The following is a 55091-nucleotide window of genomic DNA, read 5'->3' on the forward strand; positions in this document are numbered from 1 at the left end:
ATTTCGGTTCGATATCGGGTACAACAAGATCGAGATTGTGATCGATTTTATGCGCAATGGCGGCGGTGTGGTTGCGACGCTGCGCGGCGAACGAAAACCGTTGAAAACATCTGCGATGATCATGGCTTCGCTACGGCGTCCTTTTGCGTCGTTGCGGGTCATGGGTCTGATCCATTGGCAGGCGTTCAGGCTGTGGCGCAAAGGGGCGCCCTATCGCACGCGGCCTGAACCTCCTCAACAACAAGTCAGCGCACAAGAGGCAACAAGATGACCTTTTTGTATGGAATTTTATGCGGCATCCTGATTGTGGTTGCTGCGCTGTTGGTATTTTCACGCTTGGCTGGGTTTCAGTCACAGAAAATCAGTGACTACCAAAGCACCGACAGGCCAGTTGATATCCGCAAAGACTTTGACGGGCATTTGGTGTGCGAAGGTGTGATTTACGGGCCGTTGGGCCGTGTGAGTTCGCGATTTGTTGCAGATATGCATGCCGAATGGGATGGAAACCGCGGCGTGATGAAGGAATATTTTACCTACGCCAGTGGTGAAAATCAGGCGCGTGAATGGACATTCACCGTTGATGACAACGGGCGGATTACAGCCGACGCACCGGATTTGGTGGGGTCTGGACACGGCCAGCAATCTGGATCGGCTGTGGTTTTGAACTACAACCTTAAATTAACAGAAGACGCCGGGGGGCATGTCTTATCCGTGACGGATTGGATGTATGCGGCCCCGAACGGAGTATTGGTAAACCGGTCGCAGTTCCGCAAATTCGGCATCAAAGTCGCCGAACTGGTTGCGACGATGCGACCGGCAGAGGTGAAAGAATGCGAGATTGGAAAGGCAAGCGCTACTGGTTGATCGGCGCAAGCGAAGGATTGGGGCGGGCTCTGTCGCAAGTCATGAGCTCGGCTGGGGTCGAGGTGATATTGTCTGCACGTGATGCAGATCGCCTGACCGACCTATCAAATGAATTGGTCGGCAAAAGCAGCATTATGCCGTTGGATGTGACGGACGCCGATGCTGTCAAACAGGCAGCGAAAGATATCGGTCCGATTGACGGTATGGTGTTTCTGGCGGGCGTATATTGGCCCATGTCCGCCAAAGAATGGGATGCCGATAAGGCAACCGCCATGGCAGATATCAATTTCACGGGCGCAATGCGCGCTGTCGGCGCTGTCGTGCCCGATATGGTCGCCAAAGGGGCCGGGCATATCGTATTGACCGGATCGTTGTCGGGGTTTCGCGGTCTGCCGGGGGCAATCGGGTATGGCGCGTCAAAGGCTGGCGTGATGTATCTGGCCGAAAGCATGTACGCAGACCTGCGCGGATCAGGCGTTGATGTGCAATTGGTCAATCCAGGGTTCATCAAAACGCGTCTGACCGACAAAAACGATTTCAAGATGCCGTTTATCAAAGACCCCAAAGACGCGGCGCAGGATTATTTCGAACACATGAATTCGGACGGCTTTGCCCATAATTTCCCACGTGGCTTTGGGGCGATGTTCCGATTGTCACAGTTTTTGCCGGATTGGCTGTACTACAGATTATTCTGATTTGCGTTGGATCAAGGCGGGGCAGGGATGCCCCGTTCAATCTGTTTCCATCCTGTTATGCGAACTGGGGGAAACGAACCAATGCACATCACATCCGACAAAGTGGCCGAAATAATCATTCTGGCCCGCGAATTGGACCGCGCCGAAGCCGAATTCGACGGTTTCATCAGGCGGTTGAATATCGAAGAACAGGCCGCGCTGGTCGCGCTGTTCTGGATCGGGCGCGGCAGTTTTGACGCGACCGACTATGACGAAGCCTATGCAACCGCGCAGGCCGAAGCGACAGCCCCCACCGAAAGCTATCTAAAAGGATCGCCGCATTTGGCCGATCATTTAGAAAGCGGGCTAGAGGCCATGGGCATCAGCGCGACAGAGGCCGAAGACGACCTGTTGCCGCCTGTTTGATTATTGGTTCTGCAACTCTCGCAAGATTAATTCAATCAAACCCTGTGCCTGATCGTCTGTCATGACGGGGGTGGCTGCCTGACCTTGGGGCACGTCCATGGGCAGCGGGCTAGGCACCATGCCGTCCAGAACACGGGTCATCACTTCGTGCCAGATTTCGGCAGGCAGACCGCCGCCTGTGACGCCTGTCAGCGGCGTGTTATTGTCATACCCCATCCAAATGCCTGTCACGTAATCCCCCGTAAAGGCGATGAACCATGCGTCACGGGCGCTTTGGGTGGTGCCGGATTTACCTGCGATTTGCCAACCGTCGATTTTGGCCCGCTGACCTGTGCCGACTTCGATCACTTGATGCATCATCCAAGTCAGCAGCCGAGCGTTTTCTTCGCGTATGACACGTTCGCCGATCCCGCCGCCCGACCCCATCAGCGGCACAGCGGCATTCCGACGAAGGCTCAGTTGTTCCATGCCATATGGGGTCACAGATGACCCACCATTCAAAATGCCCGCAAAGGCGCCCGTCATTTCGATCAGTGTGGATTCGGAAACCCCCAGCGCCAGAGCGGGGCCGTCAGCCAAATCGTTCGAAAATCCAAATCCGCGCGCAACGGTTTGTACGGCGTCGCGGCCGACGCTTTCCGACAGCATGATTGCGGGAATATTGCGGCTTTCTTGCAAAGCTTGGGTGAGGGTGATCGGACCTTTGAATTCGCGGTCATAGTTGCGCGGGCACCATTCACCGGACCCCGGGACGTTCAGGCATAGCGGATCATCATTGATGATGTCCAACGGGCTATGTCCCATTTCCAGTGCAGCCGAAAAAATGAACGGTTTGAACAGCGAACCTGTCTGGCGCAGCGCTTGGGTTGCGCGGTTGAATTGCCCGCCAACAGAGGTTTGGCGCCCTCCGACCATCGCGCGCACTGCGCCATCCGCGGACATGACGACAATCGCGGCTTGTGCTTCGGACCCTTCGCGGACCTTGTTTTCGAATACCCAGTCTATCGCGTCTTCTGCGGCTGTTTGGATGCGCGGATCAAATGTGGTGCGGATGATGACGTCTTCGGTCGTGTCTTCGGTGAAATAGGACGGACCGGTGTCCATGACCCAATCCGCGAAATATCCGCCTGCGCGCGTCTGGGCGGCTTCGGACAGTTGTGCTGGGTTGGTTAGCGCGTCTTGGGCTTGTGCGGCTGTTATGTATCCTTGGTCTTCCATCAATCCGACGACGACGCTGGCGCGATCCCAGCTGCGTTGCAGGTTGCTGGTCGGTGCATAGGATGACGGGGCTTTTAGCAATCCGGCCAATAGAGCGGCCTGAGCAGGGGTCACACCTGCGGCAGAGACGCCGAAATATCGCTGTGCGGCGGCTTCGAACCCGCGGGTGCCTGCGCCCAGATAGGCGCGGTTCAGGTAAATCGTCAGGATTTCATCTTTGGTGTAACGCACTTCCATCGCCATGGCGTAGATGGCTTCGGTCACTTTGCGCCAGACGGTGGTTTGGCGGCAGTCTGCTTCGTATGCGGTTTCGTTGTCCCAAATGTCGGGGTCAAAAGGTTGGCCCTGACACAACAGTTTTGCCGTCTGTTGGGTGATGGTTGATCCACCCGCGCCAGATAGCGCGCCGTTGCCAGCAGCCAGATTGTTGCGGACAGCGCCCGCAATGCCGCGCGGGGAAATACCAAAGTGACGATAGAACCGTTTGTCTTCGGTCGCCACGACAGCGTTTTTCAAATGTTCGGATACCGAAGAGGCCGTGATCATCCCCGCAAATTGGTCGCCGCGCCACGCAAACTGTTCGCCATTAACGTCCAGCATGGTGACCGATCCACGGGCCCGACCGTCGATCAGGTCGGATGCAGGGGGCAAAGACGATGATTTGTAAAGGACAGCGCCCGCAATAATCAGGCTGACAATAACGCCGCCAGCAATGCCGATTTTCAAAATAAGGCTGATAAAGAACCAGATAACGGCCCAAACCCACCCCAGCGGTCCGCGCCGTTTTGGTTTTGGTGTCGCAGTCTTGCGCCGCTTAGGGGCGGGTTTTGGCGTCGGTTTCGCGTTCTGCCGCGTCGCATAGCGATTCTCGGCCACCAAAGTGGGGCGTTTTTGTCCCTTACCGCTCATTATCTGCTCTTTCTTATATGCGTTTTGCGGGATTCTATCCCCGTGCGGTTGAAATGTTGAGCCGCTAGAAACCCTTTGTTAAGTTTTTTATATGCTTAAAAAATGATCGAAACGATTAAAATGTATAATTTTTAGGCAAAACATCCGACCCTAACCGGCGAAAATCCGCCATTTGCTTGAGGAATGGGCACCTAACACGCTCAGTAGCGGGGCGAGATCCCAGATGGGGTCAGTCGATTAATATCGCAAGGGGAAGAACGTGAAACTGATCATTGCTACTATCAAGCCGTTCAAGCTGGAGGAGGTACGCGAAGCCGTAACCGCCGCTGGCGTTCGCGGCATGATGGTGACCGAAATCAAGGGCTTTGGCTCTCAGTCCGGTCACACCGAAATCTACCGTGGTGCTGAATACGCTGTGAACTTTGTTCCAAAGGTCAAACTAGAGATCGTCGTGCCTGACAACATGGCCGACCAGATCGTTTCGACCATCGCAGCTACCGCCAAAACCGAAAAAATCGGCGACGGTAAAATCTTTGTTCTCGACGTTGAGGGCGCCGTTCGCGTGCGCACCGGCGAAACTAACGACGACGCCCTATAAGGCGACGACAGGGGAATTTCCATGAAACTTACTAAACTCCTCCCTGCTGCTGCGGCGCTGACTGCGCTTCCGGCTATGGGCTTTGCCCAAGAAGCTGGCGTTGATGCGGCTTCAGACACCATTTTCATTTTTAACTCGCTATTGTTCCTAATCGGCGGCTTCCTGGTATTCTGGATGGCAGCTGGTTTTGCGATGCTAGAAGCTGGCCTGGTTCGCACCAAAAACGTTGCGATGCAGCTGACCAAAAACGTTGCTCTGTTTTCGCTGGCAGCGATTTTCTACTACCTGATCGGTTACAACCTGATGTACCCACTGGGCACATGGTCGGTTGACGGCGTTCTGTCCGGCGTTTGGGGCGTAGGCGTTCTGGAAGCTGTTGGCGTTGCTCGTGATGGCGCTGATGACTACGGTTATGCAGCAACTGCATCCGACTTCTTCTTCCAGCTGATGTTCTGTGCCACCACTGCATCGATCGTTTCGGGTACTCTGGCTGAGCGTATCAAACTGTGGCCGTTCCTGGCGTTCACCGTTGTTCTGACTGCTGTTATCTACCCTCTGCAAGCTTCGTGGAAATGGGGCGGCGGTTTCTTGGACGCAGCTGGTTTCTTGGACTTCGCTGGTTCGACCGTTGTACACTCGGTAGGTGGCTGGGCTGCTTTGGCTGGTCTGCTGGTACTGGGTCCACGTATCGGTAAATACAAAGACGGCCGTGTAAACCCAATCCCAGGTTCGAACCTGACTCTGGCAACCTTGGGTACATTCATCCTGTGGCTGGGTTGGTTCGGCTTCAACGGCGCATCGCAGCTGGCAATGGGCACCGTAGGTGACGTAGCTGACGTATCGCGTATCTTTGCGAACACCAACACTGCAGCAGCAGGTGGCGCACTGGCAGCAATGATCATGACCCAACTTCTGTACAAAAAGGTCGACCTGACCATGGTACTGAACGGCGCACTGGCTGGTCTGGTTTCGATCACTGCAGAGCCTCTGACCCCAACTCTGGGTGCAGCAACCATCATCGGCGCTATCGGCGGTATCCTGGTTGTGATCACTGTTCCTCTGCTGGACAAACTGAAACTGGACGACGTTGTTGGCGCTATCCCAGTTCACCTGGTCTGCGGCATCTGGGGCACCATCGCAGTTGTCTTCACCAACGGTGACGCATCGCTGGGCACTCAGCTGTACTCCATCGTCGTCGTCGGCATCTTCACCTTCGTTGTGTCGCTGGTCGTATGGTTCATCCTGAAAGCTCTGGTTGGCATCCGCGTATCCGAAGAAGACGAAATCAACGGTCTGGATAAAGCAGAGCTGGGTATGGAAGCTTACCCAGAATTCTCGAAAGGCTAATATCCTTTCATCGGAAATTAGACCCGGGCGTTCGCGCCCGGGTTTTTTTATGTCTGCTGTTAAAATGAAAACGCCCGCAGCAAATGCTGCGGGCGTTTGTTGTTTTTGTTTCGCGCGGGCGTGGCCCGCGGGCGCGTCAATTACACGCCAGCGTCGACGATCGCTTTGGCCAGCAGAGGAACGGTTTTGTCGTTCAGACCTGCAATGTTCAGGCGGCTGTCGCTGACCATGTAGATGGCGCTGTCTGCGCGCATTTTTTCGACCTTATCGGCGGTGGTGCCGATTTGGCTGAACATGCCGCGGTGTTCGGCTAGGAAATTGAAACGGTCCGAATTGGTCAGGCGTTTCAGTTCGTCTGCCAGTTGCTGACGCAGGTTCAGCATCGACAGGCGGGTTTCTTCCAGCTCTTCTTCCCACATTTTACGCAGGTCGGCGTCGTTCAGGATGGTCGCAACGATACGCGCGCCGTGATCTGGCGGGAACGAATAGTTCTGGCGGTTCAGGAACTGCAGCATGCCCTGAGACAGTTTCGCAGTTTTTTCGTCCGCTGCGATGGCCATCAGGATGCCGGTACGTTCGCGGTAGATGCCAAAGTTTTTCGAACAGGACGCTGCGATCAGGCATTCACCGACAGAACCCGCGACCAGACGGGTTGCTGCGGCGTCTGCGTCCAGACCGTCACCGAAACCTTGGTAGGCGATGTCGATCAGTGGGATCGCGCCTTTGTCGTTGATCAGAGCAACGACGTCTTTCCACTGGTCTAGTGTCAGGTTTGCGCCCGTTGGGTTGTGGCAGCAGCCGTGCAGCAGAACAACGTCGCCTGCAGCAACGTTTGCCAGATCAGCCATCATGCCAGCGAAATCAACGTCGCGGGTTGCGGTGTCGAAATAGCTGTATGCTTTGTGGGTCATGCCCAGATAGTTCAGGATCGACACGTGGTTTGGCCAAGTGGGGTTCGATACCCAAACGGTCGCGTTCGGCGTGGTTTTGTTGATCAGTTCCATCGCTTGACGGATCGCGCCCGTGCCGCCCGGAGTCGTCACAGCGCCGATGCGTGCGCGATCAACAGCGCCGTTTAGCACCAGATCGATCATGCCTTCGATGTACTGGGGTTCGCCAGCCAGCGATGTGTACGCCTTGGAGGTTTGTGCTTCCCAGATCTTTTGTTCGGCAGCTTTGACCGCCTTCATCACCGGAGTGACGCCTTCGGCATTTTTGTAAACACCAACGCCCAAGTCGACTTTGTTGTCGCGTGGGTCTTCGCGGTAGGCCTGCATCAGGGCAAGGATTTTATCGGCGGGTTGTTCGGTAAGATGCTCGAGCATCATTCATCTCCGGTTGCGATAGGAAGGTCGGCGTACATGCCCCATTCGGACCATGAGCCATCGTATAGCGCGTGATCGGTTTTCCCCATGCGTTCAAGAGCAAGGCACAAAACCGCTGCGGTCACGCCAGATCCGCAGGTTGTGATAACGGGTTTCGACAGATCGACGCCGGCAGCGGTGAAAACGCCGCGCAGGTCGCCTGCGGATTTCATCGTGCCGTCGGCATTCAGAACAGTGGAAAAAGGTACGTTTTTCGCGCCCGGAATATGGCCCGCGCGTAGGCCTTCGCGGGGTTCGGGCGCATCGCCCCGGAACCGTTCGGCGGCGCGGGCGTCAATGATGTCATAGTCGCGCAATTTGGATGCGCGGGCGACCTCGGTCACGTCTTTGACCATGTGGTGGCGCAGGTCGACCAGCATGTGGCGGTCGCGGATCACGGGGTCTGCGTCATTCGTCGGGCGGCCTTCGGCGGTCCATTTCGGCAATCCGCCATCCAGAACGGCGATCTGGTCGTGGCCAAAGACTTTGAACATCCACCAAACGCGGGCGGCGGAAAACAGGCCTTTGGAATCGTAGACAACGATCTGGTGGCCATCGCCAACACCCAATGCCCGCACGCGCGACAGGAATTTTTCAACGGGGGGCAACATATGCGGCAGGTCCGACCGCAGATCAGCGATTTCGTCGATGTCAAAAAAACGAGCGCCAGGGATGTGGTTTGCGTCGAAATCCGCGCGTGGATCGCGGTTTTCGGTCGGCAGGAACCAGCTGGCATCCAGAATGCGCAGGTCAGCATCTTTTAGATGGGCCGCCAGCCATTCGGTCGAAACCAAGGTGCGCGGATCATCCTGAGTGGTCTGGGTCATTCGCGTGCCCTTTCGGATGATAGTAGCAATCCGAACCCCACTAGCGCGGGTAATAATATGAGGCAAGAGGCACAGCCGCCTTTGCACTAAAAACCAGCAGGAAACGGTCGGAATTTATCCGCGATCGCGCAGCAGACGCTGTTTTTGGCGGTTCCAATCGCGTTTCGCGCTGTCGGCCCGTTTGTCGTGGTTCTTTTTACCTTTGGCGACGCCGATCTTTAGCTTAATCAAACCGCGGTCGTTGAAATACATCACCAACGGTACGATGGTCATGCCTTCGCGTTTGGTGGCGTTCCACAGGCGGGCCAATTCGCGTTTGGAACACAGCAGTTTGCGTTTGCGGCGTTCTTCGTGGCCCCAGGTTTTGGCTTGGGCGTAGGGCGCGATATAGGCGTTCGTCAGCCACAGTTCACCATCATCGACCGAGGCATAGCTTTCGGCGATGTTCGACTGCCCGTTGCGCAGCGATTTCACTTCGGACCCCATGAGGACGATGCCGACCTCTAGGTCGGATTCGATCGCATAATCAAACCGCGCGCGGCGGTTTTCTGCGATGACCTTGTAATTGGTGTTTTCTTTTTTCTTGGCCATAGTTCAACCCAGATAGGGCTTTGCCGCAGTGGGGGCAAGGGGCGGTTAGGTCTGTTGCCGCTGCCGTTTGCGGATCATGGTGAAAATACCGCTGCCCACGACAATCACGCTGCCGATGATGGTGGGCAGATCGATGGGTTCGCCAAACATGATCAGAACCAGCACAGCGCCGATGATTAGGCGGGTATAGCGCCACGGCGTGACCGCGCCCACGTCGCCCGTGCGCATGGCAACGGTCAGCGCGAAATACCCTGTGATCCCGCCCATGGCTGCGATGGTGATATAGGTCATCGCCGCGGCTGAAATCGGTGTGAATCCGCCCTGAAGGCCCCAGATGATCAAACCCGCCAAGGTGAACATCGCGTAGCCGATGAACCCCAGTTGCCAGTTTGACAGGCGGGCAGGGGATGCGCGGGTGGCCAGATCGCGGCCCGCAAAACCGATCATGCCCAGCACCGCGAGAAAGGTCAGAAAATCGAACTGAGCGTCCCATGGCTGCAAGATCAGCATTACGCCAAAAAATCCCAGCACGACCGCCACCCATTGGCGCGGGCCGACCTTTTCGCCCAGAAACAGGGCGGCGCCAGCGACTACGACCAATGGGGTCGCCTGCAAAATGGCAGTCGCTGTGATCAGCGGGGCAAGGATGAACGCCAGAGTATAGCTAAGCCGCCCCATGATTTCGAACCCGCCACGTAGCAGCAGGGGTTTCGACAGTAATTCAGCGGGGAATAACGGCTGGCGGCGAAATGCGGTCATCGCGCCGAAAAACACCATGCCGCTGGCAGCGACCATGACGATCAGTTGCCCGTGCGGAATGTTGGCGTCGGTCAGGGTGGCGTATTTGATAAATGAATCTTCGATGGCGAAACCCGCCATCGAAAGGATCATAAACAAAGACCCGATCAGGTTGTCCCGACCGGTCGCCGGGGTGCGGCTCAATTCAGTAGGCCAGCGTGCACCATCGCGGCGCGAATGCGGTCTTTGGTGCTGTCTTCTAGCGGGGTCAGAGGCGAACGGACTTCGTCAGAACACAGACCCAGTAGCGACATACCGTATTTCGCGCCTGCAACGCCTGGTTCGATGAACACGGCGTCGTGCAGGGGCATCAGGCGGTCCTGATATTCCAATGCGGTTTTGTAATCGCCGCGCAGAGTCGCCTCTTGGAATTCCGAACACAGTTTCGGCGCGATGTTCGCGGTGACCGAAATGCAGCCCAGACCGCCATGCGCGTTGAAACCCAATGCGGTTGCGTCTTCGCCCGACAACTGGATGAAATCGTGACCACAGGTGATACGGCATTTCGGAACGCGGGACAGATCACCTGTCGCGTCTTTCACTGCGATCATTTCCGGCAATTTCGCCAAATGACCCATAGTTGCGGGGGTCATATCGACGACCGAACGGCCAGGGATGTTGTAGATCACAATCGGCAGACCGATTTTTGCGGTCGCTTCGAAATGGGCGATCAAACCTTTTTGGGTCGGTTTGTTGTAGTACGGGGTCACGACCAATGCTGCGTCTGCGCCTGCTTTTTTCGCGGCTTCGACCAGACGGACGGATTCGGTGGTGTTGTTCGACCCAGCGCCCGCAACAACAGGGATGCGGCCTGCAACCTGTTTGACCACGGTTTCAACAACCAGATCGTGTTCTTCGTGGCTTAGCGTCGGGCTTTCGCCTGTGGTGCCAACAGGAACCAGACCGTGCGACCCTTGGTCGATGTGCCATTCGACCAGCTTTTTCAGCGCGTCCAGATCCACTTGGCCGTCTTTGAACGGCGTTACCAATGCTGGCATCGATCCTTTGAGCATGACACGCTTTCCTTGTGCTAAGGGCCATGAATCGGCCCGATGTAAAACGCGCGGAACCTAGACGGGTTTCCGCCGCTTGCCAAGTTTGTGAGTTGTGCTTTGTGCATTGGGCGTTAGGCTCTTTTGAAAAAGGGCAGGAATTCATGGCATTTTTACGCTGCAAACTGATGGTTTTCGGTCTGATCGGGGCATTCGCATCGCCGCTGAATGCCCAAGATGCGGCCCTATCAAACGCGTTCGACGCAGGCCGCGCAGGCGAATGGGATTCCGCCTATGGCCTTGTGGGGCTTGATTTATTAGCGCACGATCTGATCACGTGGACCCGTCTGCGCGAAGGCGAAGGAACCTTTGGCGATTATATCGCCTTTACGGCTGAACATTCCGACTGGCCCGGAATTGACCGGTTGCGCGCCCGCGGCGAAGAATCAATTACCGATGAAACCGATCCAGCCTACGTTGTTGCGTGGTTTGCAGACAATGAACCCGAAACCGGGACGGGCGGATTGCGGCTTGCCATGGCTATGCGCGCGCTGGGCCAAAACGAACAGGCCCGCGCTGTCATTCAAAATATCTGGGAAAAATACGGCCTAACCGAAGAGGAAACCGCCGCGATCATTGCCGAATTCGGTCCGGATTTGACCGAACAGCATGCCATTCGCGCTGAAAACATGCTGTGGCGGTCGCGCGCTGATGATGTGGAATGGATTTTGGACTATCTTCCACAGGATGATCGTGCCGTGGCAGAGGCGCGCATTGCCCTGATCCGCCGATCCAGCGATTGGGGCGCAAAACTATCCGCGGTGCCTGCATCGCGCCGTGACGACGTTGGGCTGGCGTATGACCGGATGAATTTCCTGTCCAATCGCGGCGATTATACGGATGCGATTGCGATCTTACTAACCCACACTGATTCCGCCGAAGACCTATATCAGCCGTTCCGCTGGTCTGGTTGGCGCCGTAACCTTGCCCGCTGGGATATGCGCGAAGGCCGCTATCACCGTGCCTATCAATTGGCGAGCATGCATTTCTTGTCGCCCGACGATGGTGAACCCTATGCCGATCTGGAATGGCTGTCGGGCTACATCGCATTGCGGTTTCTGGACCAACCGGCTGTCGCCCGAATTCATTTTAATCATTTGAAAAACGCGGTTGATGGACCGATTTCTTCGGGGCGTGCAGGGTATTGGCTGGGGCGTACGTATGAAGCGTTGGGCGACGCCCAATCCGCCCAAACCGCCTATGCCGAAGCGGCGGCCCACCAAACGGGTTTCTATGGTCTATTGGCGGCGGAAAAACTGGGGCAGTCGCTGGACCCATCGTTGATCCGTTCCGAATTGTTTGACCCATATGATGCGTCGCCTGTGTCGTCTAACGAATGGGCGCGGTCTGGTTTTGAATTGCTGGATGCCGGTGAAAGAGGATCGGCGGTTTTGTTTTTTGCGGCATTGGGCCGAACGTTGGATCGTGCGGAACTGGGCAGCCTAGGATTGGAACTGCGCCGCAGAAATGAACCGTTTTTCATGCTGTTATTGGGCAAATCGGCGGCCGCGCGGGGGATGATTATTCCTGATCTATATTTCCCGCTGCACGACCTGCACCGCATGGATTTGCCTGTCGATCCTGAATTGGCGCTATCGATTGCCCGCCGCGAAAGCGAATTTAACCCCGTCGTAGGCAGCGCTGTCGGAGCGCTGGGCCTGATGCAAATCATGCCAGCCACAGCCGAAGAAGTCGCTGGGGAATTGGATTTGCCCTATAGCCGTGCGCGTTTGACTGCGGATTGGGAATATAACGCGACCTTGGGGGCGAAATATCTATGGAATTTGCAGGATCGGTTCGGCCCGTCGCCCGTCATGATCGCCGCAGGATATAACGCAGGGCCCAGCCGTCCTGCACGGTGGATCGACGAACGGGGTGATCCACGTACAGGCGACGCAGATGTCATCGATTGGATCGAAATGATCCCGTTTAGCGAAACCCGCAACTACGTGCAGCGCGTGACGGAAAGCATCCTGATCTATAACGCTCGCCTGAATGGAACGGCCAGCGGACCGATTGAATTTTCAGACCTGCTGCGCGGTGTGAAACCATTGGTGCGCCCCGCCGCGCGTCCATGGGATGAAACGGTAGAACCATCAATGTCCACGAGCCCCTATGCGCCGGCTACCGCTCCTCGACCACTCGCGCGGCCTTAGCCTGTTTACGTGCGGCCAGCTGTTCGCGGATCAATGTGAACACGCCTGCCGACACAACAATCACCGCGCCGATGACGACGTTGGTGCGTAGGTTGTCGCCAAACATGGTCACGCCGATAAAGGACGCGAATGGCAGCTGCAGATAGGCAAAGGGTTGGATGGCGCTGGCTTGGGCGACTTCGTACGCGCGGATCAACAGGTAATGACCAGCTAGGCTGATGATGCACAAAAACAGCATCCACACCCAGTCGATGGGCGCCATGTTTTCCCAGTAAAACACGCCGACCGCCGTCGACAAGATCATCCCGAAAATGCCCATCCAGAAAAATGACGTTGCAGCCGAATCTTTGCGTGCGACGTAGCGGTTCATGATGCCGTATGTGGCGAACATGATGGTCGGAACAACGGCCCACAGCGACACAAGCGAGAACACGCCGTCGCTGGGCTGTAGAATAATTATCACGCCGATAAACCCGATACCGATGGCGACCCACCGCCGCCAGCCAACGGATTCGCCCAAAATCGGCCCCGATAGCGCTGCGATGATCAGGGGATAGCACGCAAAAATCGCATGGGTTTCCACAAGGCCCAATTTGGTAAAGGCGACGACCATGATGCCGATTTCCAGCACCATAATCAGGGCGCGGAAAAACTGTGCGATGGGCTGTTTGGTTTTGATCGCTCCGAACGCCGACCCCGTGTGCCGATAGCTTAGCGCGACTGCAAACATGGCGAAAAACCAGAACCGCACCATCACGATGAAACGGATGTCGTATAGTTCGCCCAGATGGCGTGATGCGGCGTCTTGGACAGAGAAAATGAAGGTGACCAGCACCATCATCCAAATGCCCATTCGGTTGTTCTGTTCGGTCATTCTTTGATCCCGCGTGACATATGGCGTTTGTGAGCGAACCCTTTGGTGCGGGTCACGGTGAACCCTGCGGTTTCCAGCGATTTGCGGACATGGCCCGCCGCCGTGTAGGTGGCAAAGGTGCCGCCTTGGCCTGTGTGGTCATAGACGTGCTGCATCAAATCGGCCCCCCACATTTCGGGATTTTTCGCGGGGCTGAACCCGTCCAGAAACCACGCATCCGCCTGTAGGTCGGATTTGGGTAGGGTTTCACGCACGTCGCCCGTGACGATGTTCAGGCGAATGTCGCCGAACGTCGTGTCGCCCGCGCGCAGGCCTGCGATCATCTGATCGGCCAAAGGCGCAATTTCGGGGAACGCCGCCAATGCGCGTTCGGTTTCATCCAGCGACATTGGGAACGCTTCGAATGTGGTGAATGTCACGGTTCCGCGCGATCCGTCTGCGATCCAAGCGGCCCAAGTGGTCAGAAAATTCAGCCCCGTGCCGAACCCCAATTCGCCGATGTGGAAATCAGAACCAAACCGTTGGGGCAGGTTGTTGCCTGCGATAAACACATGCCGCGTTTCGGCCAGACCGTCGTTGATCGAAAAATAGGGGTCGTCGAACTGTTTCGACACAGGGATCGTGTCGTCGCGCCATTCGATATCCGCAATCGGCTGGTCGTTCATACTGGTCTGCCTTAAATACGTGCCAACACGAACCCAAAGGTGGCCCATGGCAACGGTAGATGTAACAATTTTCGGCGCAGGGGCCTTTGGTCTAGCAGTGGGCTATGCCTGCGCCAGACGCAAGGCCCGCGTGCGGGTAATCGATCCCTTTGGTGTCGCTGCTGGGTCTTCGGGCGGGGTTGTCGGGGCGCTGGCTCCGCATGTTCCTGAAAACTGGAACGACAAAAAAGAATTCCAATTCCAAAGTCTGGATATGGCCGCCAAATTCTGGGCCGAGGTAGCCGAGGTATCGGGCGAACACGCTGGATATCTCCGATCGGGGCGATTGCAGCCGTTGGCGGATGACCGCGCGATTGAATTGGCCCGCGCCCGTACGGAATCCGCGCGTGACCTGTGGCGCGGGAAATACGAATGGCAGGTCGCTCCGGCGGCAGATTTTGGCGATTGGTGCCCGCCCACGCCCACGGGGCAGGTCGTTTGGGATAACCTAAGCGCCCTGATGCATCCGCGCATGGCCTGTCACGCCTTGGCATCGGCGATCGTCGCGCTGGGCGGTGAAATCGTGACCGAAGGCGCGGCAGAGGGCAAAATCCTGCACGCTACGGGTTGGCGCGGGTTGATGGAACTGTCTGAAAGTGTTGGCAAAAACGTAGGCAACGGCGTCAAAGGTCAGGCAGCGGTACTGCAATACAACGGTTGGCTGTTGCCGCAGCTATTTGCCGATAGCCTGCATATCGTGCCCCATGCGAACGGCACGGTCGCCATTGGGTCCACCAGCGAACGCGAATTTGACGCGTCCGACACCACGGATGATCAGCTGGACGATGTGATCGCCCGCGCTATCGCGGCGTTTCCTGTGTTGAAAAACGCCCCCGTGATCGAACGCTGGGCCGGCGTGCGCCCCCGCGCCAAAAGCCGTGCGCCGATGATTGGTATGCACCCGTTGCGGGACGGCGAATTTATTGCCAACGGCGGGTTCAAAATCGGGTTCGGAATGGCCCCGAAAATAGGCGCGGTCATGGCCGACCTGATGCTGGACGGCCACGACGATATTCCTGACGGGTTTAAACCGACTGCGAGTATGTAATCAGGTCTTTCAACGCGCCCAGATGCGTGTCCAGCATCTTGACGGCTTGATCATCGGACAGTTTGCCGTCGTCACCAAAGGCGTTGAACGCGCCGCCGACCAGAACTTCGCGGCCGTTCAGCAATAGCGGCGCAAAGGGTTGCAGCGCGTGACGCAGCGCATATTGCGACCGGTCACCGCCCCCACGGCCCGCCGCCGCAGAGATGATCGACACAGGTTTGTTTTCCCATGGGTTGCCTTCGATGCGGCTGACCCAATCCAGCGCGTTTTTCAAACCACCGGGGATGGATTTGTTATATTCAGGCGTTGCAATAATCACCGCATCAGACGCTTTGATCTGATCATACAGCGCTTGGGCCGCCGCAGGGACGCCATCGCGGTCTTCGACATCGCCGTCGTATAGTTCCATACGAATTTCGGCGATGTTGAACTGATCGGCGCCAAACCGTTCGGCGGCCTGTTTCAATAGCATCAAGTTATACGAACCGGATCGAAGCGACCCGCAAATTCCTAAAAGTTTTGTCATATCAAACCCCTTTCGGGATTTAACTTAGGGTTATTTGCGGGACGTTCCAGTTCAGTATTCTACACCTACCTGTGCGGCAATGCCGGATTTGAACGGGTGTTTGATCTGCTTCATTTCTGTTACCAGATCGGCAATTTCGATCAGGTCGGGGTGCGCATTACGGCCCGTCAGAACCACGTGGGTCATGTGCGGTTTTTCATCGCGCAGGAACGTCACCACGTCGTTGATATCCAGATAATCATAGCGCAGCGCGATGTTGATTTCGTCCATCAGAACCATGCTGTTGGATTCGTCGCGCACCAGTTCTTTGCATTTTTCCCAAGCGGCGGCGGCCATTTCTTTGTCGCGCTCTTTGTCTTGGGTTTCCCAAGTGAACCCTTCGCCCATGACGTGGACGGGGCAGATATCGGCAAAGCGTTCTTTGATCATGTCGCGTTCACCGCTGGGCCATTTGCCTTTGATGAACTGAACGATGGCGCATTTCATGCCGTGACCGATGTGGCGAAAAATCATGCCAAAGCCTGCGGTCGATTTGCCTTTGCCATCGCCAGTATACACGATGATCAGGCCTTTTTTGTCGGTCTTTTTGGCCATCATCTTGTCGCGCGCCGCTTTGACCTTTTTCATGCGTTCGGCGTGCTGTTGATTTTCGTCTGACATTGGTATCCTCCGGTTTGGGTGGACATTGCTGTGCATGACGGGGTTTCGCAACCCGCCAATTGCCAATGTCCGACGAATAGGGCATCAGCCCAGAAAAAGGAGCATACTATGCCAGATTATCGTACTTCGGGTCCGTCGTCGGTTCACAGCGGTTACACACGTGACCTAGACATGAACAAAAAGGGCCGCAACAAACAGACCGCTGATCCACGCAATGACAAAAAAGCCATTCTGGAAAAAATGAAAAAAGCAGCGGCCGCGAAAAAAGAGGGCTAAGGCGCTACAGCGTTTCGTTGTTTGTCGAAACGTTGAACCCTTTGCCGCGCAAGACGCCGACGATGTCGCGCACATGTTCAATGTCGCGCGCTTCGATCACCACATCCAGTTCGGCCTGTTTCAGGGCGACACTTTGGAACATGCGTTGGTGGATGACCTCCACCACGTTTGCGCCTGCTTCGCCGATCAGGCGCGAAATTTCCGACAGCTGACCAGGGCGGTCATCAATGATGAACGTCAGGCGAGTGATCCGCCCGTCGCGCACCAATCCGCGCAGGATCAGCGTCGACAGAATGCGGCTGTCGATATTGCCGCCGCAAACGACCAGCCCGACCTTTTTGCCCTGCAATTCATCGCGCAACTGATTGATCACCGCCATGCCCGCGCCTGCTGCGCCTTCGGCCACGATTTTTTCGTTCGACAGCAGGTCAAAAATCGCGTCTTCGATGTCTTCTTCGGTCGCGGTTTCGATGCGGTCCACGGTGTTGCGGATGATATTGATGTTGTTTTCCGATGGCGCCTTAACGGCGATGCCTTCGGCCAATGACGCGCCAGCGAAATGGGGCGGCGTGCCGTCGATCGCCGATTTCACCGCGTCAAACAGTAGGGCCTGCGCGCCGATCACCTGAACGTCGGGTTTGATCGCCTTGGCCGCGGTGGCCATGCCCGCGATCAGACCGCCGCCGCCGATGGGCACAACGATCACATCCAGATCGGGCTGCTGGGCTAGCATTTCGATTGCAACGCTGCCTTGGCCCGCGACGACATCGATATCATCGAACGGGTGGATAAACGTCAGCCCGTCGCGTTCGGCCATGTCTTTGGTAAAGGCAACGCTGTCGTCAAAACCGTTCCCGTGGATCACGACCTTGGCCCCGAAATCCTGCGTGCGCTGGATTTTGTTGAACGGAGTGCCTTCGGGCATGACGATGACGGACGGAATGCCCAGATTGGTGGCGTGATAGGCAACGCCTTGGGCGTGGTTGCCCGCGCTGCATGCGATCACGCCTGCCTGTTTCTGGGCGTCCGACAGGGTCAGCAATTTCGCCAACGCTCCCCGCGCCTTGAATGCGTTGGTGTGCTGCAGGTTTTCCAGTTTCAGAAACAGATCAAATCCCAAACGGGGGGACAGACGCGATGCACGCACGGTTGGCGTCTGGATTGTGTCATCTTTGATCTTTTCATATGTGGATTGGATGTAGTCTGCAGTCAGGGTCACGGGCGGTATCCTTAGTCGTCTGACACTGCAGTTAGACGCTTTTCCATGAAAATCGAAGAGTTTGCATCAGGATAATCGCCAAACGGCCCGCATTTTGTGAACCCATGTCGGGCGTAAACCTTGTGGGCGGCGTGCAGCAGGTTACCTGTTTCCAGTTTTAGCCAGTCCAGATTTTCGGCGCGCGCCTCATCCTCGATCTGGCGCAACAGAGCGTCTGCGGCGCCTGATCCACGGGCCTCTTCGGCGACGAACATGGATTTGACCTCTCCATACCCGTCTTTGACGGCCAAGGCGCCCGTGCCGATTATGGTGTCGCCCTTGCGGGCCGTGAAAAACCGAATGCTGGGCGCGCATAGGGCATCTACGTCCAGATAGAAATTATCCTCGGGTGGAAACAGGCTGCGCATTAGCGCCTGTGATGCGTGCAGCAGCGCCGTGGCCTGTGGGTGTTTGGGGGATGTGCGTTCAATAAGAATCATTGGTAAAAGCCGTCGATAAATAGATTGATTTGAATAGATCACCGCCCCATTGGTCATGCAATCGCTGTCGTACCTGCGCGGATTCTTGCGATATCTTGTGGATAAAATGGGCCGTTGGGGCAGATAAAGTGTGTCGGCATTGACTCGCGCCGTGCCCATTCCGCAAAATCAGACCCTAACGGAATCAGTGAGTACATCGCGTGAAGTTTACCAAACTGCGGCTGAACGGCTTTAAAAGCTTTGTCGACCCGACCGACCTGATCATCGCCGATGGTCTGACCGGTGTCGTGGGCCCGAACGGCTGCGGTAAATCCAACTTGCTAGAGGCGCTGCGCTGGGTCATGGGTGAAACCCGCCCCAAGGCGATGCGCGGCGGCGGGATGGAGGATGTGATCTTTGCCGGTGCGGCCACGCGGCCCGCCCGTAACTTTGCCGAAGTATCGTTGGTCATTGATAACCACGAACGCTTGGCCCCAGCGGCGTTTAATGATGCCGACAATCTGGAAATCGTTCGCCGTATTACCCGCGACATCGGGTCGGCCTATAAGGTCGGCACCAAAGACGTACGCGCCCGCGACGTTCAGATGCTATTCGCCGATGCGTCCACGGGTGCCCATTCGCCCGCGCTGGTGCGTCAGGGCCAGATTTCGGAACTGATCAACGCCAAACCCAAGGCTCGCCGCCGTATTTTGGAAGAGGCCGCAGGCATTTCGGGCCTGTATCAACGCCGGCATGAGGCAGAGCTGAAGCTAAAGGCGGCAGAGGCCAATCTGGAACGCGTTGACGACGTGACCGAACAACTGGCCAACCAGTTGAACCAACTTGCGCGTCAGGCGCGTCAGGCGGCGCGGTATCGCGAAATCGGTGAAAACCTGCGCCACGCCGAAGGCATGTTGCTGTACCGCCGCTGGAAAGAGGCCGAAGAGGCGCGTTTGGCCGCCGTGGACGTTCTGCGCGAACGCACGGTTGCGGCGTCTCAAGCCGAAAGCCACGCCCGCGCGACCACCGCCAAACGTGTCCAAGGCGAAGAGGCATTGCCGCCCCTGCGCGAAGAAGAGGCGATTGCCGCCGCGATCCTGCAGCGTTTGCAGGTTCAGCGCGACACGCTGAAAGACCAAGAAATCCGCGCGTTAGAGACTATTCAGACCCTGAAAAACCGTATCGATCAGCTGGCCCGGGATATCGAACGCGAAAGCGGTTTGAACGTGGACGCGGAACAAACGATCGAACGTCTGGAATGGGAAGCCCGCGAGATCGCCAAGGCGGCGCAGGGCCAAGACACTCGCCTAGAGGCCGCCCAAGACGCATCGCGCGAAGCCGCGTCGATGTTGCAAGAACGCGAAACTTTGCTGTCCGAACAGACCGAAGATGTGGCGCGTCTGTCCGCCCGTCACCAATCGACCCAGCGTTTGCTGGATGACAGTCGTAAAACACTGGCCAAAGCTGAAGAGGACGCCGTGCGCGCCCGAACCGCGATGCAGGACGCAGACGCTGCCCTAACCCGCGCCGAAGAACAATTCGCCGCCGCCGAAGAGGCAGAAGCCGCCGCCGTCGCCACCGCCGAACACGCCGAAGAAACGTTGATCGAGGCTGAAACCGCCCGCGCTGAAATGCAATCGCGCGAAGTCGATGCCCGCGCCCTGCGGTCCTCTGCCGAAGGCGAAGTGAACGCCCTGCGGGCCGAGGTGAACGGTCTGGCCAAACTGGTCGAACGTGACAGCGCCGAAGGGGCGCAGATCCTAGATTTATTGTCGGTGAAATCGGGCTATGAAAAGGCGCTGGGCGCGGCATTGGCCGATGATCTGCGCGCGCCCGTTCTGGATGGCGATCTGAAAACGGGTTGGTCGAAACTGCCCGATTATGATGTGGCGCAGGCCTTGCCTGATGGTGCGCGTCCGTTGACTGATTTTGTGGATGTGCCCGATGTTTTGCGTCGGCGTATGGCCCAGATTGGCCTGATCGATAACATCGACGCCGAACGCCTGCAGTCATTGTTGAAACCGGGCCAGCGGTTGGTTAGCCTTGCGGGTGATCTGTGGCGCTGGGACGGCTACCGTGCGGGCGCCGAAGATGCGCCATCTGCGGCCGCGCTGCGGTTACAACAGATCAACCGTTTGAATGCGCTGCGTGCCGATCTAGAGGCGGCAGAGGATCGCGCCGAAGAAGCCCGCGCCGCGCATGAAGATATGCAAGCGCGGTTGGAAACCCTGACCCAAGCGGACCAGATGGCCCGCAACGCCCGCCGTGCTGCCGACCAGCAGGTCGCCGATGCCGCCCGCGCCCTGTCGCGCGCCGAAGCGGACCGCAATCTGGCCGAAGGCAAACGCGAAACATCGCAGCTGGCCCTGCGCCGCCACGAAGAAGAGGCGCTGACCGCCCGCAAAGCGTTGTCCGAAGCCGAGGCGACCGCCCGTAGCTTGCCCGACCTGTCCGATGCGCGCGCCGCTGTCGAAGACGTCAAAATGGCGGTCGAAGCGGCCCGCATGACCATGATGACCAAACGCGCAGCCTTTGACGAGGTTCGCCGCGAAGGCGATGCGCGCACCAAACGCAGCCAAGAAATTACCAAGGAAATCAGCGGATGGCGTCACCGTTTGGAGACCGCAACCAAACGGTCGTCTGAATTGCTGGACCGCAAAGAAGAAAGCGAAGAACAGCTGTACGAGGCGATGGCGGCCCCCGAAGAAATCGCTGAACAACGCGAAGAACTGAACGCCGCGATCGAGGACGCCGAAGAGCGCCGCCGCGCTGCTGCCGATAAATTGGCCGAGGCGGAAAACGGTCTGCGCGATATCCAGATGGAAGAACGCGATGCCGAACGTCTGGCATCCGAGGCGCGTGAATCCCGTGCCCGCGCCGAAGCCCGCAACGAGGCCGCCCGCGAAACCGTGACCTATGCGACCGAACGCATCGCTGAGGCACAGGAAACCACGCCTGAAAAATTGCTGGAAATGCTGGATGTTGTCCCCGACGACATGCCGCCCGCTGAACAGATCGAAAATCAGGTGAATACCTACAAACGCCAGCGCGATGCCTTGGGCGCGGTGAACTTGCGTGCCGAAGAAGACGCAATCGAAGTGCAGGCCGAATACGACACGTTGACCGGCGAAAAGGCCGATCTAGAAGAAGCGATCAAAGCCCTGCGCCAAGGTATCTTTGGCCTGAACCGCGAAGGCCGCGAACGTCTGCTGACCGCGTTCGAACAGGTGAACGAAAACTTTGGCACGCTGTTCACGCACCTGTTTGGCGGCGGCGAGGCAAAGCTGGTTCTGGTTGAATCCGATGACCCGTTAGAGGCCGGTCTGGAAATCATGTGCCAACCGCCGGGTAAAAAACTGTCGGTCCTGTCGCTGCTATCGGGCGGTGAACAGACGCTGACCGCGCTGGCGCTGATCTTTGCGGTGTTCCTTGCGAACCCTGCGCCGATCTGTGTGTTGGACGAAGTTGACGCGCCATTGGACGATGCGAACGTCACTCGTTTCTGTGACCTTTTGGATGAAATGACCCGCCGTACCGACACGCGGTTCCTGATCATCACCCATCATGCGGTCACGATGGCCCGCATGGACCGTCTGTTTGGTGTGACCATGCAGGAACAGGGCGTCAGCCAGTTGGTTTCGGTCGATCTGAAAAAAGCCGAGGCTATGGTCGCATAACCGCGTCTACCTTGAGCGCGAGGTGCAGATCGATATCGATCATCAAACCTTCGTCGATCAATTTGTCGCGCAACCAAGGTTTGACGCACATCACCTGATTGTAGAATTTTTTGACGTCATCATCGGATGCATTTTTCAAAAACGTGGCCAATTTAGGGTTTGCCCGATAGGCCCCATGTTCCAAACGATAGGGCAAATGGGCCAGCCAGCGTTGGCGATTTTGGGCGTGAAAATGTAAAAGCTGCAGTCGATCGTCAAAGGGGGCGGATTCAATCGGTTCGCGGTTCAGTCGGGCGCTGTGAATCCGCGGTGATAAACCTTGTCCCGTTCGGAAAAACGCTTTGCCTGCTGTGTGGCTTAGCGCGCCTTTGGGCAATAATGGGGTGTATTCCTGAAACGATTGGCGACGGCGTTGTTTGGCTGTGTCACCGCGCAATGCCGCGCGGAACAGGTGGGCGTTAAATCGACTATCGTCATGAGGTGAAAACAGCGCTTCCCAGGGTTTCATGCGCACGATCAACGCATCGTTTTGGTCGGCCAGAATGCTGCCTATGTCGTCACCGACGATGAATTCATCCACATCAATATGCGCAACCCAATCCAGCGCGGCAGCATTGTAGACGCGCTGCATGTTGGCGACCTGACGCAGCTGGTGTTCATCAGGGCGCCCACCTTGCCGATCCCAATAGGACGCGTCGCATTGGATGATGGTCAAATTTGCAAGATGGCCCAATTCATAAACGACATCTTCCGAAGGGGTATCCAGATGCAGCCACAGGTGATCCGCGCCCAGCGATAGATGGTGGACGACAAATTCAGTCAGTTCGCCCAAAGGGGCGTTGGATGTGGTGCAAATTCCCCAGCGCGACAATCTAATTATAGCCTGTTCAACAAATCACGCGTCGGCCACGCATCTGCGGGCAGGCCTAGGCGAATTTGTTCTGCCTGAACGGCTTGGCGTGTCATGGCGCCGATGATTCCGTCTACGCCGCCGACATCATAGCCCATGGATTCCAGTTTCCGCTGTAGTGCCATCACCTCTTCTCCGGATAGGGCGGGGTCGGGATTGCCGGCGTCATAGGCTGGCGCGCCCATCAGTCGGGTTGCGAAATAGGCGGCCGTGGTCACATAGACCATGGATTTGTTCCATTCGAAATACACCTGAAAATTCGGGTATGCGATGAATGCAGGGCCTTTGCGGCCAACTGGTAGCAGGATAGATGCGGGCAGGTTGCCGGCAATATCGCCGCTGGTCGCGCGAACGCCCAACCGTTCCCATTCGCGGCCCGTCAATTCGTGGTTCAACCCCGTCAGCGACCAATCAAGGTCGGCAGGGACCGTGACCTCTTGCAGCCAAGGTTCATTCGGACGCCATCCAAGCGAAGATAAAACCGATGCGCCCGACAACAGCGCATCTGCCGACGAATTTTTCAGATCAACATGCCCATCGCCGTCGCCATCGCGTCCGTTGCGAATGATATCTTCAGGCAGCATTTGGACCTGCCCGATTTCGCCTGCCCATGCGCCTGTCGTGCGGACAGGATCAAAATCCCCGCGTTCATATAATTCCAGCGCGGCATAGACCTGCGGCTGGAACAACTCTGGGCGGCGGCAATCATGCGCCAAGGTCAACAACGCGTTCAACGTGTTGAAATCGCCCTGAACCTGTCCGAAATCGGTTTCAAATGCCCAGAACGCCAATAGCACCCCGCGCGGAATGCCGTATTCGCGTTCGATGCGATCAAAAATGGCGTCCTGATTGTTTGCGTAGTAGCGGCCATTATCCATGCGGTTTTGCGAAATCAGGCGGCGCGAAAACGTCACAAAATCCATCTGGAATACGCCTTGCGCGCGGTCGGCGCGGATAACGGCGTCATCCTGACGGGCGTTTGCCAGAAAACGGTCGACAGTTGCGGGTGCATAACCTTGGGCAACGGCTTCGGATTTTACGTCCGATAGGAAACTGCTGAAAGAGCCTCCGCAAGATTGTGCAGACACGGTTGTGGCGCAGCAAAGCGCGGCAAGGGTGGCGATAACACGCATGATGGCTCCTTTGAAACTTGGGACGAGCGTATCATTCGCCCGACAGGTTTCAACCGCAGATAAAGGCGATGAGCAGGATCATGATCAAAGCAATCGACCACGCGCGCCACAGCTGAACGATCGCGGTATCAATGTCATCGGCCGTCAGCGCATCACGTGCGCCGTCATTCACCCAATCATAGTCCTGCATGTGACCGTGATAGGGGCGTGGACCCGATAACGCGACATTCAAAACGCGCGACAATGCAGCCTCTGGCCAGCCGGCATTGGGGCTGCGGTGTTTGATGGCATCTGCGTAGATCGGTTTGAATTGCCACAGGCGCGGATAGGGCAGGATAAACAATAGCGCCGTCAATCGGGCAGGGATCAGGTTCAGCAGATCATCAAACCGCGCCGCGGCCCAACCGAATTCACGGTATTTTTCGGTTTTGTATCCAATCATGCTGTCGGCAGTATTGGTGATTTTATAGACCATCAAACCTGGCAACCCGCCGACCAAAAACCAGAACAATGGCGCGATGACTCCATCGCTGAAATTTTCGGCGGCGCTTTCTATGGCGGCGCGGGCGACCGCGGGCTGGTCCATGGCGTCTGTATCGCGACCCACGATCATCGAAACGGCAAAACGTCCATCCGCCAATGATTGACGCAGGCCCTGAGATACGGCGCGCACATGATCCACCAGTGATTTTTGCGCCAGCAAAATGGCCCCAACCAACACCTGCGCAGGCCATCCGATGAATTGTTCCAATAAATACCCCATCAGAGCGAATGCGACGACCAAACCCGCCATGCCTGCGATGCCCATATCGCGGCGCATTGGGCCATGGTTGAGCGTGCGGTCAACGAACGACACGCAGCGGCCCATTAGAATGGCGGGGTGGGGAAAACGTGTCCAAATGGCCTTGGGTTCGCCGAAAATGGCATCCAGTACCATCGCCAGAATGATGGTCATAAAGCGGCCTTTAGTTGATCCCATTGATGCGGCGCGGGCAGCCCGACTCTGATCCAGTCGTCAGCATAGGGAAAGATGCGAGTCCAGATGTGACCACGGGCCAAACGGTCCTGCCATTGGGCGGCAGAATCAACTCTATACAGGCGAAATAGCGGTGTTCCGCCCGCGATGGTCGCACCTTTGGCCGTAAAGATTTGGTCCATATAGGCCGCATGTTCTGACAGCCGATGACGGGTGCGTTCGGCCCATTCTGGATCCTTCAGCGCGCGCGTGCCGATTTCCAATGCAGGGCCGTTGACCGACCATGGTTCCAGCAATTCGGCCATGCGGGCAATCAGAATGGGGGTGCCGATCATGAACCCCAGACGCAGCCCCGCCAGCCCCCAGAATTTACCAAAGCTTTTGAGGATAACGATCCCATCTTCTCCGGCACGGTGGACGTGGGATTTTTCGGGGATGACGTCGCAAAAGCTTTCGTCGATCACCGTCATTGGGCGCCCACCGATAGCAACCGAGGGCCATAGCCGTCCGTCTGGATTATTGGGGTGCACGAAAATATGAACCGGCGCCATCGGGTTGGATGTGTCGGCAGCGCCAAAGGCGGCGGCGTGTTCATTATAGGTCGGCGCGGGGATGTAGGCGCTGCCTGTAATTTCGGGCATCCGCCGAATAAGGGCCGATGCCCCATTCGCGGGCAAAATTGCGGCACGGTCGGGCACGTTCCAGAATTTCCGCGCCGCAGAGATGAGCCCCGTCATTGCCGTTTTATCTGGCAACGTTCCCCATGCCTGCGCTGATACGCTGCCGACCGGATAGGGCACTGGGTTGATGCCTGTTGATAGATCGACCCATTCCGATCGCCTGCCACCGTATTGCGCGATGGCCGCGTCCAGATTTCCTCCGTGATCCCGTGTCTGCATAAGGCTAACCCTGTTTTCGCCTATGAAAAGGATTAGGCAGGGTTAGACAAGTCTAAGACGCGACTGATTGCGCGATTTAGGCCCCGCGACCGTGGGGTTCATTCCAATCCAAATCAGGTCCGGTGGGGATGATGCGGTTGGGGTTAATCATGTCGTGGCTGTAGTGATAGTGATGCGTGATGTGATCGAAATGGGTCGTCTCGGCCACGCCGGGGATTTGATACAGTTCTCGGGTGTAGGCCCAGATGTTCGGGTATTCGATCAGTTTCTTGCGGTTGCATTTGAAATGGCCGTGATAGACCAGATCGAAACGGGCCAGCGTCGTCCACAGACGCCAATCGGCTTCGGTCAGGTGATCGCCCGTCAGATAGCGGTTTTTCGATAGGATATCTTCGATCCAGTCCAGACTGTCGAACAGCGGGTTTACGCCGTCTTCATAGGCCTCTTGGCTGGTGGCAAAGCCGGATTTGTAGACGCCGTTGTTCACGGTGTCATAGATGCGATCGTTCAGTGCCTCGATGTCATCACGCAGATGTTCGGGCCAGTAATCATCGGTGTTGCCGGTGATGCCGTTGAACGCCGTGTTCAACATCCGAATGATTTCCGAACTTTCGTTGGAAACGATTTTGCCTGTGTGTTTGTCCCAAAGGATCGGCACAGTCACGCGGCCTGAAATTTCGGGATCAACCCGTGTGTAGATGTCGCGCAGGAATGGCAGGCCGAACAGGTCGTCGCCCGTCGCGCCGTCGAAATCATCGTCAAACGTCCAGCCATCCGACAACATGTGCGGATGCACAACGGAAATGGTGATGTGATCGGTCAGGTCTTTGATCGCGCGGAGAATCAATGTGCGGTGCGCCCAAGGGCAGGCGTAGGACACGTACAGATGATAGCGGCCCGATTCCGCCTTGAACCCTGCGTCGCCAGATGGGCCTGCGGACCCGTCGGCGGTGATCCAGTTGCGGAACGCTGCGGTCGAACGAACGAATTTACCGCCCGTTGATTCCGTGTCGTACCATTCGTCTTTCCATTCGCCTTTATCTAGGTAACCCATCGTTCTCTCCGTCTGTACGTTGCATGAAAACTAGGCGATTTGCCCAAAGTCGCAACAAATGCTGACGCACGGCATCACTGCGTAAATGCACAGCTGCACATTGGATTGGGTTGAAACCCAGCGGTGCTATATGCATTGCTTGTGCGAAATTATTGCATTGCAAAGGAATACCTATGACTCGTTTTGCCCTGACCGCTGTTTTTATGTCTGCTTCGACCGCTGCTATGGCGCACCCTGGCCATGTAGAGGCTGCATCGGGTCATGATCATTATGCTGCAGTCGTGGCCATCGCGGTCGCCGCTGCCGTGTCCATTTACAGCATCGTAAAAGCACGAAAATCTGCGACTATTTGATACATTTGGGTAAGTTTGTCACATAAGGCGTTGGGATAGGTTGATTTTATCCGCCGCTGGTTCATCCTAGGTACAGAAGACCAAGGTGAACGCTATGTCAGACTTTCTACCCGAAGCTGTCCGAAAAGGATTAGAAGAAGCCCGCCGCGCCGCAGAGCGTCGTTCGTCTCGCCTGTGTGTGCATGATGGCGACGAAGTGTATCGCATCAATCGGATGTGGGACACGGGGTTCGCGATGGATGCAGAAGCCGCGCCAAAACTGCGCGGACATATCAAGATATATGACGGGCCAAAGTATTTGTACCAAGCCCTAGTATATCAATCCCGCGAAGAAGAAGGCGAACGTTTGTTCGAATACAAATGGCATCAGGCTGCGTTGGACGGCCCGCCAGTAGATTTTGTTCGTGCGACAAATGCCCCTGCAGGGCTGATAACCAAAAGCTGAATAGCAAAAGGGCCGTCTGTCACGGCCCTTTTTTGATTCGGTTACTGCAAGTCTCCAAAGGCTTCTTGCATGCGGCGCACCGCCTCTTGGACACGCGACCGCGGCGTTGCGATATTGAAACGTAGATAGTTTTCGCCGCCCGCGCCAAAGGTCGGTCCATAGTTGACCGCGATTTTGGCGTCTTGCAGGACGCGTTTGGTGTATTCGTCGCGCGACATGCCTGTTCCCGAAAAATCCACCCACGCCAGATAGGTTGATTCCAAGTCCATCGATTTCAGGCCGGGGATGGCGTTGATGCCTTTGTCGAACAGGCGGCGGTTGCCATCCAGATAGGCGCATAGCGCATCGACCCAAGCCGCGCCTTCGGGGCTATAGGCGGCGGTGGCCATGAACAGACCGTAAGAGTTCGGCGAAATACCCAGCGCCGCCATCCGCGCGGCGAACGTTTTGCGCAGCTTTTCATCGGGAATAATCACATTGCCCGAATGGCTGCCCGCGATGTTGAACGTTTTGGTCGTCGCGGTCATCATAACCAGACGGTCTGTGATCCCGTCGATATTGGCCATCGGAATATGGGTCACGCCCGGCATGGTCAGGTCGTGGTGAATTTCGTCGGACACAAGGATCAGATCGTGGCGTTTCGCAAATGCGGCCACGCCCTCTAACTCCTGTTGCGTCCAGACGCGGCCACCAGGGTTTTGAGGCGAACACAGGATGACCATTTTTTCCTTGCCGGTCATCTGCGCGTCATAGGCATCGAAATCATAGGTATATTTGCCGTCCTCCAACGCCAGCGGGCATTCGACCACGTCGCGCCCTGCGGCACGGATCACACGGGCAAAGGCGTGATAGACAGGCGTAAACAGCACGACGCCATCGCCCTGTTCCGTGTAGGCATCAACGCACATCGCGGTGCCATTGACCAACCCGTGGGTTGTGAAAATCCAATTTGGGTCCACGTTCCATCCGTGACGGTTTTTCATCCACCAGCAAATTGCGGCGCGGTAATCGGATTCGTCACCGAAATAGCCGTGCACGCCGTGATCGATCTGTTTTTGCAGCGCGGTGGTGACGCAATCGGGCGCACGGAAATCCATGTCGGCCACCCACATCGCCAGACCGTCTTCGGGGCTGACGCCATAGATGTTCTGCATCTCGTCCCATTTGGCATTATGGGTGCCGCGGCGATCAATTACTTCGTCGAAATTCATTGGGGGCCTCTTTCCTGTAATGTGATCAAATTTGCCCCTTTGCGGTATAGGTGCAAGCGTAAATGCGCCAATCCTTGCGGGACGGGCGGTAAATGGCTACATCGCGGGTATGACCCTACGCCCGATTTTGATCCATCCTGATCCCCGCCTGAAGAAGGTTGCCGACCCAATTGCCGAGGTGTCCGCCGACATCCGCAAACAGGCCGACGACATGATCGAAACCATGTATGATGCGCCTGGCATCGGTCTGGCCGCGCCACAGGTCGGTATTTTGAACCGTCTGATCGTCATGGATGCGCAGCGCGATCCCGAGGCAAAGCCGAATCCAATGGTTCTGATCAACCCCGAGGTCATTTGGGAATCAGAGGAAAAGAACGTCTACGAGGAAGGATGCCTATCCATCCCCGATCAATTCGCCGAGGTCGAACGCCCCAAAATGGTGCGTGTCCGTTGGCTGGACGTTGACGGCAAAACGGTCGAAGAAGAATTTGATGAGCTATGGGCGACCTGTGTTCAGCACGAAATCGATCACCTGAACGGCACGCTGTTCATTGATTATTTGAAACCGCTGAAACGTCAGATGATCACCCGCAAGATGCAGAAACTGAAACGCGAACTGGCGCGGGGCAAATAATGGCGCATCGTCCTTATGTGAAATGGCCGAACAAGGTCCTGCGCACGCCCGCCGAACCCGTTGAGGCGATCACCGATGACATCCGCGCGATCTGGGCCGAAATGATCGAAGCAATGGACAGCATGCCGGGTGTCGGGTTGGCCGCTGTTCAGCTTGGTATCCCGCTGCGTTTGGCTGTGGTGGATGCGTCCGACGAACGGGGCCGCGCCGTGAAAATGGCCAACCCTGAAATTTTGCACGCGTCTGTCAAACCGCGCGACCACGAAGAGGCGTCTCCGAATTTGCCGGGCGTATCTGCGGTCATCACGCGCCCGCGCGCCGTTACCGTTCGGTTCCTGAATGAAGCGGGCGAGGTTGAGGAACGTGATTTCGTTGATATCTGGGCGACCAGTGTTCAGCACCAGATCGACCACCTAAACGGCAAAATGTATTTCGACCATCTGTCCAAGGTTAAGCGCGATATGCTGACCCGTAAGGCAAAGAAACTGAACGGATAATTCAATGCGCGTCGTGTTTATGGGAACGCCCGATTTTTCGGTGCCTGTGCTGGATGCTTTGGTCGAGGCTGGCCACGATGTGGTCTGCGCCTATTCGCAGCCCCCGCGCCCTGCGGGCCGTGGCAAAAAAGATCGCCCCAGCCCTGTGCATGCACGGGCCGAGGCGCTGGGCATTCCTGTCCGCCATCCTGTGAATTTCAAAGACGCCGCCGATGTTGCGGCCTTTGCTGATCTGAACGCTGATGTGGCTGTGGTTGTGGCCTATGGTTTGATCCTGCCGCAGTCGTTGCTGGATGCGCCGAAACATGGCTGCCTGAATATCCATGCGTCCCTGTTGCCGCGTTGGCGCGGTGCGGCCCCGATCCATCGCGCGATTATGGCGGGCGATGCGGAAACGGGTGTGTGCATCATGCAGATGGAGGCAGGTCTGGATACCGGCCCCTTTCTGATGAAACAAACCACCGCCATTGGCGCCGAAGAAACCACAGGTCAGTTGCATGACTGGCTGTCGGATATGGGCGCAAAACTGATCGTCAAAGCACTGGCCGATTTGGCTGAACTGACGCCTCAGGTGCAGCCCGATGACGGCGTGACCTATGCCGCGAAAATCGACAAAGCCGAAGCCGCGATCGATTGGTCCGAACCCGCCGAAGTCATCGACCGCAAAATTCGCGGCCTGTCGCCATTTCCGGGTGCGTGGTGCGAAATTAACGGCGAACGCGTCAAACTGCTGGGATCGAAATTGGTCGAAGGGTCCGGCGATGCTGGCCAGATCCTAGACGGGTTTACCGTGGCCTGCGGCACTGGTGCGGTGGAAATCACGCGCCTTCAGCGGTCGGGCAAGAAACCTGTGGACACCGTTGACGCGCTGCGCGGGATGGAGCTGCCGGAGCGTATTTGATGGTGTTTTTGTTAGGTCTGCCACGTATGGCAGTCAATTTTGTGTTCATGTTTTTGGTATGGATGTTCACACGGCCAGGTGGCTGGCTATTCGCCTGCATCGCGGCCGTGTTGATCGTCAAAGCGGTGCCCGCTGAACTTTGGGGTCAGCCTAGGCCTTAGCCTTTTAGGCTGATCGTGTGTTCGCGTAGCCAAGCCATAAATTCACGCGGCGATTTGATTTTTTCCGCAACCACATCCGCGGGGATCGGATCGCCAATAATCGGGGCCTGTGGTTTGTCGAACGCATGCGCAACTTCGTGTAGCAGCAGGCCCTGACGGATTGTCGGCGAAATGCAATTCGCGATCTGATACGCGCGCGAATTCGATCCCTGAAAGAAACATGGCACAACGGTCGCGCCAGACGTACGGATCATTTTCGCGGTAAAGACGTTCCATTCGGCTTCGATCGCGGGGCCGAACGGTTTTTCGGCTGCGGCCACAACGCCCGAAGGGAACAGCGCGACCAGACCACCTTCGGCCAGATGTTCCATGGCTTTTTTGCGCATTTCGATCATTTTGCGCTGCGCGTCTTCTTCGTGCGGGAAAGGCACGGGAATCATATAGCTTGCGGCGCTTTCGTCGATGCCCGTCAGTAGCGAACGTGTCAGAATGCGGTAATCGTCGCGGCGGCGGCCGATCAGGTCGGCCAGAATCATACCATCCACCAGACCATGCGGGTGGTTGGCAACAAAAATCACAGGGCCGGTTTTAGGGATGCGGTTGATCTGTTCCATCGGAGTTTGCAGATCAATGCCCATCGTGCGCATGGTGGCGGGCCAGAACGCTTGGCCCGTTGGGGCGCCCATGCGTTCGAATTTACGAACGCGGCGCACAATCCGCCATTTCCCAGTGAGCCATTCCAACCCACGGATTACATTGCGTTTAAACGCACTATCAAAGGTGTTCGAATAGGTCAGGCTACGTCGGTCATAGACCTTTGGCGCATCGGTTGGGCCCGCTGGGGCGTTCGCAGTATTGCGCGTTACGTCTGTCAAAGGTCAAACCCCTGAAATGCCTAGTTGCCTTCGCCGAAATAGTCCGCGACCAAAGCTTGAATCGCGTCGGCAAGTTCTTCGGCCTGATTGCCTGAAGTTTCGACTTCAATAAAGCTTCCTTTGGCTGCTGCCAACATCAAAAGCCCCATTATACTATCGCCTGAGGCGTCCATGCCGTCTTTGGAAACGGTTGCTGTTGCATCGAACTGTTCAACAGTTTCAGCAAGCTTGGCCGAGGCACGGGCGTGGAGGCCCTTGATATTGATGATTTCAAGGCGGCGGGTAATGGACATATGGGTTAATTATTCTGTGACTTGATGACTATTGATGTATTTGCGGGCGGCCTGCAGCGCAGCGTCGACCGCATCGGGTACGGTTCTGCCGCGGCTTTTGGCCAGCTTGATCAACATAGGCAAATTCATACCATATAAAATGCGGCGGTTTGTCGGTCCGCATGCGCGTAAGGATAGGTTTGATGGCGATCCACCGAAAATATCGGTGACGATCACAACGCCATCGCCTGTATCCACAGAATCTGCAGCATCGCAAATTTCGGCTTGTTTTGCAGAACGGTCATCTTCGGGTCCCGTTGCGATGGCGCGAACGGCATCCTGTTTTCCGACGACATGTTCCATGGCTGCCAAATATTCTTTGGCAAGACCACCATGTGCTACGATGACGATCCCGATCACGCGTGTTCACCCCGATCAGCCAAACCTGTTTTAGTCTGGCGTTCCAATTCCCGATGTCGTTTAGACACCCGCCAGCCATCCTCTGCAAGAGCCTTGGACAAGAGTTCTGTCATTGTGACCGAACGGTGTTGCCCTCCGGTACACCCGAACCCGATGGACAGGTGGGTTTTACCCGCGTCGCGAAACGCAGGTAGGAGTAGCTCAACCATGGATTTGACGTGGTTAAAAAATGGCGCGAACCGTTCGTCTTGGGTGACATAGGATTGGACGTCGGCATTGGTGCCGTCCAGCGACCGTAGTTCCGGATCCCAATGTGGGTTGCGCAAAAAACGGCAGTCAAAAACGAAATCCAGTCCCCGAGGCAGACCGCGTTTGTACGAAAATGATTGTGTCGCCACTGACAGCAGTTGGTCGTGGTCGCTCGAAAACCATCGCTGAACCTCTAGCCGTGCTTCGTGGGGGCTCATTGTGCTGGTGTCGATCAGAAATTCGGCACGTGCGCGAATGGGCAGCATCAGCTCTTTTTCTTTGCGGATGCCGACGATCGGATCGTTGGAATCCGCCAAAGGGTGCCTGCGGCGTGTTTCGGAAAATCGGCGGATCAATACGTCATCTGCGCAATCCAGAAATAGCACCTTTAGATCAACGCGGGGATCGACGCCCAAACGGTCAATCGTGTCGATCACGCTATTGACCGTGAAATCGCGATTGCGCACATCCAAACCCAATGCCAGCGGACGGTCCAACGGGCTGCCTTCGATCAGGCGGTCCAGCAAGGATAGGGGCAGGTTGTCGATGACTTCGTACCCGATATCTTCCAATGCGCGGACTGCGGTTGTGCGTCCTGCACCCGAAGGGCCGGTCACCAAAATCAGATCCTGTTTTTCCGGCGCATCTAGCATGGGGTTAATCCTGTCGGCCTTCTTTTAGATATTGCAGTATCCCAAAGGGGAAGTGAACGCCTGTGACCCCATATATTAGCGGGATTGCATGTTTGTGATACGTCGTGTGTCGTGTTTGAGGCAGGCGTTCCGTTTCTGTGCGGTCTAAATCTACAACTAGCAAAAGTTGTGCCGAAACTGCCTGTGCACGTAAAATACCTATGCCGCGCGCTTCGATCAGGCCGTGGATGGGGGCGGGGGCGCGCACGGTTAAGTCGGGGTAGATGTCCGTGCGGTCATCCGCGACCAGATCACAGCCCATAGACATCAATTGCAACGCAAGCGTTGATTTCCCTGTACCGGACCCACCTACGATCAGCACGGCGCGGCCTTGATGGGCAACGCATGATCCGTGAACATTTATTGGATCGTCTGACACTTTTTAGACTGGCAGACCAACGACAAAACGTGCGCCCAACGGGTCGGATGTAATGTCTGCGTCCGTGGGGCGAATGTTTTCGGCCCAGATGACACCGCCGTGGGCTTCGACGATTTGTTTTGAAATCGCAAGGCCCAGACCAGAGTTGTTGCCAAACTGCCCAGCAGGACGTTCAGAGTAGAAGCGTTTGAAAATTTTGGTCAATGCGCCGTCAGGAATACCCGGTCCGGTGTCTTCGACGACGACCAAAATGCGATTTTCACGTTTACGGGCCCAAACGCGGATGGCATCACCATCTTCGCAGAACGAAATCGCATTGGTGATCAGGTTGACGAACACTTGGGCCAATCGGCCTTCGAGGCCGGCAATCATAATGGGCCCAGTTGGTAAGTCGGTCAGGTATTCAATGCCCTTGTCACGGGCCTGTTCGCCTAGGAATTGGTTTAGGTTGCCCAGCATTTCCAATAGGTCGAATTCCGTTTCGTCCTCTTTCACCAATTCGGCATCCAGACGGGACGCGTTGGAAATATCGCTCACCAGACGGTCCAAACGCACCACATCGTGTTCGATGACCTGTAGTAGTTTTTCGCGCTGATCGTCGCGTTTTGCGACCCGCATTGTGCCAACCGCCGATTGCAACGATGCCAGCGGGTTTTTGATTTCATGGGCAACGTCGGCTGCGAATTGTTCGTTGGCTTCGATCCGGTCATACAGCGCCGCAACCATGCCCCGCAGCGCGCCAGACAGGCGGCCAATTTCATCAGGGCGGGCGGTCAAGTCAGGAATGCGTACACGGCCAGGCGACATTTTGCGCGCATTGCGATCGCGGCCAGCCTCTGCTGCGGCGGCAAGATCGGCCAAAGGGTTGGCGATGGTGGATGCAAGGATGAGCGACAGCCCGATTGAAACCAGAATGCCGATGACAAACATCTGGAGCACCTGTTCACGTTCGCGTCTGACCAAAGCATCCAATTCACCCGCAGCGCCGACCAAAACGACAACGCCGACAGGGGTGTCGCCTTGCATAATCGGGGTGCTCACGCGGAATGTGGTTAACCCGTCGCTGTTGTATTCCGAATGCACCTGCGTCCCGTCGGACAACGTAAGGGCCACATCCGTTTGTGCCGTTTCCACGGGGTCCGCCGACACATTAGATTCAGCATCCGAATTGAATAGGCGCGCCAAACCTTCCCACATCCAATTCAGAAAATCGGTGATGATCGTGCCATCGTCGCCATAGTTCAGGCCGTCGACTGTGGCACGGTCGGGGGCCGTTTCTGATACCACCAATGTTTCGTTCGGATCGAAAACATAGACTTGCACGCCGCCCCGCAGGTCCAGACCGGCCAAGGTTTCGGCGGAATTGATGCCATCGCCCGTGATCAAATTCACTGGCGCGCTGTCGGGTAGCTGTGCCTCGAAAACGTCGGCGATTAGCTCGGCTTCGTTCACGAGCCCCGACGCACGTTGGAACGCAAGGTTGTCGCGCGAAGGGTTCATCCACAATACGCCGCCGACAAGGATCAAAATCGCCAGCAGGTTGAAGGTGATGATTTTGCGCGCCAGCGGCGACCGGTTCAGCGTAATCAGCCCGCGACGACGGCGGCGATCCAGAATTTCGCGGTCCATCGTCGTTTCGGGCGAGATATATTCATCCCCCAAAACAATGTCCGATTTCTGTGCCGCATTGCGGACAGAGCGTAAATCTCGAACATCGATTTGCGGGTTGGCAGTCATCGATTACTCTTCGTTATAGCGATAGCCGATGCCGTACAGCGTTTCGATCGCGCTGAATTCATCGTCGACCTGACGCATCTTTTTGCGCAGACGTTTGATGTGGCTGTCGATCGTGCGGTCATCAACATAGACCTGATCATCATAGGCCACATCCATCAGCTGGTCGCGGGATTTCACGAAACCGGGACGCTGGGCCAATGCCTGCAGCAGCAAGAATTCGGTGACCGTCAGAGACACGTCGCGGTCTTTCCATTTTACCGCGTGGCGCAGTGGGTCCATGGTCAGCTGGCCGCGCGTCATGACTTTGTTGTCTTCTTCGACGGCCTCAACCTCGACGCCGTTCAGCGCGTCCTGACGACGTAGCAGCGAACGGATGCGTTCAACCAATAGGCGCTGGCTGAACGGTTTTTTGACGTAATCGTCTGCGCCCATACGCAGGCCCAGAACTTCGTCGATTTCGTCGTCTTTCGAGGTCAGGAAAATAACCGGCATGTTGGTTTTCTGGCGCAGGCGTTGCAGCAGATCCATGCCATCCATGCGGGGCATTTTGATATCCAGCACAGCCAGATCCGGCAGCTTTTTGTTAAAAGCATCCAGCGCTTGTTGGCCATCGTTATATGTTTCGATTTCGAAACCTTCTGCCTCTAGCGTCATAGCGACCGAGGTCAGGATATTACGGTCGTCGTCGACCAGCGCGATTTTGTGCATGGGATGATCCCTTTAGCCTGAATTTTTTGAACTGCCGTTTTTAGGGACAGTTTTCGCATTTTTTCTGCGGGCGAATCAATCGGAAACTGCGATTCGCGCTGTTTGCGTAAACAGTTATGCCTAACAGAATCGACCAATTGGTCCGATTTGCGGCCTTGGTCTTATGGTCGCGCTAACAGGTTGCGCTAACACCAAAATGATTGCGCTAACTGCGTCAAACCTGCCTTTTCTGATGTAAAATCATGGTGCTATGTGGGCCCCTATCCCGGAGCAACAGGCTCCCAAAATCAGGAGAGAGACAAATGGACCACGGACGGGTCAACCCAACCATGAAGCTTGAAAATCAAGGCATCACTGGACTGGGTTATGTCTATTACAACCTGATGGAGCCTGCGCTTATTCAGGAATCGTTGAAATTGGGCGAAAGCACCTTGGGCAATGGCGGCGCGCTGCTGGTTTCGACCGGCAAACACACCGGCCGTTCGCCAAAGGACAAATTCGTTGTTCGTACCCCTTCGGTTGAAGACAGCATTTGGTGGGACAACAACGCGCCAATGGCGATGGACAAATTCGACGTCCTGCACGCTGACATTCTGGAACACATGAAGGGCGGCACCTATTTCGTACAGGATTTGTTCGGCGGCGCTGACCCTGAACACCGTCTGGACGTGCGTATGGTGACCGAACTGGCATGGCATTCGCTGTTTATCCGCACCATGCTGCGCCGCCCAGAACGCGAAGAGCTGGACACATTCGATCCAGAATGGACCATCATCAACTGCCCATCGTTCAAAGCGAACCCAGAAAAACACGGCTGCCGTTCGGAAACCGTGATCGCGCTGAACTTTGACAAAAAGACCATTCTGATCGCTGGCACCGAATACGCGGGCGAAAACAAGAAATCGGTATTCACGCTGTTGAACTACCTGCTGCCTGAAAAAGGCATCATGCCGATGCACTGTTCGGCAAACCACGCTGTTGGCAACCCTGTCGACACCGCGATTTTCTTTGGTCTGTCGGGCACTGGTAAAACCACCCTGTCGGCTGACCCTGATCGCGTGCTAATCGGCGACGACGAACACGGTTGGTCGGATCGCGGCACCTTTAACTTCGAAGGCGGCTGCTACGCAAAAACCATCAACCTGTCGGCCGAAGCTGAACCAGAGATCTACGCGACCTGTTCGATGTTCGGCACCGTGATCGAAAACATGGTTTACGACGAAGACACCAAAGAACTGGACTTCGAAGACAACTCGATCACCGACAACATGCGCTGTGCGTACCCGCTGCACTACATTTCGAATGCTTCGGAATCGGCACTGGGCGGTCACCCGAAAAACATCATCATGCTGACCTGTGACGCATATGGTGTTCTGCCTCCGATCGCGCGTCTGACACCTGCGCAGGCGATGTACCACTTCCTGTCTGGCTTCACGTCGAAAACACCAGGCACCGAAATTGGTGTGACCGAACCGATCCCGACATTCTCGACCTGTTTTGGCGCGCCATTCATGCCACGCCGCCCAGAGGCCTATGGCAAACTGCTGCAGGAAAAAATCGCGGCTCACGGCGCGACCTGCTGGTTGGTAAACACCGGTTGGACCGGCGGCGCATACGGCACAGGCAGCCGCATGCCGATCAAAGCAACCCGCGCGTTGCTGTCGGCAGCGCTGGACGGTTCGCTGGCCGAAGCCACATTCCGCAAGGACCCGAACTTTGGTTTCGAAGTCCCTGTAACCGTTGCTGGCGTTGACGCGACCCTGCTGGATCCACGTGCAACTTGGGCGGACAAATCGGCCTATGATGCGCAAGCGTCCAAGTTGGTGGAAATGTTTGCAGACAACTTTGCGCAGTATGTTCCGTTCATCGACGAAGACGTCAAAGCAGCAGCAATCGGCTAATACGCGCCACTCACGCGAATTTCGGGCTCGGATGCGACAGTATCCGGGCCCTTTTTATTGACACCGCTAGCCAACGCATGAAGATGACGCCCATGTTTAAGATGCGTATAATTTCTTTGGTATTCGGTCTGATTCCCGCTGTCGCTACCGCCTATGAGGCAAAGCCGACAATCGTTGTGGGGGATATTGGGTTGCATTGCCCATACGAAGTGCTGGCATCTGAACCTGCGCCCGATACCGAAATCGGCGCGATTGATGTGATTGTTGGCGAACCATCGGTGTTGTCGGCGACCACAACTGTTCCTGCTGTCCAGCATTTGGGATTCGGTTTTCAGGCGCGCCTAGCGGATGGGATCAAATTGCCGGGCGCTGAAATTGTTGTGCGCCATCCGCCGATGGGCACTGAAGGCGTGACCGAACAACGCTGGACACCCAGCTTGTCGGATCAGGATTTCAGTTTGGGCATGTATCGTTTCGACATGCCGTACGAAGTGCTGATTGGCGAATGGTCCTTTGCCATCGAACAGGCGGGGCAAACGCATTTTTCCGTCACCTTCGATGTGATTCCTGCGCCTGCGGGGATGTCGATCGAAAGCCTATGTAGCGGCGATTTGCTGTTGTCGTAATCAGCCCATGATCCCGCGGCGGACCAGATTGATCCCTGCAATCAACAACACCCACAGGGTGGCCTTGCGGAACAGGGCCTGATCGATGCGGTCGTGGATTTTGAACCCGATCCACATGCCCAAAATGCCCGGCGGGATCAGCGCCAATGAAAACGGCACGGTTTGCGCGTTCAGGATGCCCGATTTCAGGTGCCCGATCAGCAACATCACCGCGCCCGCGCCATAGACAACGCCCTGAACGCTGAACTGTTTGGCTTTGGGCGTGTCGACAGCAACCAGATACAACACCGTCGTTGGTCCCCATGTTCCCGAAAATCCGCCCAGCATACCCGATAGAATGCCGGCGATTATCGACCCAATTTTGCGGCGATGCGGCGGGATTTCGACGCGCACCCCTGCGATTTGGATCGCGCATAGGACCGTCACGATGATTCCCAGCCCCAACAGCATCATGTCAGCGGACACATAGGCCACGAATTGGGATGTGATCAGGATCATGACACAGACCAAAATCACATAGACCCGATACTCCATCAGGGCGTCCCACGCGTTTTTCAGCCCGCCTTTGGTGACCTGTAGAATGTTGGTCAGAACAATCGGCAGAATGATTCCCGCGACCACCAATTTGGGGTCGATCAGAATGCTTAGCCCTGAAATCATAATCAGCGGCATGGCAAAGCCGATCGCGCCTTTTACCGTGCCTGCGATGACAGTCACAACAAAAGCAAAAGCCAATAATTCAGGTGAGATCAGCGAAAATAATGCATCCATTCCTCAGGCTTAGACGTTTAACTCAGACAACGCACGAAAAATTCCCATGCGACATTTTGTTTGTCGCTACGTATTCTAGACGAAATTAAGTTGCGCTGCGGTTGCGAAATCGTTATCTCTGCAGGTGCACAATCAGGAGCCGACCATGCCTCACGACGGACAGGACATCGCTATGACAGCATCGCCAATTCTTGAGAACCTTTTGGACTTAACGGGCGCTGTGATCGCCCCAGTGGAACAACTGCTGGTATCCGCAAAAGAATCGGTAAAATCACGCGTGACGAAAGACGGCCGCGTGTCGGGCGGGTTGGTCGAACAGAATCAGGCGGCGGCGCACGGATTGGCGTGGCTTGCGACCTATGTGGAATCGCTGCGCCAGATGCACGGCTGGGCGGTTGCGGCCAAAGCCGAAGATAAATTTGGTGAAACCGAACAGCTGATCCTGCAGATCGCATTCGGCGAATACCTGGCCCAAATCAAAGGCGGCATTCCGATGTCGCAGGGCGAAATCCTGCGTTTGAATGATCTGGGCGTGCAGGACAATCTGACCTCGGTCGAAGTGATCACTTTGGTTCAGTCCGCCAACACCCAAGCTGCGCGTTCGCGTTTGGTTGAATTGATGCAGGACCAGAACGGCGCGACAATGTTCGGCACCTCGGGTCTGGACGAAGAACTGGAAATGATCCGCGATCAGTTCCGCCGCTATGCGCTGGAAAAGGTCGAACCTTTTGCGCATGAATGGCACCTGAAAGACGAATTGATCCCGCTGGAAATCATCGACGAACTGGCTGAAATGGGCGTGTTCGGCCTGACCATCCCAGAAGAGTTCGGCGGTTTCGGCCTGTCCAAAGCGTCCATGTGCGTCGTGTCCGAAGAACTGTCGCGCGGCTATATTGGTGTTGGTTCGCTGGGCACCCGTTCGGAAATCGCGGCAGAGCTGATTTTGGCCGGCGGCACCGACGAACAGAAAGAAAACTGGCTGCCAAAACTGGCATCCGCAGAAATTCTGCCGACGGCTGTGTTCACCGAACCAAACACCGGTTCGGACCTTGGGTCTCTGCGCACCCGCGCGGTCAAAGGCGAAGACGGCGATTACAGCATCACCGGCAACAAAACATGGATCACCCACGCGGCGCGTACCCACGTGATGACCCTGCTGGCGCGGACCGACCCGAACACCACCGATTACCGTGGTCTGTCGATGTTCTTGGCGGAAAAAACGCCGGGCACCGACGAAAACCCATTCCCGACCGAAGGCATGACCGGCGGCGAGATCGAGGTTCTGGGCTACCGCGGCATGAAGGAATACGAACTGGGCTTTGATAATTTCAAAGTCAAAGGCGACAACCTGCTGGGCGGGGAAGAGGGTAACGGTTTCAAACAGCTGATGCAGACGTTTGAATCGGCACGTATCCAGACCGCAGCACGTGCAATCGGTGTGGCGCAATCCGCGCTGGACGTTTCAATGCAATATGCCATCGACCGCAAACAGTTCGGCCAATCGTTGATCAATTTCCCACGTGTGTCGGGCAAATTGGCGATGATGGCGGTGGAAATCATGATCGCACGCCAGCTGACCTATTTTTCGGCCCGCGAAAAAGACGCGGATCGCCGTTGCGACCTAGAGGCTGGCATGGCCAAACTGTTGGGCGCGCGTATCGCGTGGGCCTGTGCGGATAACGGTCTGCAAATCCACGGCGGCAATGGTTTTGCGTTGGAATACAAAATCAGCCGCATCCTGTGCGACGCCCGTATTCTGAACATCTTTGAAGGTGCAGCAGAAATTCAGGCGCAAGTGATCGCGCGTCGTCTGCTGGGTTAATCCTGCATCCGCGACAGCGCGTCGATCAATCGTTGGCGCGCTGCGGGGACGCGGCCCGAATGGGCGGCAAACAATCGGTTTTCAATGAAATAGCCTGTTGTCTTCATGGCACGGGCTATTTCGCTGCCGCTTGCGTCGCCTTCGCCTTTCATCACGGGGACCAGATCTAACATACGGTCGGCCCATTGGCCTGCGCCTTGGGCGCTGACCGCGCGGCCTGATTTTGGCGATATGTAACACAGGTCTTCGTTCGTGCCGCGCACGGCGCAGGCCGACAGGTCGATGGCGAAACCCAATTCCTCTAGCAGGGCCATTTCCCAATGCAGATAGGCCAGCGGCCAGACATCGTTCTGCCCCAGCAGGTCCAACAGTGCGATGGTGCGGTCATATAGCGGGCTATGCGGTTCACGTTCGGGCAGGGTGCGGGCCAGCAAGCCGCAAACTGCGTTCAGCCCGTTCAGAGCCAGGCGATCGTTCATCACCAATGCCGCACGGCTGCGCACAGGTTCGACGGTAAAGCTGCCCATATGGGTTTCCAGACGGGCTTTCCATGTGACGCTGATTTGGGTGCCGGGTTGCAGGGTCGCGACCATTTTTCGGCTGGTGCCGCCGCGTACAACGCCGCTGTGGCGGCCACGGGATGGAGTGAATACGTCGATGATCATGGCGTTTTCGCCATGGGCGCGTGCGGCGATCAAAGCGCCTTCATCCCGCCATTCGATCATTCCAGCCCCGGTTCGTCCAATAATGTACGGCCCATGCGGTCTTCGACTTCGATCACCCATAGATCGCTGTCGAACGACCGCTGTTTGGCGACCGATTGATCGACGTCTGCATCACTGCCTTCGATCAGGGTCATCCATTTGCGGTCGCCCGTCATCAGGTCAAATGACCGCTGATAGGCCGCCGCGTTGCCGTCTAATGTGTTCAGTTTTACCAGCACAGCGCCCGCCGTTTCATCGCCGCGCGCTGTGACAAAGGCCGGAATATCGGCCAGACGTAGGCGCGTCAGATAGGCCGACACCCATACGCCCGCGGCAAGCCTCATGCGTTGCCGTCCTTAAAATCCAGACCCATTTCCGAATAGCGTTCGGATTCTTCAAGCCAGTTCGGACGCACCTTGATCTGCAAGAACAGGTGGACCTTGCGGCCCAAAAATTCCTGCAATTCTTCGCGGGCGGCTTTGGACACGGCTTTGGCGGTTTCGCCGCCTTTGCCCAAAACGATACCTTTGTGGCCGTCGCGGGACACGTAAACGATCTGATCAATACGGGCCGATCCGTCTTTGCGCTCTTCCCATTTTTCGGTTTCAACCGTCAGCTGGTAGGGCAGTTCCTGATGCAGGCGCAGGGTCAGTTTTTCGCGGGTGATTTCCGCCGCGATCATGCGCATCGGCAGATCGGCGATCTGATCATCGGGATACAGCCAAGGGCCCGTTGGCATCTGTTCGCCCAGCCAATGTTTCAGATCTTCGCAGCCGTGGCCACGTTCGGCCGAAATCAGGAACGTTTTTTCGAACGTATAGGCGTCGTTCATTTTCTGGGTCAGGGCCAGCAGGTCTTCGGCCTTTACGCGGTCGATTTTGTTGATCGCCAGCGCAAGGCGTACATGCGACATGTTTTCGGCCAGCGCGTCCAGAATGGCCTGAACGCCGTCGGTCAGGCCGCGGTTTGCTTCGATCAATAGAACAACAACATCCGCGTCCGCTGCGCCGCCCCAAGCGGCTGCAACCATCGCGCGGTCCAAACGGCGGCGCGGGCGGAACAGGCCGGGGGTGTCGACGAACACGATTTGGTTCTGATCATCCATAGCAACGCCGCGAATACGGGCGCGGGTGGTCTGAACCTTGTGGGTGACGATCGACACTTTGGCGCCAACCATCCAGTTCAGTAGGGTCGATTTACCGGCGTTTGGTTCGCCGATCAGCGCGGCAAAGCCTGCGCGGGTTTGGGTATCTGTCATGTGCTGACCTTTGCAAGCAATGCTTTTGCGGCGGCCTGTTCGGCGTGCCGTTTCGAACCTGCGCTGGCGCGTTCGCTATCGCCGCTGTCCAAGCGCACTTCGATGGTAAAGACGGGTTGATGATCGGGGCCGGAGCGGGACACTTCGGCATATTTCGGTGGGGTCTGACCGCGCCCCTGGGCCCATTCCTGTAGCGCGGTTTTGGGGTCGCGGGCGTCGTCTTCGACCTGATTGATGCGGTCGCCCCATAGGCGAAGAACGACGTCGCGGGCGGTTTCAAAACCGGCATCCAGATAGACGGCGGCGATCACCGCCTCCATCGCGTCGCCCAGCAATGCGTCCTTGCGGCGGCCGCCTGATTTCTGTTCGGATCGGCCCAGACGCAGGACGGACCCCAGATCGATTTCCTTGGCCACATCGGCGCAGGTTTCTTTGCGCACCAATGCGTTGAAACGGGGGGCCAATACGCCTTCGGCTGCGGCTTTGTCGGCTTTGAACAACGCTTCGGACATGACCAGGCCCAGAACACGGTCGCCCAGAAATTCCAGACGCTGGTTGTTGTCACGGTGCGGCGACGACATCGAAGGGTGAGTCATTGCGCGCACCAGCAGTTCGGGGCGCGAAAATTCGTGCCCTAGGTTTTTGCTGAATTTTACGAGCTCGGCTGACAATTTCATTCGATCGACCTGAATATCCGCGAAGGTGACCACGTCCAGATAAACGCGGGTCCATCCCCTTTGAAAGCATAAAGTACCCGACCGACGCGCCCGATAACAGCGGTTTTAGGCACAAAGCCCAACCCACCCGCGTTGGCAGAGATGCGGCTATCGCGCGAATTGTCCCGATTGTCACCCATGAAAAACAGATGCCCGTCAGGAACAGTGAATATCGGAGTGTTGTCCATAGGCCCGTTATTCAGCGCGGACAGGACACGATGTGCGCCATTATCCCCAGGTAGGGTTTCGGTAAATTGGTCTTTTTGGCAGGTGGCGCCATAGCCAACAGCACCATTGCTACACCGGGGCAGTGATTTCCACGGGCCCTGTGGTGTCATCGGTTCAACAAAGGCATCCATGGCTGTTTGCGTGGCGGGAACGCTGTTGATGACCGGTAGGCCATTGCGCATCTGGACTGTGTCACCGCCAACCCCGATAACGCGCGCCACATAGACCAGCCCATCGTTTGGATCGCGAAATACCATGACATCCCCGCGGTCGGCACTGCGGTCTAGGCGCCATGCGACAACAACATCGCCGATCAGCAAGGTTGGTTTCATCGATCCCGACGGGATAGAATAGGGTGTCCAGAAAATGCGAGAAAGGGTCAGGACGGCCAGCAAAACCGCCGCATAGAATCCGGCGGTTCTGGCAAATGACATTTCATATAAACGGCGCTGGCCCTGATTTTTCAAAAGCTGGATCGCAAGCAGCACAACGCTGACAAACGGTAGCAAATACAGCAATGTCAAACCTGCGGGCCAGCGCATCTGATTAAAGCGCCGTACGAAATGACCCACGACAGGAACCGTCAGCAAGGAAAGCGCGACCCATGCGGTGATTTCTACAATCCGCGCAGCATTGCCAAAGCTATCAAGGGTCAAGAGTGGCAGGCAGACCAAACCCACAAATATCAAGACGACTAATAACTGGGACCGCGATGTGCGTCCTGTCCAGTCATAGCCGTCTTGGTACAAAGTGACGGGGTTATAGTTGCGCCACATGGCTAATTAGTTGATCGCGTGGAAGAAACGGTCGCCGCGCCATGTCCAGAACGCCAGAATGGATTTGCCCGCGGACGAAAAGATAACGCGGTCTGCGCGGCCTACGATATCTTCGCGGCGGACGGTGCCGACACCACGGTTTCTGATCGGGTCCCATGCAAAACGGCTATCAACGGAATTGTCGCGGTTGTCGCCCATGAAAAAGAATTCGTTTTCCGGAACGTAAAACACATCTGTGTTGTCTCCTTGACCACTGTCGGTGATGTTCAGGATTTCATGGCTTACGCCGTTTGGCAGCGTTTCGATAAAACGATCTTTGACGCACTGATTGTTCGTGACAGGGCGCATACAGCTGGGCGGAATTTGGTGCGGACCTTGGGGGCTGGTTTCTTCGATGAACTGACCAGCAGGTTCGACCTGTACGGGTTCATCGTTGATATACAGCAGCCCATCAATGACCTGAATTTTGTCGCCCGGAAGGCCGATTAGGCGTTTGATGTAATCTTCGCCCAGACCGCGATGGCGGAATACGACGACGTCGCCGCGCTCTGGGTCGTTGCCGAACAGGCGTTCGTCGCTACCCATAAAGGCGCCACAGAAATCCTCGGGGCCGATGTCGATTCCCAGCGCAGGCACTTTGACCGCAGGACAAGAGGCGTAGGAATACCCGTAGGCCATTTTGTTCACGAACAGAAAATCGCCAATCAGCAGCGTGTCTTTCATCGATCCTGACGGAATCCAGAAAGGCTGGAATAGGATCGAACGGAAAAGACCTGCGATCAGCAGGGCATATACGACGGTTTTAACCGTTTCTTTGACGCCGGCCCACAGGCCATTTTCTTCGGACATTTTCTGCTCCTGCGTAAGACGTGGACTTCATGCGGCGCAGATAGGACTAAGTCAACCCAACTGCGGTGTTGGGCGGGCTTCGATCACGACAAAGGCTTGGGCCCATGGGTGATCGTCTGTCAAAGTGACGTGAATATGAGCGGTGTGACCTGCGGGGGTCATTTCTGCCAGCCGTTCTGCGGCCCAGCCCGATAGGGTCATCGTTGGCTGGCCCGAAGGAAGATTTTCGACAGCCATGTCGATCCAGCTGATCCCCATGGCGAGGCCCGTTCCCAATGCCTTTGAACAGGCCTCTTTTGCGGCCCAGCGTTTGGCATAGGTGCCGGCCACATCTTTGCGGCGTTCTGCCTTGGACTGTTCGGTCGGGGTGAAGACGCGATTTTTGAAACGGTCGCCAAATCGATCCAACGTGCCCTGAATGCGTTCGATATTGGCCAGATCAGACCCGATACCCAAAATCATTCGGCGCCTCCGACGTTGAAATCAGTGGTCACATCACCTGTTGATTGGTTGATCGTGATCGCCAGTTGGGCCGAATTGGTGAAAGACACATCAGGCAGCCAGATCTGCACAGGCAAGGTGACTGTCAGGCCTGTTGCTGGATTGTAATCGGCATTGCGTTCGTTAAACCAAACCGCCGCGAACCCCTGCTGGTCATCATAGCTGACGATTTTACATTGGCGGCTGCCCAATTCATCAAAGGGCGGCGATAGAACCATGATGTGTAGCGCACCGGCTGCAGGTTCGATGCTATCCATGACGGTGATCCGAATGCGGTCACTGGCATAGGTCGCTGTATTTTCGTCCCATGGTTCCATGATCGCGGCGGCATCGGATCGGTGATCTACGCAGTCGTCCACCGTGACAGCCGCAGCCGGAGCCGCGATCACACCAAATACTGCTGCAAAACGGATCACCCGCGTGCCTCGTCCATCAGGCGGCGCATTTCGCGGATCGACCCGTCTAGGCCGCGGAAAATGGCTTCGCCGATCAGGAAATGGCCGATGTTTAGCTCCATCACCTCGGGCAGGGCGGCGATTGGGCCCACGGTGTCATAGGTCAGGCCGTGGCCTGCGTGCACCTCTAGCCCCAAGGAATTGGCAAAGGTCGCCATATCCGTCAGGCGTTTCAATTCGTCATCGCGTTCGGCAAATTTACCTTCGGCGTGCAGATCGCAATAGGCGCCTGTGTGTAGTTCGATCACTTGCGCGCCGATGCGGTTTGCGGCTTCGATCTGGCGCTGATCTGCTGCGATAAAGATCGACACGCGGCACCCTGCATCGCGCAGAGGGGCGATGAAATGGGCCAAACGATTTTCTTCTTTGGCGACTTCCAGACCGCCTTCGGTGGTGCGCTCTTCGCGTTTTTCGGGAACGATGCAAACGGCGTGCGGTTTGTGGCGTAAGGCAATCGCCTGCATTTCGTCCGTCGCGGCCATTTCGAAATTCAATGGTTTGGTCAAAGCTGCCATAAGGCCATCGATGTCGGCATCGCTGATGTGGCGGCGATCTTCGCGCAGGTGCGCGGTGATGCCATCGGCGCCTGCCTCTTCGGCGATTTGTGCAGCGCGGATCGGATCAGGATAGGCGCTGCCGCGCGCGTTGCGAACGGTGGCAACGTGGTCAATGTTTACGCCCAGGCGCAGTTTTCCAGCACTCATCGGTTTTCTCCGAATGTTTGAATTTGGTTGGACCCTAATCGGTTATTTAGATGTCGTCAGCGTGTTTTTCCGCAGACCGCGACAATTGGGCCATACGATTGCGCAAACGTTTGCGACGGCTGGCCTGATAGGCGCTAATGACAGGTAGGGTGATGTAATAGGTCACGACGGCGGCAATTGTTCCAATCAGCAGCCCGCCTATTGCGTAGGGGACGAATACGTCGTGAAAGAATAATTCCAGCCCCCGCCAATCTGTTTTTGCAGGCGTGAAAATGGCAAAGAAATTGTGCCACAAATCCTGTCCCGCAGCGCTGAATTTTTCCATGACGGACAAATTGGGATCGTGGTCAGGGCGGGACCCCAACATAAAATGCCCCGTTGTCAAAGAGGCAAACGCGATAAACCCAAAGGTTGCAGGGTTGCCAAAAAACGTACCCAAAACCGCCGCGCCGCTGTTGCCGCGAATTGCGCGTGCCGCCAGCCATGCGAATAGGATGTGAAATCCGAAAAAAGGGGTAAAGCTAAGGAACACACCGACAGCGATACCTCGGCAGATTTTTTCGGGCGTATCGGGCAGGCGGCGCAAACGGTGTTTGACATAATTATACGCGCGCAGCCATCCACCCCTAGGCCAAAGCATTTGCTGTAATGCCCGCCAAAAAGGTAACCTGTCGCGGCGTTTGAACACGGTTTATTGCCCTGCTTTTTTCACCTGCGCTGCGCGGGATGGATCGCGCAAACGAGCGATAGAGGAAACATTGCTCTCGGCCTCTAGTGCGGTCATCACGCGGTGCAGATGTTCGATGTCACGCAGGTCAACGTCGACATGCAGACGGAAAAAATCAGGTTTTCGGTCGATGAAATTCAGGTCGGAAATATTGGCGTCCTGTTCACCGATCAACGTGCAAATACGGCCCAATACGCCCGCGTCATTGCTGATGGTCAGGTCCAGCGTGACGGTGTGTTTGGCTTCGTGGCGGCCGTCTTGCCAATGCAGATCAACCCATGCGTCTGGCAGGTCTTCGAATTCAGCCAGTGCCGCGCAATCAATGGTATGCAGGACCACGCCATGACCCGGAATTGCGATGCCAACGATGCGTTCGCCTGGAACAGGCTGGCAGCACTGACCGCGTGCATAAGATTTATCGCCGGTCAGGCCGATGACGGCCTTTTCCTGTTCGATCTCGTCGCCTTCGCGCTCGGCAAGGTCGGGATAGATGGCACGGACAACGCGGCGCGACGTAATTTCAGCGCTACCCAAACGGGCCAGCATTTCGTCAACGCTTTCTAGCGCCAGAGTTTTTGCGGCTGTGCGCAATGCTTTGTCTGTGGCTTTTTTGCCAATGTTTTCAAAGGCAACCCGCGCCAATTCCTGGCCCAGTTTGATGTAGCGTTCGCGGTCCTCTTCGCGCAGCGCACGACGGATCGCGGTTTTCGCGCGGCCCGTCACAGCGATGTCGATCCAGGTTGCTTCTGGTTTTTGGCCTTCTGCGGTGATGACTTCGATGGATTGGCCGTTTTTCAAACGTGTCCACAAAGGCACGCGCAGCCCGTCAACCTTTGCACCCACACATGCCGCACCAATGCGGGTGTGAATGGCATAGGCAAAATCGATCGGCGTCGCGCCACGCGGCAATTTGATGACGTCACCTTTGGGGGTGAAACAGAACACTTGGTCCTGATACATCTCCAGTTTGACGGCCTCTAGGAATTCATCGTGATCGGTATCGTCGTCCAAACGTTCCGATAGCTGCGAAATCCAGCGGACGGGATCAACAGCAAAGCGGTTTTCGACCAGTTCACCGTTCTTATATGACCAGTGCGCTGCCACGCCGGTTTCCGCAACTTCGTGCATTTCGCGGGTGCGGATTTGGATTTCAACGCGTTTGCCGTCGCGGCCAGATACGGTGGTGTGGATCGAACGATAGCCGTTGGATTTGGGCTGGCTGATGTAATCCTTGAACCGGCCAGGAACCGCGCGCCACCGTTGGTGCACGGCGCCCAACACGCCATAGCAATCGGTTTCGGTTTCGGTTAGGACGCGGAAACCATAAATATCGGACAAGCGGCTAAAGCTTTGGTCCTTTTCCTGCATCTTGCGCCAGATCGAATAGGGCCGTTTCGCGCGGCCATAAACGTCAGCTTTGAGCCCTGCTTTTTCCAGTTCGACCCGCATATCCGAGGTGATTTTTTCCACCACGTCGCCGGATTCTTTTTGCAGCATGGCAAAGCGGCGGATGATCGATTGGCGGGCATCAGGGTTCAGAACCTTGAATGCCAGATCTTCGAGTTCTTCGCGCATCCATTGCATACCCATGCGGCCCGCAAGCGGCGCATAGATATCCATGGTTTCACGTGCCTTTTGGGCCTGCTTTTCAGGGCGCATCGACGAAATCGTGCGCATGTTGTGCAGACGGTCCGCCAGTTTGACCAGAATAACGCGCAGATCGCGGGACATTGCCATAAACAGTTTGCGGAAATTTTCCGCCTGTTTGGTCTGGGTCGACGTCAGCTGAATGTTGGTCAGTTTGGTCACGCCGTCCACCAGTTCGGCAATGTCGCGACCGAACAGTTTTTCGACTTCTTTGTAGTTGGCTTTGGTGTCTTCGATTGTGTCGTGCAGCAGGGCGGTGATGACGGTGGCGTCATCCATCTGCTGTCTGGCCAAAATGGCGGCGACTGCAATCGGGTGCGTGAAATACCGTTCGCCGGAATGACGGAACTGGCCGTCATGCATGGCTTCGCCAAAATCGAACGCCTTGCGGATCAAAGCTTCGTTTGTGCGAGGGTTGTAGGTGCGGACCAGCGCAACCAGTTTGTCAGCTGTCGTAATTTGGTCCGGCACCGGAGTCTCTATCGTTGGGCAGCGATTAACGCTGGCCTTGTGCTTCCATCAACTGACGCAGCAGTTTCTCTTCGGACATGTCGTCCTCTGCTGGTTTGTCAGCTTCGGCACCCATCAGCAGAGCCATCGCGTCGTCTTCTGGTTCGTCGACTTCGATCTGGGTCTGGTTGGATTCGATCATGCGTTCACGCAGATCGTCAGCCTGTTGGGTTTCGTCAGCGATTTCGCGCAGCGCAACAACAGGGTTTTTGTCGTTGTCGCGGTCAACGGTCAGCGGCGAACCTGCGGAAATTTCACGAGCACGATGTGCTGCAAGCATTACCAGATCAAACCGGTTCGGGACTTTATCGACGCAATCTTCTACCGTTACGCGGGCCATAAGCGCACTCCACTATTGAATATGTGGTCCTAGGAAGCCCCCCGTTTACGCCCAGATCATAGAAATGACAAGCGGATTCGGATCAGTGGTACAGGACCACTTCGTCAATTTCCGTCTGCGGTAGGGCATCGCGCATGTCGATCACGGTTTTTTGTAGGGTCGGATGGCGCCATTCCGGAGCCACTGTGGCCATCGGGACCAGAACAAAAGCGCGGTCCTGAATGCGTGGGTGCGGCAGGATGAGTTGGCTAGGTGCAACTTGCGTCTGCTGTGATAGCGGCAGGTTCATCCATCGCGATAGTTCGTCGCTGTCTGGCAGAATTGCGTCACCAACGCAGAGTAAATCCAGATCCAGCGTTCGTTCGCCCCAACGTTTGGTCCGCACGCGGCCGAATTCCGTTTCTATTTCATGCAGTTGGTTTAAAATTTCCAGGGCGGGCAGGTCGGTTTCGAACCGAATCACCGCATTTGCGAAATCGGGTCCTGCGCCTTTTGGGAAACATGGTGTGCGATAAATCGAACTTTTGTCGCATGTAACGCCCAATCTGGATTCAATTGTAGCGATAGCATGGGCAATAATCTCTTTTGGGGTGCCAAATGTTGACGTAGCGTTGGACCCAAGTGCCACGAGTGTTAAGGTGGGCATGCTATAGTACATCCTGACTTGAGAACACGATTTAAGTAGCTAGATATAATTGTGACAACGCGCACTCCACTCACATTTGAGCGCGTCACCCATATTGAAGGGATTTTTTATGTTTTATCGTGACGAGCGTCTAGCGCTCTTCATCGACGGTTCTAACCTTTACGCTGCCGCGAAAGCGTTGGGTTTCGACATCGATTACAAACTGCTTCGTAGCGAATTCATGCGCCGCGGCAAAATGCTACGGGCGTTTTACTACACCGCTCTGCTGGAAAATGACGAATATTCGCCGATCCGTCCGTTGGTTGATTGGCTGAATTACAACGGTTTCACCATGGTCACCAAACCGGCCAAGGAATACACCGACAGCATGGGTCGCCGTAAGGTTAAGGGCAACATGGACATCGAACTGACCGTCGATGCGATGGAGCTGGCCCCATATATAGATCACGTTGTGCTGTTTTCGGGCGACGGCGATTTCCGCCCGCTGGTCGAAGCGTTGCAGCGCAAAGGCGTGCGCGTGTCGGTCGTATCCACGATCCGCAGCCAGCCGCCGATGATTTCCGACGAACTGCGCCGTCAGGCCGATAACTTTATCGAACTGGACGAATTGCGCGATGTTGTTGGTCGTCCGCCGCGCGAACCGCGCCCCGAGGATCAGCAAACATCTGACGACTGAAAACAGGGCCGGAATTTCCGGCCCTTTTCTTTTGTGCGGCTGGACAGCGTGGCACCTTGCGACTACCTGTTCGGTATGACCAAACCTGCTTTGACATTGTATCTGGCTGCGCCGCGCGGGTTCTGCGCGGGCGTGGATCGTGCGATCAAAATCGTCGAAATGGCGATCGAAAAATGGGGCGCGCCTGTCTATGTGCGCCACGAAATCGTTCACAACAAATTCGTCGTCGACAGCCTGCGCGACAAAGGCGCGGTGTTCGTCGAAGAATTGGACGAATGTCCCGATGACCGCCCCGTGATCTTTTCCGCGCATGGCGTGCCCAAATCGGTCCCTGCCGCCGCTGAAACGCGCGAAATGGTCTATGTTGACGCGACTTGCCCATTGGTAAGTAAGGTTCATATCGAAGCCGCCCGCCATGCGGATGAAGGGTTGCAGATGATCATGATCGGTCACGCGGGCCACCCGGAAACCATCGGCACCATGGGCCAACTGCCCGAAGGCGAGGTTTTGTTGGTCGAAACGGTCGAAGATGTGGCCAATGTTCAGGTGCGCGATCCGAACCGTTTGGCCTTTGTCACGCAGACCACGCTGTCCGTTGATGACACCAAAGATATCATCGAGGCGCTGAACGCTCGGTTCCCTGCCATCGTTGGCCCGCACAAAGAAGACATTTGTTACGCCACCACCAACCGCCAAGAGGCCGTGAAAACCATCGCGCCGAATTGCGATGCCTTGCTGGTTGTCGGTGCGCCGAATTCGTCCAATTCCAAACGTCTGGTCGAAGTTGCCGCAAAGAACGGTTGCAACTATGCGCAATTGGTTCAGCGGGCCGCCGACATTGATTGGCGCGCGCTAGAGGGCATCAAAACCATCGGCATCACCGCAGGTGCATCTGCGCCCGAGGTTCTGATCAACGAAGTCGTCGACGCATTCAGCGATCATTACACCGTGACCGTCGAACAGGTCGTGACCGCCGAAGAAAACGTAGAATTCAAAGTGCCCCGCGTTCTAAGGATGCCAGCATGATGTCGATCCCAGTTGCGCCGCTAGCGTTAGGGCTGGCGGGTCTGATCCCGTTTGTATTTGGTGCGCTGACCACTTTGGGATGGTTGCCGCCTGTTTTGGGCATGGGTGGACCGATTTTCACGCTGTCCTATGGCACCGTTATTTTGTCGTTCATGTCGGGCGTTCTGTGGGGCTTTGCCACGAAAACCGACGGTGCGCGGGCGACGGCAGGATATGTCCTGTCAGTCTTGCCGGCGCTGTGGGCGTTTTTCATGCGCGGCGATGGGATGTCCAGCGCGGTCATCTACCAGATTACGGGGTTCATCGGATTGCTGATCATCGATAGCCGCTTTGCTGCATGGGGTTTAGCGCCCGCATGGTGGATGCGTTTGCGCGTTTTGCTGACGACCATCGTGGTGCTGTCGCTGGGGGCATTGTTGATCTGATGCCTGAATTATTTGCGTACACAGATGGGGCCTGTTCGGGCAACCCTGGCCCTGGTGGTTGGGGCGCGTTGCTGCAGGCGAAAAACGGCGAAGACGTTGTAAAAGAACGCGAACTTTGCGGTGGTGAAGCGGATACAACCAACAATCGGATGGAGCTGTTGGCCGCGATCAACGCGTTAGAGGCGCTGGATCGTCCCAGTACCCTGACCGTGGTCACCGATAGCGCCTACGTCAAAGGCGGCATCACCGAATGGATGTGGGGCTGGAAAAAACGCGGCTGGAAAACATCGACCAAGAAACCCGTCAAAAACGTGGATCTGTGGCAACGTCTGGACGCCGCCGCGCAGCGCCATCAGGTCACGTGGGAATGGGTCAAAGGCCACGCAGGCCACCCCGAAAACGAACGGGCCGATGAATTGGCCCGCCGCGGGATGGCTCCGTTCAAAGGTTAACGGGTCGGAACAGGCGTTTCGCCGCGATAGTCATAGAAACCGCGTTTCGTTTTACGGCCCAGCCAGCCTGCTTCGACGTATTTTGTCAGCAGCGGGCACGGGCGGTATTTGGTGTCCGCCAGACCGTCGTGCAGCACGTTCATAATCGCAAGGCAGGTGTCCAACCCGATAAAGTCCGCCAATTCCAGCGGGCCCATGGGGTGGTTTGCGCCCAGTTTCATCGATGTATCGATCGACGACACGTTTCCGACGCCTTCGTATAGGGCGTATACGGCTTCGTTAATCATCGGCATCAGGATGCGGTTTACGATGAAGGCAGGGAAATCTTCGGATGTAGCGGATGTTTTGCCCAGACGGTCGACGACCTCTTGACAGGCGGTGAAGGTCGCGTCGTCGGTCGCAATGCCGCGGATCAATTCGACCAGCTGCATGATCGGCACAGGGTTCATGAAATGGAACCCGATGAATTTTTCGGGGCGGTCCGTACGGCTGGCCAGACGGGTGATCGAAATCGAAGATGTGTTCGACGCAAGGATCGTGTTTTCGTGAATATGCGGCA

The 55091-nt window shown here is 56.3% G+C and carries 62 protein-coding genes (2 of these 62 only partly in view); 22 read left to right on the forward strand and 40 right to left on the reverse strand.

The genetic code is table 11. The features are described 5' to 3' along the window. The 4 genes from ACXAGA_RS06295 to ACXAGA_RS06310 all read left to right on the forward strand — a co-directional run. Positions 1 to 271 carry the 3' portion of a DUF1365 domain-containing protein gene (locus ACXAGA_RS06295; protein ID WP_475116645.1) on the forward strand. The gene continues 500 nt to the left of window position 1, outside the view, so only the last 271 of its 771 coding nucleotides appear in the window; its start codon lies beyond the left edge, outside the window; its stop codon occupies positions 269 to 271. Continuing rightward, on the forward strand, positions 268 to 864 hold the full coding sequence (locus ACXAGA_RS06300; RefSeq protein ID WP_475116646.1) for a DUF3833 family protein: 597 nt from the start codon (positions 268 to 270) through the stop codon (positions 862 to 864). The genes ACXAGA_RS06295 and ACXAGA_RS06300 overlap by 4 nt, the downstream gene beginning before the upstream one ends. Continuing rightward, on the forward strand, positions 831 to 1559 hold the full coding sequence (locus ACXAGA_RS06305) for an SDR family NAD(P)-dependent oxidoreductase (protein WP_475116647.1): 729 nt from the start codon (positions 831 to 833) through the stop codon (positions 1557 to 1559). The genes ACXAGA_RS06300 and ACXAGA_RS06305 overlap by 34 nt, the downstream gene beginning before the upstream one ends. Before the next feature lie 81 nt (positions 1560 to 1640). Further along, the gene (locus ACXAGA_RS06310) at positions 1641 to 1964 is read left to right on the forward strand and encodes a DUF3775 domain-containing protein (protein ID WP_475116648.1); all 324 of its coding nucleotides are present in this window, start codon (positions 1641 to 1643) and stop codon (positions 1962 to 1964) included. Here the strand turns inward: ACXAGA_RS06310 and ACXAGA_RS06315 are convergent, their stop codons facing one another. Next, positions 1965 to 4091 carry a transglycosylase domain-containing protein gene (locus ACXAGA_RS06315; RefSeq protein ID WP_475116649.1) on the reverse strand — a complete coding sequence of 709 codons (2127 nt, stop codon included), beginning with the start codon at positions 4089 to 4091 and terminating at the stop codon, positions 1965 to 1967. Positions 4092 to 4350: 259 nt separating this feature from the next. Here ACXAGA_RS06315 and ACXAGA_RS06320 point away from each other — a divergent pair, with 259 nt between their 5' ends. Further along, entirely contained in the window at positions 4351 to 4689 is a 339-nt protein-coding gene (locus ACXAGA_RS06320) for a P-II family nitrogen regulator (protein WP_086450844.1), read from the forward strand. Positions 4690 to 4710: 21 nt separating this feature from the next. Further along, complete coding sequence (locus ACXAGA_RS06325; protein ID WP_475116650.1) at positions 4711 to 6036, forward strand: ammonium transporter; 1326 nt, start codon at positions 4711 to 4713, stop codon at positions 6034 to 6036. Between the two features lie 140 nt (positions 6037 to 6176). On the opposite strand, the gene ACXAGA_RS06330 is transcribed toward ACXAGA_RS06325, so the two are convergent. From ACXAGA_RS06330 to dapA, 5 genes are all read right to left on the reverse strand, one after another. After that, positions 6177 to 7361 carry an amino acid aminotransferase gene (locus ACXAGA_RS06330; RefSeq protein ID WP_475116823.1) on the reverse strand — a complete coding sequence of 395 codons (1185 nt, stop codon included), beginning with the start codon at positions 7359 to 7361 and terminating at the stop codon, positions 6177 to 6179. Continuing rightward, positions 7361 to 8227, reverse strand: coding sequence for a 3-mercaptopyruvate sulfurtransferase (gene sseA, locus ACXAGA_RS06335; protein WP_475116651.1), 867 nt, complete (start codon positions 8225 to 8227; stop codon positions 7361 to 7363). The genes ACXAGA_RS06330 and sseA overlap by 1 nt, the downstream gene beginning before the upstream one ends. A gap of 114 nt (positions 8228 to 8341) precedes the next feature. Further along, positions 8342 to 8818: an SsrA-binding protein SmpB gene (gene smpB / locus ACXAGA_RS06340; protein WP_475116652.1), complete on the reverse strand. Its 477-nt coding sequence runs from the start codon at positions 8816 to 8818 to the stop codon at positions 8342 to 8344. Between the two features lie 45 nt (positions 8819 to 8863). Beyond that, complete coding sequence (locus ACXAGA_RS06345) at positions 8864 to 9760, reverse strand: DMT family transporter (protein ID WP_475116653.1); 897 nt, start codon at positions 9758 to 9760, stop codon at positions 8864 to 8866. Further along, positions 9757 to 10629 (reverse strand): 4-hydroxy-tetrahydrodipicolinate synthase, encoded by an 873-nt coding sequence (gene dapA / locus ACXAGA_RS06350; RefSeq protein WP_475116654.1) that lies wholly within the window; start codon positions 10627 to 10629, stop codon positions 9757 to 9759. The genes ACXAGA_RS06345 and dapA overlap by 4 nt, the downstream gene beginning before the upstream one ends. Positions 10630 to 10772: 143 nt before the next feature. Here dapA and ACXAGA_RS06355 point away from each other — a divergent pair, with 143 nt between their 5' ends. After that, positions 10773 to 12824 (forward strand): lytic transglycosylase domain-containing protein, encoded by a 2052-nt coding sequence (locus ACXAGA_RS06355; protein WP_475116655.1) that lies wholly within the window; start codon positions 10773 to 10775, stop codon positions 12822 to 12824. Here ACXAGA_RS06355 and ACXAGA_RS06360 read toward each other — a convergent pair. Further along, complete coding sequence (locus ACXAGA_RS06360) at positions 12793 to 13698, reverse strand: DMT family transporter (protein WP_475116656.1); 906 nt, start codon at positions 13696 to 13698, stop codon at positions 12793 to 12795. The two genes, ACXAGA_RS06355 and ACXAGA_RS06360, sit on opposite strands and share 32 nt — an antisense overlap. Further along, a complete protein-coding gene (gene mnmC2, locus ACXAGA_RS06365) occupies positions 13695 to 14363 on the reverse strand; it encodes a tRNA (5-methylaminomethyl-2-thiouridine)(34)-methyltransferase MnmC2 (RefSeq protein WP_475116657.1) in 669 nt (222 codons plus the stop codon). The genes ACXAGA_RS06360 and mnmC2 overlap by 4 nt, the downstream gene beginning before the upstream one ends. A 46-nt stretch (positions 14364 to 14409) precedes the next feature. Here mnmC2 and ACXAGA_RS06370 point away from each other — a divergent pair, with 46 nt between their 5' ends. After that, positions 14410 to 15450 (forward strand): NAD(P)/FAD-dependent oxidoreductase, encoded by a 1041-nt coding sequence (locus ACXAGA_RS06370; protein ID WP_475116658.1) that lies wholly within the window; start codon positions 14410 to 14412, stop codon positions 15448 to 15450. Here ACXAGA_RS06370 and ACXAGA_RS06375 read toward each other — a convergent pair. Together ACXAGA_RS06375 and cobO are read right to left on the reverse strand one after the other, a co-directional pair. After that, the gene (locus ACXAGA_RS06375) at positions 15428 to 15976 is read right to left on the reverse strand and encodes an NADPH-dependent FMN reductase (protein WP_475116659.1); all 549 of its coding nucleotides are present in this window, start codon (positions 15974 to 15976) and stop codon (positions 15428 to 15430) included. The two genes, ACXAGA_RS06370 and ACXAGA_RS06375, sit on opposite strands and share 23 nt — an antisense overlap. A gap of 51 nt (positions 15977 to 16027) precedes the next feature. Then, positions 16028 to 16636, reverse strand: coding sequence for a cob(I)yrinic acid a,c-diamide adenosyltransferase (cobO, locus tag ACXAGA_RS06380; protein ID WP_475116660.1), 609 nt, complete (start codon positions 16634 to 16636; stop codon positions 16028 to 16030). Between the two features lie 108 nt (positions 16637 to 16744). Here cobO and ACXAGA_RS06385 point away from each other — a divergent pair, with 108 nt between their 5' ends. Continuing rightward, positions 16745 to 16912, forward strand: a complete 168-nt coding sequence (locus ACXAGA_RS06385) for a hypothetical protein (RefSeq protein WP_165767739.1) — start codon at positions 16745 to 16747, stop codon at positions 16910 to 16912. Between the two features lie 4 nt (positions 16913 to 16916). Here ACXAGA_RS06385 and ACXAGA_RS06390 read toward each other — a convergent pair whose 3' ends face one another. Both ACXAGA_RS06390 and ACXAGA_RS06395 read right to left on the reverse strand, forming a co-directional pair. Then, on the reverse strand, positions 16917 to 18131 hold the full coding sequence (locus ACXAGA_RS06390) for a threonine ammonia-lyase (RefSeq protein ID WP_475116661.1): 1215 nt from the start codon (positions 18129 to 18131) through the stop codon (positions 16917 to 16919). 11 nt (positions 18132 to 18142) lie between these two features. Further along, on the reverse strand, positions 18143 to 18610 hold the full coding sequence (locus tag ACXAGA_RS06395) for a GNAT family N-acetyltransferase (protein ID WP_475116662.1): 468 nt from the start codon (positions 18608 to 18610) through the stop codon (positions 18143 to 18145). Positions 18611 to 18810: 200 nt separating this feature from the next. Between ACXAGA_RS06395 and smc the strand changes: the two genes are divergently transcribed. Further along, positions 18811 to 22266: a chromosome segregation protein SMC gene (gene smc, locus ACXAGA_RS06400; RefSeq protein ID WP_475116663.1), complete on the forward strand. Its 3456-nt coding sequence runs from the start codon at positions 18811 to 18813 to the stop codon at positions 22264 to 22266. Here smc and ACXAGA_RS06405 read toward each other — a convergent pair. The 5 genes from ACXAGA_RS06405 to ACXAGA_RS06425 form a co-directional block, all read right to left on the reverse strand. Next, positions 22253 to 23137, reverse strand: a complete 885-nt coding sequence (locus ACXAGA_RS06405; protein ID WP_475116664.1) for a glycosyltransferase family 2 protein — start codon at positions 23135 to 23137, stop codon at positions 22253 to 22255. The genes smc and ACXAGA_RS06405 overlap by 14 nt on opposite strands. A 5-nt stretch (positions 23138 to 23142) precedes the next feature. Then, entirely contained in the window at positions 23143 to 24309 is a 1167-nt protein-coding gene (locus tag ACXAGA_RS06410; RefSeq protein ID WP_475116665.1) for a lytic murein transglycosylase, read from the reverse strand. A gap of 49 nt (positions 24310 to 24358) precedes the next feature. Beyond that, on the reverse strand, positions 24359 to 25264 hold the full coding sequence (gene cbiB / locus ACXAGA_RS06415; protein ID WP_475116666.1) for an adenosylcobinamide-phosphate synthase CbiB: 906 nt from the start codon (positions 25262 to 25264) through the stop codon (positions 24359 to 24361). After that, the gene (locus ACXAGA_RS06420; protein ID WP_475116667.1) at positions 25261 to 26184 is read right to left on the reverse strand and encodes a threonine-phosphate decarboxylase; all 924 of its coding nucleotides are present in this window, start codon (positions 26182 to 26184) and stop codon (positions 25261 to 25263) included. The genes cbiB and ACXAGA_RS06420 overlap by 4 nt, the downstream gene beginning before the upstream one ends. A 76-nt stretch (positions 26185 to 26260) precedes the next feature. Beyond that, positions 26261 to 27238: a glutathione S-transferase family protein gene (locus ACXAGA_RS06425; protein ID WP_475116668.1), complete on the reverse strand. Its 978-nt coding sequence runs from the start codon at positions 27236 to 27238 to the stop codon at positions 26261 to 26263. Between the two features lie 173 nt (positions 27239 to 27411). Here ACXAGA_RS06425 and ACXAGA_RS06430 point away from each other — a divergent pair, with 173 nt between their 5' ends. Next, complete coding sequence (locus ACXAGA_RS06430; protein WP_475116669.1) at positions 27412 to 27591, forward strand: DUF6732 family protein; 180 nt, start codon at positions 27412 to 27414, stop codon at positions 27589 to 27591. Positions 27592 to 27685: 94 nt separating this feature from the next. After that, positions 27686 to 28036 carry a hypothetical protein gene (locus ACXAGA_RS06435; protein ID WP_475116670.1) on the forward strand — a complete coding sequence of 117 codons (351 nt, stop codon included), beginning with the start codon at positions 27686 to 27688 and terminating at the stop codon, positions 28034 to 28036. Between the two features lie 41 nt (positions 28037 to 28077). On the opposite strand, the gene ACXAGA_RS06440 is transcribed toward ACXAGA_RS06435, so the two are convergent. Then, positions 28078 to 29247, reverse strand: a complete 1170-nt coding sequence (locus ACXAGA_RS06440; protein WP_475116671.1) for a MalY/PatB family protein — start codon at positions 29245 to 29247, stop codon at positions 28078 to 28080. Positions 29248 to 29356: 109 nt separating this feature from the next. On the opposite strand from ACXAGA_RS06440, the gene def (ACXAGA_RS06445) reads away from it, so the two are divergent. Genes def (ACXAGA_RS06445) through fmt form a run of 3 tightly spaced genes read left to right on the forward strand, consistent with a single transcriptional unit; the run spans position 29357 to position 31279 of the window. Next, positions 29357 to 29881, forward strand: a complete 525-nt coding sequence (def, locus tag ACXAGA_RS06445; protein ID WP_475116672.1) for a peptide deformylase — start codon at positions 29357 to 29359, stop codon at positions 29879 to 29881. Then, positions 29881 to 30378 carry a peptide deformylase gene (def, locus tag ACXAGA_RS06450; protein WP_475116673.1) on the forward strand — a complete coding sequence of 166 codons (498 nt, stop codon included), beginning with the start codon at positions 29881 to 29883 and terminating at the stop codon, positions 30376 to 30378. The genes def (ACXAGA_RS06445) and def (ACXAGA_RS06450) overlap by 1 nt, the downstream gene beginning before the upstream one ends. A gap of 4 nt (positions 30379 to 30382) precedes the next feature. Continuing rightward, positions 30383 to 31279, forward strand: coding sequence for a methionyl-tRNA formyltransferase (fmt, locus tag ACXAGA_RS06455; protein ID WP_475116674.1), 897 nt, complete (start codon positions 30383 to 30385; stop codon positions 31277 to 31279). 157 nt (positions 31280 to 31436) lie between these two features. Here fmt and ACXAGA_RS06460 read toward each other — a convergent pair whose 3' ends face one another. From ACXAGA_RS06460 to ACXAGA_RS06490, 7 genes are read right to left on the reverse strand one after another with little or no spacing between them, the layout of a single operon-like run. Further along, complete coding sequence (locus tag ACXAGA_RS06460; protein ID WP_475116675.1) at positions 31437 to 32315, reverse strand: lysophospholipid acyltransferase family protein; 879 nt, start codon at positions 32313 to 32315, stop codon at positions 31437 to 31439. A gap of 20 nt (positions 32316 to 32335) precedes the next feature. Then, entirely contained in the window at positions 32336 to 32608 is a 273-nt protein-coding gene (locus ACXAGA_RS06465; RefSeq protein WP_475116676.1) for an HPr family phosphocarrier protein, read from the reverse strand. Positions 32609 to 32617: 9 nt separating this feature from the next. Beyond that, positions 32618 to 33007 (reverse strand): PTS sugar transporter subunit IIA, encoded by a 390-nt coding sequence (locus ACXAGA_RS06470; protein WP_086450820.1) that lies wholly within the window; start codon positions 33005 to 33007, stop codon positions 32618 to 32620. Next, a complete protein-coding gene (gene rapZ, locus ACXAGA_RS06475; protein ID WP_475116677.1) occupies positions 33004 to 33909 on the reverse strand; it encodes an RNase adapter RapZ in 906 nt (301 codons plus the stop codon). The genes ACXAGA_RS06470 and rapZ overlap by 4 nt, the downstream gene beginning before the upstream one ends. A gap of 4 nt (positions 33910 to 33913) precedes the next feature. Beyond that, positions 33914 to 34327 (reverse strand): HPr kinase/phosphorylase, encoded by a 414-nt coding sequence (locus tag ACXAGA_RS06480; RefSeq protein WP_475116678.1) that lies wholly within the window; start codon positions 34325 to 34327, stop codon positions 33914 to 33916. Between the two features lie 3 nt (positions 34328 to 34330). Further along, positions 34331 to 36064: a sensor histidine kinase gene (locus ACXAGA_RS06485; protein WP_475116679.1), complete on the reverse strand. Its 1734-nt coding sequence runs from the start codon at positions 36062 to 36064 to the stop codon at positions 34331 to 34333. A 3-nt stretch (positions 36065 to 36067) separates the two neighbouring features. Next, entirely contained in the window at positions 36068 to 36772 is a 705-nt protein-coding gene (locus tag ACXAGA_RS06490; protein WP_475116680.1) for a response regulator transcription factor, read from the reverse strand. A 302-nt stretch (positions 36773 to 37074) separates the two neighbouring features. Here ACXAGA_RS06490 and ACXAGA_RS06495 point away from each other — a divergent pair, with 302 nt between their 5' ends. Next, positions 37075 to 38673, forward strand: a complete 1599-nt coding sequence (locus ACXAGA_RS06495; RefSeq protein WP_475116681.1) for a phosphoenolpyruvate carboxykinase — start codon at positions 37075 to 37077, stop codon at positions 38671 to 38673. 92 nt (positions 38674 to 38765) lie between these two features. Then, positions 38766 to 39299: a DUF3859 domain-containing protein gene (locus ACXAGA_RS06500; RefSeq protein ID WP_475116682.1), complete on the forward strand. Its 534-nt coding sequence runs from the start codon at positions 38766 to 38768 to the stop codon at positions 39297 to 39299. On the opposite strand, the gene ACXAGA_RS06505 is transcribed toward ACXAGA_RS06500, so the two are convergent. Further along, entirely contained in the window at positions 39300 to 40070 is a 771-nt protein-coding gene (locus ACXAGA_RS06505) for a sulfite exporter TauE/SafE family protein (protein WP_475116683.1), read from the reverse strand. It lies immediately after the preceding gene. Between the two features lie 145 nt (positions 40071 to 40215). Between ACXAGA_RS06505 and ACXAGA_RS06510 the strand changes: the two genes are divergently transcribed. Continuing rightward, positions 40216 to 41892, forward strand: coding sequence for an acyl-CoA dehydrogenase family protein (locus ACXAGA_RS06510; protein ID WP_475116684.1), 1677 nt, complete (start codon positions 40216 to 40218; stop codon positions 41890 to 41892). On the opposite strand, the gene recO is transcribed toward ACXAGA_RS06510, so the two are convergent. The 13 genes from recO to folK all read right to left on the reverse strand — a co-directional run bounded on the left by recO (position 41889) and on the right by folK (position 51965). Continuing rightward, on the reverse strand, positions 41889 to 42617 hold the full coding sequence (gene recO, locus ACXAGA_RS06515) for a DNA repair protein RecO (RefSeq protein ID WP_475116685.1): 729 nt from the start codon (positions 42615 to 42617) through the stop codon (positions 41889 to 41891). The two genes, ACXAGA_RS06510 and recO, sit on opposite strands and share 4 nt — an antisense overlap. Further along, the gene (locus ACXAGA_RS06520) at positions 42614 to 42940 is read right to left on the reverse strand and encodes a DUF1491 family protein (RefSeq protein ID WP_086450810.1); all 327 of its coding nucleotides are present in this window, start codon (positions 42938 to 42940) and stop codon (positions 42614 to 42616) included. The genes recO and ACXAGA_RS06520 overlap by 4 nt, the downstream gene beginning before the upstream one ends. Beyond that, on the reverse strand, positions 42937 to 43854 hold the full coding sequence (gene era, locus ACXAGA_RS06525; RefSeq protein ID WP_475116686.1) for a GTPase Era: 918 nt from the start codon (positions 43852 to 43854) through the stop codon (positions 42937 to 42939). Before era ends, ACXAGA_RS06520 begins: the two co-directional genes overlap by 4 nt. Next, positions 43851 to 44531, reverse strand: coding sequence for a ribonuclease III (gene rnc / locus ACXAGA_RS06530; RefSeq protein ID WP_475116687.1), 681 nt, complete (start codon positions 44529 to 44531; stop codon positions 43851 to 43853). The genes era and rnc overlap by 4 nt, the downstream gene beginning before the upstream one ends. Next, on the reverse strand, positions 44528 to 45574 hold the full coding sequence (lepB, locus tag ACXAGA_RS06535; protein WP_475116688.1) for a signal peptidase I: 1047 nt from the start codon (positions 45572 to 45574) through the stop codon (positions 44528 to 44530). Before lepB (ACXAGA_RS06535) ends, rnc begins: the two co-directional genes overlap by 4 nt. A 6-nt stretch (positions 45575 to 45580) precedes the next feature. Further along, positions 45581 to 46423, reverse strand: coding sequence for a signal peptidase I (gene lepB / locus ACXAGA_RS06540; RefSeq protein ID WP_475116689.1), 843 nt, complete (start codon positions 46421 to 46423; stop codon positions 45581 to 45583). A 51-nt stretch (positions 46424 to 46474) separates the two neighbouring features. Next, the gene (gene acpS, locus ACXAGA_RS06545; RefSeq protein ID WP_475116690.1) at positions 46475 to 46885 is read right to left on the reverse strand and encodes a holo-ACP synthase; all 411 of its coding nucleotides are present in this window, start codon (positions 46883 to 46885) and stop codon (positions 46475 to 46477) included. Further along, positions 46882 to 47340, reverse strand: a complete 459-nt coding sequence (locus tag ACXAGA_RS06550) for a hypothetical protein (RefSeq protein WP_475116691.1) — start codon at positions 47338 to 47340, stop codon at positions 46882 to 46884. Before ACXAGA_RS06550 ends, acpS begins: the two co-directional genes overlap by 4 nt. Then, positions 47337 to 48083: a pyridoxine 5'-phosphate synthase gene (locus ACXAGA_RS06555; RefSeq protein WP_475116692.1), complete on the reverse strand. Its 747-nt coding sequence runs from the start codon at positions 48081 to 48083 to the stop codon at positions 47337 to 47339. The genes ACXAGA_RS06550 and ACXAGA_RS06555 overlap by 4 nt, the downstream gene beginning before the upstream one ends. Positions 48084 to 48129: 46 nt before the next feature. After that, a complete protein-coding gene (locus ACXAGA_RS06560; protein ID WP_475116693.1) occupies positions 48130 to 48723 on the reverse strand; it encodes a DUF2062 domain-containing protein in 594 nt (197 codons plus the stop codon). Positions 48724 to 48774: 51 nt separating this feature from the next. Further along, positions 48775 to 50916: a RelA/SpoT family protein gene (locus ACXAGA_RS06565; RefSeq protein ID WP_475116824.1), complete on the reverse strand. Its 2142-nt coding sequence runs from the start codon at positions 50914 to 50916 to the stop codon at positions 48775 to 48777. A 37-nt stretch (positions 50917 to 50953) separates the two neighbouring features. Then, a complete protein-coding gene (rpoZ, locus tag ACXAGA_RS06570) occupies positions 50954 to 51307 on the reverse strand; it encodes a DNA-directed RNA polymerase subunit omega (protein ID WP_086450801.1) in 354 nt (117 codons plus the stop codon). An 82-nt stretch (positions 51308 to 51389) separates the two neighbouring features. Next, positions 51390 to 51965, reverse strand: a complete 576-nt coding sequence (gene folK / locus ACXAGA_RS06575) for a 2-amino-4-hydroxy-6-hydroxymethyldihydropteridine diphosphokinase (protein WP_475116694.1) — start codon at positions 51963 to 51965, stop codon at positions 51390 to 51392. 97 nt (positions 51966 to 52062) lie between these two features. Between folK and ACXAGA_RS06580 the strand changes: the two genes are divergently transcribed. The 4 genes from ACXAGA_RS06580 (at position 52063) to rnhA (ending at position 54532) form a co-directional block, all read left to right on the forward strand. Beyond that, the gene (locus tag ACXAGA_RS06580) at positions 52063 to 52629 is read left to right on the forward strand and encodes a LabA-like NYN domain-containing protein (RefSeq protein ID WP_475116695.1); all 567 of its coding nucleotides are present in this window, start codon (positions 52063 to 52065) and stop codon (positions 52627 to 52629) included. A 75-nt stretch (positions 52630 to 52704) separates the two neighbouring features. Further along, the gene (gene ispH, locus ACXAGA_RS06585) at positions 52705 to 53655 is read left to right on the forward strand and encodes a 4-hydroxy-3-methylbut-2-enyl diphosphate reductase (RefSeq protein ID WP_475116825.1); all 951 of its coding nucleotides are present in this window, start codon (positions 52705 to 52707) and stop codon (positions 53653 to 53655) included. Then, positions 53652 to 54080 (forward strand): DUF3429 domain-containing protein, encoded by a 429-nt coding sequence (locus tag ACXAGA_RS06590; RefSeq protein ID WP_475116696.1) that lies wholly within the window; start codon positions 53652 to 53654, stop codon positions 54078 to 54080. The genes ispH and ACXAGA_RS06590 overlap by 4 nt, the downstream gene beginning before the upstream one ends. Further along, positions 54080 to 54532: a ribonuclease HI gene (gene rnhA / locus ACXAGA_RS06595; RefSeq protein ID WP_475116697.1), complete on the forward strand. Its 453-nt coding sequence runs from the start codon at positions 54080 to 54082 to the stop codon at positions 54530 to 54532. Before ACXAGA_RS06590 ends, rnhA begins: the two co-directional genes overlap by 1 nt. Here the strand turns inward: rnhA and ACXAGA_RS06600 are convergent. Further along, positions 54529 to 55091 carry the 3' portion of a 3-hydroxybutyryl-CoA dehydrogenase gene (locus ACXAGA_RS06600; protein WP_475116698.1) on the reverse strand. It continues 313 nt past the right edge of the window, so only the last 563 of its 876 coding nucleotides appear in the window; its start codon lies beyond the right edge, outside the window; the stop codon is at positions 54529 to 54531. The genes rnhA and ACXAGA_RS06600 overlap by 4 nt on opposite strands.

It is taken from the genome of Marivivens sp. ABH4_498 (assembly GCF_056160585.1).

What these genes read in the sequence shown, in the direction of transcription:
- ACXAGA_RS06300 (WP_475116646.1), top strand. Translation starts at nt 268, where the DNA reads ATGACCTTTTTGTATGGAATTTTATGCGGCATCCTGATTGTGGTTGCT.
- ACXAGA_RS06305 (WP_475116647.1), top strand. Translation starts at nt 831, where the DNA reads ATGCGAGATTGGAAAGGCAAGCGCTACTGGTTGATCGGCGCAAGCGAA.
- ACXAGA_RS06310 (WP_475116648.1), top strand. Translation starts at nt 1,641, where the DNA reads ATGCACATCACATCCGACAAAGTGGCCGAAATAATCATTCTGGCCCGC.
- ACXAGA_RS06315 (WP_475116649.1), bottom strand. Translation starts at nt 4,091, where the DNA reads ATGAGCGGTAAGGGACAAAAACGCCCCACTTTGGTGGCCGAGAATCGC.
- ACXAGA_RS06325 (WP_475116650.1), top strand. Translation starts at nt 4,711, where the DNA reads ATGAAACTTACTAAACTCCTCCCTGCTGCTGCGGCGCTGACTGCGCTT.
- ACXAGA_RS06330 (WP_475116823.1), bottom strand. Translation starts at nt 7,361, where the DNA reads ATGCTCGAGCATCTTACCGAACAACCCGCCGATAAAATCCTTGCCCTG.
- sseA (WP_475116651.1), bottom strand. Translation starts at nt 8,227, where the DNA reads ATGACCCAGACCACTCAGGATGATCCGCGCACCTTGGTTTCGACCGAA.
- smpB (WP_475116652.1), bottom strand. Translation starts at nt 8,818, where the DNA reads ATGGCCAAGAAAAAAGAAAACACCAATTACAAGGTCATCGCAGAAAAC.
- dapA (WP_475116654.1), bottom strand. Translation starts at nt 10,629, where the DNA reads ATGCTCAAAGGATCGATGCCAGCATTGGTAACGCCGTTCAAAGACGGC.
- ACXAGA_RS06355 (WP_475116655.1), top strand. Translation starts at nt 10,773, where the DNA reads ATGGCATTTTTACGCTGCAAACTGATGGTTTTCGGTCTGATCGGGGCA.
- ACXAGA_RS06360 (WP_475116656.1), bottom strand. Translation starts at nt 13,698, where the DNA reads ATGACCGAACAGAACAACCGAATGGGCATTTGGATGATGGTGCTGGTC.
- mnmC2 (WP_475116657.1), bottom strand. Translation starts at nt 14,363, where the DNA reads ATGAACGACCAGCCGATTGCGGATATCGAATGGCGCGACGACACGATC.
- ACXAGA_RS06370 (WP_475116658.1), top strand. Translation starts at nt 14,410, where the DNA reads ATGGCAACGGTAGATGTAACAATTTTCGGCGCAGGGGCCTTTGGTCTA.
- ACXAGA_RS06375 (WP_475116659.1), bottom strand. Translation starts at nt 15,976, where the DNA reads ATGACAAAACTTTTAGGAATTTGCGGGTCGCTTCGATCCGGTTCGTAT.
- cobO (WP_475116660.1), bottom strand. Translation starts at nt 16,636, where the DNA reads ATGTCAGACGAAAATCAACAGCACGCCGAACGCATGAAAAAGGTCAAA.
- ACXAGA_RS06385 (WP_165767739.1), top strand. Translation starts at nt 16,745, where the DNA reads ATGCCAGATTATCGTACTTCGGGTCCGTCGTCGGTTCACAGCGGTTAC.
- ACXAGA_RS06395 (WP_475116662.1), bottom strand. Translation starts at nt 18,610, where the DNA reads ATGATTCTTATTGAACGCACATCCCCCAAACACCCACAGGCCACGGCG.
- ACXAGA_RS06410 (WP_475116665.1), bottom strand. Translation starts at nt 24,309, where the DNA reads ATGCGTGTTATCGCCACCCTTGCCGCGCTTTGCTGCGCCACAACCGTG.
- cbiB (WP_475116666.1), bottom strand. Translation starts at nt 25,264, where the DNA reads ATGACCATCATTCTGGCGATGGTACTGGATGCCATTTTCGGCGAACCC.
- ACXAGA_RS06420 (WP_475116667.1), bottom strand. Translation starts at nt 26,184, where the DNA reads ATGCAGACACGGGATCACGGAGGAAATCTGGACGCGGCCATCGCGCAA.
- ACXAGA_RS06425 (WP_475116668.1), bottom strand. Translation starts at nt 27,238, where the DNA reads ATGGGTTACCTAGATAAAGGCGAATGGAAAGACGAATGGTACGACACG.
- ACXAGA_RS06430 (WP_475116669.1), top strand. Translation starts at nt 27,412, where the DNA reads ATGACTCGTTTTGCCCTGACCGCTGTTTTTATGTCTGCTTCGACCGCT.
- ACXAGA_RS06435 (WP_475116670.1), top strand. Translation starts at nt 27,686, where the DNA reads ATGTCAGACTTTCTACCCGAAGCTGTCCGAAAAGGATTAGAAGAAGCC.
- ACXAGA_RS06440 (WP_475116671.1), bottom strand. Translation starts at nt 29,247, where the DNA reads ATGAATTTCGACGAAGTAATTGATCGCCGCGGCACCCATAATGCCAAA.
- def (WP_475116672.1), top strand. Translation starts at nt 29,357, where the DNA reads ATGACCCTACGCCCGATTTTGATCCATCCTGATCCCCGCCTGAAGAAG.
- def (WP_475116673.1), top strand. Translation starts at nt 29,881, where the DNA reads ATGGCGCATCGTCCTTATGTGAAATGGCCGAACAAGGTCCTGCGCACG.
- fmt (WP_475116674.1), top strand. Translation starts at nt 30,383, where the DNA reads ATGCGCGTCGTGTTTATGGGAACGCCCGATTTTTCGGTGCCTGTGCTG.
- ACXAGA_RS06465 (WP_475116676.1), bottom strand. Translation starts at nt 32,608, where the DNA reads ATGTCCATTACCCGCCGCCTTGAAATCATCAATATCAAGGGCCTCCAC.
- rapZ (WP_475116677.1), bottom strand. Translation starts at nt 33,909, where the DNA reads ATGCTAGATGCGCCGGAAAAACAGGATCTGATTTTGGTGACCGGCCCT.
- ACXAGA_RS06485 (WP_475116679.1), bottom strand. Translation starts at nt 36,064, where the DNA reads ATGACTGCCAACCCGCAAATCGATGTTCGAGATTTACGCTCTGTCCGC.
- ACXAGA_RS06490 (WP_475116680.1), bottom strand. Translation starts at nt 36,772, where the DNA reads ATGCACAAAATCGCGCTGGTCGACGACGACCGTAATATCCTGACCTCG.
- ACXAGA_RS06495 (WP_475116681.1), top strand. Translation starts at nt 37,075, where the DNA reads ATGGACCACGGACGGGTCAACCCAACCATGAAGCTTGAAAATCAAGGC.
- ACXAGA_RS06500 (WP_475116682.1), top strand. Translation starts at nt 38,766, where the DNA reads ATGTTTAAGATGCGTATAATTTCTTTGGTATTCGGTCTGATTCCCGCT.
- ACXAGA_RS06505 (WP_475116683.1), bottom strand. Translation starts at nt 40,070, where the DNA reads ATGGATGCATTATTTTCGCTGATCTCACCTGAATTATTGGCTTTTGCT.
- ACXAGA_RS06510 (WP_475116684.1), top strand. Translation starts at nt 40,216, where the DNA reads ATGCCTCACGACGGACAGGACATCGCTATGACAGCATCGCCAATTCTT.
- recO (WP_475116685.1), bottom strand. Translation starts at nt 42,617, where the DNA reads ATGATCGAATGGCGGGATGAAGGCGCTTTGATCGCCGCACGCGCCCAT.
- ACXAGA_RS06520 (WP_086450810.1), bottom strand. Translation starts at nt 42,940, where the DNA reads ATGAGGCTTGCCGCGGGCGTATGGGTGTCGGCCTATCTGACGCGCCTA.
- era (WP_475116686.1), bottom strand. Translation starts at nt 43,854, where the DNA reads ATGACAGATACCCAAACCCGCGCAGGCTTTGCCGCGCTGATCGGCGAA.
- rnc (WP_475116687.1), bottom strand. Translation starts at nt 44,531, where the DNA reads ATGAAATTGTCAGCCGAGCTCGTAAAATTCAGCAAAAACCTAGGGCAC.
- lepB (WP_475116688.1), bottom strand. Translation starts at nt 45,574, where the DNA reads ATGTGGCGCAACTATAACCCCGTCACTTTGTACCAAGACGGCTATGAC.
- lepB (WP_475116689.1), bottom strand. Translation starts at nt 46,423, where the DNA reads ATGTCCGAAGAAAATGGCCTGTGGGCCGGCGTCAAAGAAACGGTTAAA.
- acpS (WP_475116690.1), bottom strand. Translation starts at nt 46,885, where the DNA reads ATGATTTTGGGTATCGGGTCTGATCTGGCCAATATCGAACGCATTCAG.
- ACXAGA_RS06555 (WP_475116692.1), bottom strand. Translation starts at nt 48,083, where the DNA reads ATGAGTGCTGGAAAACTGCGCCTGGGCGTAAACATTGACCACGTTGCC.
- ACXAGA_RS06560 (WP_475116693.1), bottom strand. Translation starts at nt 48,723, where the DNA reads ATGCTTTGGCCTAGGGGTGGATGGCTGCGCGCGTATAATTATGTCAAA.
- rpoZ (WP_086450801.1), bottom strand. Translation starts at nt 51,307, where the DNA reads ATGGCCCGCGTAACGGTAGAAGATTGCGTCGATAAAGTCCCGAACCGG.
- folK (WP_475116694.1), bottom strand. Translation starts at nt 51,965, where the DNA reads ATGTACTATAGCATGCCCACCTTAACACTCGTGGCACTTGGGTCCAAC.
- ACXAGA_RS06580 (WP_475116695.1), top strand. Translation starts at nt 52,063, where the DNA reads ATGTTTTATCGTGACGAGCGTCTAGCGCTCTTCATCGACGGTTCTAAC.
- ispH (WP_475116825.1), top strand. Translation starts at nt 52,705, where the DNA reads ATGACCAAACCTGCTTTGACATTGTATCTGGCTGCGCCGCGCGGGTTC.
- ACXAGA_RS06590 (WP_475116696.1), top strand. Translation starts at nt 53,652, where the DNA reads ATGATGTCGATCCCAGTTGCGCCGCTAGCGTTAGGGCTGGCGGGTCTG.
- rnhA (WP_475116697.1), top strand. Translation starts at nt 54,080, where the DNA reads ATGCCTGAATTATTTGCGTACACAGATGGGGCCTGTTCGGGCAACCCT.